The sequence below is a fragment of the Rhizobium sp. BK456 genome, from assembly GCF_014194045.1.
Taxonomy (GTDB): Bacteria; Pseudomonadota; Alphaproteobacteria; order Rhizobiales; family Rhizobiaceae; genus Rhizobium; species Rhizobium redzepovicii.
The window spans coordinates 171,297-227,431 of the sequence record NZ_JACIAO010000013.1; the positions used below are offsets into that span (position 1 = coordinate 171,297).

Annotated in this window: 42 protein-coding genes, 1 tRNA gene and 1 pseudogene (1 of these 44 only partly in view); 20 read left to right on the forward strand and 24 right to left on the reverse strand. The window is 60.9% G+C overall.

The window, feature by feature from the left end:
* From FHX03_RS29450 to FHX03_RS29460, 3 genes are all read right to left on the reverse strand, one after another.
* Window positions 1–64: the beginning of a GIY-YIG nuclease family protein gene (locus FHX03_RS29450; protein ID WP_183856661.1), read on the reverse strand. The gene continues 230 nt to the left of window position 1, outside the view; only the first 64 of its 294 coding nucleotides appear in the window; its start codon is at window positions 62–64; the stop codon falls past the left edge of the window.
* 100 nt (window positions 65–164) lie between these two features.
* A tRNA-Ala gene (locus FHX03_RS29455) sits at window positions 165–240 on the reverse strand.
* A 150-nt stretch (window positions 241–390) separates the two neighbouring features.
* On the reverse strand, window positions 391–774 hold the full coding sequence (locus tag FHX03_RS29460; RefSeq protein ID WP_003589408.1) for a TIGR02300 family protein: 384 nt from the start codon (window positions 772–774) through the stop codon (window positions 391–393).
* Window positions 775–1,101: 327 nt separating this feature from the next.
* Between FHX03_RS29460 and cmk the strand changes: the two genes are divergently transcribed.
* Both cmk and rpsA read left to right on the forward strand, forming a co-directional pair.
* Window positions 1,102–1,749 (forward strand): (d)CMP kinase, encoded by a 648-nt coding sequence (cmk, locus tag FHX03_RS29465; RefSeq protein ID WP_097628486.1) that lies wholly within the window; start codon window positions 1,102–1,104, stop codon window positions 1,747–1,749.
* A 177-nt stretch (window positions 1,750–1,926) separates the two neighbouring features.
* On the forward strand, window positions 1,927–3,630 hold the full coding sequence (rpsA, locus tag FHX03_RS29470; protein WP_003571265.1) for a 30S ribosomal protein S1: 1,704 nt from the start codon (window positions 1,927–1,929) through the stop codon (window positions 3,628–3,630).
* Between the two features lie 69 nt (window positions 3,631–3,699).
* Here the strand turns inward: rpsA and FHX03_RS29475 are convergent, their stop codons facing one another.
* From FHX03_RS29475 to FHX03_RS29485, 3 genes are all read right to left on the reverse strand, one after another.
* Window positions 3,700–5,259: a hypothetical protein gene (locus tag FHX03_RS29475; RefSeq protein WP_183856663.1), complete on the reverse strand. Its 1,560-nt coding sequence runs from the start codon at window positions 5,257–5,259 to the stop codon at window positions 3,700–3,702.
* Window positions 5,260–5,488: 229 nt separating this feature from the next.
* Window positions 5,489–6,115: a ribonuclease D gene (locus FHX03_RS29480; RefSeq protein ID WP_097628444.1), complete on the reverse strand. Its 627-nt coding sequence runs from the start codon at window positions 6,113–6,115 to the stop codon at window positions 5,489–5,491.
* A gap of 185 nt (window positions 6,116–6,300) precedes the next feature.
* A complete protein-coding gene (locus tag FHX03_RS29485) occupies window positions 6,301–7,110 on the reverse strand; it encodes a MerR family transcriptional regulator (RefSeq protein WP_097628445.1) in 810 nt (269 codons plus the stop codon).
* 166 nt (window positions 7,111–7,276) lie between these two features.
* On the opposite strand from FHX03_RS29485, the gene FHX03_RS29490 reads away from it, so the two are divergent.
* Both FHX03_RS29490 and FHX03_RS29495 read left to right on the forward strand, forming a co-directional pair.
* Complete coding sequence (locus tag FHX03_RS29490; RefSeq protein WP_183856664.1) at window positions 7,277–8,557, forward strand: 4-aminobutyrate--2-oxoglutarate transaminase; 1,281 nt, start codon at window positions 7,277–7,279, stop codon at window positions 8,555–8,557.
* Between the two features lie 63 nt (window positions 8,558–8,620).
* Entirely contained in the window at window positions 8,621–10,102 is a 1,482-nt protein-coding gene (locus tag FHX03_RS29495; RefSeq protein ID WP_183781802.1) for an NAD-dependent succinate-semialdehyde dehydrogenase, read from the forward strand.
* A 46-nt stretch (window positions 10,103–10,148) separates the two neighbouring features.
* On the opposite strand, the gene FHX03_RS29500 is transcribed toward FHX03_RS29495, so the two are convergent.
* On the reverse strand, window positions 10,149–10,358 hold the full coding sequence (locus FHX03_RS29500; protein WP_003589419.1) for a SlyX family protein: 210 nt from the start codon (window positions 10,356–10,358) through the stop codon (window positions 10,149–10,151).
* A gap of 180 nt (window positions 10,359–10,538) precedes the next feature.
* Here FHX03_RS29500 and uxaC point away from each other — a divergent pair, with 180 nt between their 5' ends.
* Window positions 10,539–11,954, forward strand: coding sequence for a glucuronate isomerase (uxaC, locus tag FHX03_RS29505; protein ID WP_097628448.1), 1,416 nt, complete (start codon window positions 10,539–10,541; stop codon window positions 11,952–11,954).
* The gene (locus FHX03_RS29510) at window positions 11,951–13,408 is read left to right on the forward strand and encodes a mannitol dehydrogenase family protein (protein WP_183856666.1); all 1,458 of its coding nucleotides are present in this window, start codon (window positions 11,951–11,953) and stop codon (window positions 13,406–13,408) included. Before uxaC ends, FHX03_RS29510 begins: the two co-directional genes overlap by 4 nt.
* Window positions 13,409–13,509: 101 nt before the next feature.
* Here the strand turns inward: FHX03_RS29510 and FHX03_RS29515 are convergent, their stop codons facing one another.
* From FHX03_RS29515 to FHX03_RS29545, 7 genes are all read right to left on the reverse strand, one after another.
* On the reverse strand, window positions 13,510–15,960 hold the full coding sequence (locus FHX03_RS29515) for an FAD-dependent oxidoreductase (protein WP_183856668.1): 2,451 nt from the start codon (window positions 15,958–15,960) through the stop codon (window positions 13,510–13,512).
* On the reverse strand, window positions 15,961–16,836 hold the full coding sequence (locus FHX03_RS29520; protein ID WP_183856670.1) for a phosphotransferase: 876 nt from the start codon (window positions 16,834–16,836) through the stop codon (window positions 15,961–15,963).
* A 65-nt stretch (window positions 16,837–16,901) separates the two neighbouring features.
* On the reverse strand, window positions 16,902–17,978 hold the full coding sequence (locus FHX03_RS29525; RefSeq protein ID WP_183856672.1) for an ABC transporter ATP-binding protein: 1,077 nt from the start codon (window positions 17,976–17,978) through the stop codon (window positions 16,902–16,904).
* A 32-nt stretch (window positions 17,979–18,010) separates the two neighbouring features.
* Complete coding sequence (locus tag FHX03_RS29530) at window positions 18,011–19,108, reverse strand: Gfo/Idh/MocA family protein (RefSeq protein ID WP_183781807.1); 1,098 nt, start codon at window positions 19,106–19,108, stop codon at window positions 18,011–18,013.
* On the reverse strand, window positions 19,108–19,995 hold the full coding sequence (locus tag FHX03_RS29535) for a carbohydrate ABC transporter permease (protein WP_097628453.1): 888 nt from the start codon (window positions 19,993–19,995) through the stop codon (window positions 19,108–19,110). Before FHX03_RS29535 ends, FHX03_RS29530 begins: the two co-directional genes overlap by 1 nt.
* The gene (locus FHX03_RS29540; protein ID WP_183781809.1) at window positions 19,988–20,947 is read right to left on the reverse strand and encodes a carbohydrate ABC transporter permease; all 960 of its coding nucleotides are present in this window, start codon (window positions 20,945–20,947) and stop codon (window positions 19,988–19,990) included. Before FHX03_RS29540 ends, FHX03_RS29535 begins: the two co-directional genes overlap by 8 nt.
* Window positions 20,948–20,953: 6 nt before the next feature.
* On the reverse strand, window positions 20,954–22,240 hold the full coding sequence (locus FHX03_RS29545) for an ABC transporter substrate-binding protein (protein ID WP_183856674.1): 1,287 nt from the start codon (window positions 22,238–22,240) through the stop codon (window positions 20,954–20,956).
* 206 nt (window positions 22,241–22,446) lie between these two features.
* Here FHX03_RS29545 and FHX03_RS29550 point away from each other — a divergent pair, with 206 nt between their 5' ends.
* From FHX03_RS29550 to FHX03_RS29570, 5 genes are all read left to right on the forward strand, one after another.
* On the forward strand, window positions 22,447–23,124 hold the full coding sequence (locus tag FHX03_RS29550; RefSeq protein WP_097628488.1) for a TetR/AcrR family transcriptional regulator: 678 nt from the start codon (window positions 22,447–22,449) through the stop codon (window positions 23,122–23,124).
* A gap of 130 nt (window positions 23,125–23,254) precedes the next feature.
* A complete protein-coding gene (locus FHX03_RS29555) occupies window positions 23,255–24,403 on the forward strand; it encodes a Gfo/Idh/MocA family protein (protein WP_097628456.1) in 1,149 nt (382 codons plus the stop codon).
* A gap of 3 nt (window positions 24,404–24,406) precedes the next feature.
* Window positions 24,407–25,570 (forward strand): dihydrodipicolinate synthase family protein, encoded by a 1,164-nt coding sequence (locus FHX03_RS29560; RefSeq protein ID WP_097628457.1) that lies wholly within the window; start codon window positions 24,407–24,409, stop codon window positions 25,568–25,570.
* A gap of 30 nt (window positions 25,571–25,600) precedes the next feature.
* Entirely contained in the window at window positions 25,601–26,431 is an 831-nt protein-coding gene (locus tag FHX03_RS29565; RefSeq protein WP_097628458.1) for a sugar phosphate isomerase/epimerase family protein, read from the forward strand.
* 43 nt (window positions 26,432–26,474) lie between these two features.
* A complete protein-coding gene (locus FHX03_RS29570; RefSeq protein WP_097628459.1) occupies window positions 26,475–27,752 on the forward strand; it encodes a Gfo/Idh/MocA family protein in 1,278 nt (425 codons plus the stop codon).
* Between the two features lie 84 nt (window positions 27,753–27,836).
* Here FHX03_RS29570 and FHX03_RS29575 read toward each other — a convergent pair whose 3' ends face one another.
* From FHX03_RS29575 to FHX03_RS29585, 3 genes are read right to left on the reverse strand one after another with little or no spacing between them, the layout of a single operon-like run.
* Window positions 27,837–28,847 carry a hydroxyacid dehydrogenase gene (locus FHX03_RS29575; protein WP_097628460.1) on the reverse strand — a complete coding sequence of 337 codons (1,011 nt, stop codon included), beginning with the start codon at window positions 28,845–28,847 and terminating at the stop codon, window positions 27,837–27,839.
* Window positions 28,844–30,700, reverse strand: coding sequence for a DUF2264 domain-containing protein (locus FHX03_RS29580; protein ID WP_183856676.1), 1,857 nt, complete (start codon window positions 30,698–30,700; stop codon window positions 28,844–28,846). The genes FHX03_RS29575 and FHX03_RS29580 overlap by 4 nt, the downstream gene beginning before the upstream one ends.
* A 5-nt stretch (window positions 30,701–30,705) precedes the next feature.
* Window positions 30,706–31,755, reverse strand: a complete 1,050-nt coding sequence (locus tag FHX03_RS29585) for a LacI family DNA-binding transcriptional regulator (protein ID WP_131710707.1) — start codon at window positions 31,753–31,755, stop codon at window positions 30,706–30,708.
* Window positions 31,756–31,900: 145 nt separating this feature from the next.
* Between FHX03_RS29585 and FHX03_RS29590 the strand changes: the two genes are divergently transcribed.
* Window positions 31,901–33,187, forward strand: a complete 1,287-nt coding sequence (locus tag FHX03_RS29590) for an ABC transporter substrate-binding protein (protein ID WP_183856678.1) — start codon at window positions 31,901–31,903, stop codon at window positions 33,185–33,187.
* Window positions 33,188–33,373: 186 nt separating this feature from the next.
* Here the strand turns inward: FHX03_RS29590 and FHX03_RS29595 are convergent, their stop codons facing one another.
* Genes FHX03_RS29595 through FHX03_RS29615 form a run of 5 tightly spaced genes read right to left on the reverse strand, consistent with a single transcriptional unit; the run spans window position 33,374 to window position 38,783 of the window.
* Window positions 33,374–34,342, reverse strand: coding sequence for a glycoside hydrolase family 26 protein (locus FHX03_RS29595; RefSeq protein ID WP_183856680.1), 969 nt, complete (start codon window positions 34,340–34,342; stop codon window positions 33,374–33,376).
* Window positions 34,343–34,345: 3 nt separating this feature from the next.
* Window positions 34,346–34,873 carry a DUF995 domain-containing protein gene (locus FHX03_RS29600; protein ID WP_183856682.1) on the reverse strand — a complete coding sequence of 176 codons (528 nt, stop codon included), beginning with the start codon at window positions 34,871–34,873 and terminating at the stop codon, window positions 34,346–34,348.
* A gap of 37 nt (window positions 34,874–34,910) precedes the next feature.
* Entirely contained in the window at window positions 34,911–36,779 is a 1,869-nt protein-coding gene (locus FHX03_RS29605) for a glycosyltransferase family 2 protein (protein WP_183856683.1), read from the reverse strand.
* Window positions 36,776–37,759, reverse strand: coding sequence for a UDP-glucose 4-epimerase GalE (gene galE / locus FHX03_RS29610; RefSeq protein ID WP_097628466.1), 984 nt, complete (start codon window positions 37,757–37,759; stop codon window positions 36,776–36,778). Before galE ends, FHX03_RS29605 begins: the two co-directional genes overlap by 4 nt.
* Window position 37,760: 1 nt before the next feature.
* Window positions 37,761–38,783 carry a UDP-glucuronic acid decarboxylase family protein gene (locus tag FHX03_RS29615; protein ID WP_097628467.1) on the reverse strand — a complete coding sequence of 341 codons (1,023 nt, stop codon included), beginning with the start codon at window positions 38,781–38,783 and terminating at the stop codon, window positions 37,761–37,763.
* Window positions 38,784–39,180: 397 nt separating this feature from the next.
* Between FHX03_RS29615 and FHX03_RS29620 the strand changes: the two genes are divergently transcribed.
* On the forward strand, window positions 39,181–39,501 hold the full coding sequence (locus FHX03_RS29620) for a hypothetical protein (RefSeq protein WP_183856685.1): 321 nt from the start codon (window positions 39,181–39,183) through the stop codon (window positions 39,499–39,501).
* Window positions 39,502–39,679: 178 nt separating this feature from the next.
* On the opposite strand, the gene FHX03_RS29625 is transcribed toward FHX03_RS29620, so the two are convergent.
* Window positions 39,680–40,462 carry a helix-turn-helix transcriptional regulator gene (locus tag FHX03_RS29625; protein WP_012559437.1) on the reverse strand — a complete coding sequence of 261 codons (783 nt, stop codon included), beginning with the start codon at window positions 40,460–40,462 and terminating at the stop codon, window positions 39,680–39,682.
* 824 nt (window positions 40,463–41,286) lie between these two features.
* On the opposite strand from FHX03_RS29625, the gene FHX03_RS29630 reads away from it, so the two are divergent.
* From FHX03_RS29630 to FHX03_RS29660, 7 genes are all read left to right on the forward strand, one after another.
* On the forward strand, window positions 41,287–42,261 hold the full coding sequence (locus FHX03_RS29630) for a fibrinogen-binding protein (protein WP_183856687.1): 975 nt from the start codon (window positions 41,287–41,289) through the stop codon (window positions 42,259–42,261).
* A 140-nt stretch (window positions 42,262–42,401) separates the two neighbouring features.
* Window positions 42,402–44,471: a hypothetical protein gene (locus FHX03_RS29635; RefSeq protein WP_183856689.1), complete on the forward strand. Its 2,070-nt coding sequence runs from the start codon at window positions 42,402–42,404 to the stop codon at window positions 44,469–44,471.
* Window positions 44,472–44,496: 25 nt separating this feature from the next.
* Window positions 44,497–46,845, forward strand: coding sequence for a type I secretion system permease/ATPase (locus tag FHX03_RS29640; protein WP_183856691.1), 2,349 nt, complete (start codon window positions 44,497–44,499; stop codon window positions 46,843–46,845).
* Between the two features lie 5 nt (window positions 46,846–46,850).
* Complete coding sequence (locus FHX03_RS29645) at window positions 46,851–48,200, forward strand: HlyD family type I secretion periplasmic adaptor subunit (protein WP_183856693.1); 1,350 nt, start codon at window positions 46,851–46,853, stop codon at window positions 48,198–48,200.
* 120 nt (window positions 48,201–48,320) lie between these two features.
* On the forward strand, window positions 48,321–48,812 hold the full coding sequence (locus FHX03_RS29650) for a hypothetical protein (RefSeq protein WP_097628473.1): 492 nt from the start codon (window positions 48,321–48,323) through the stop codon (window positions 48,810–48,812).
* A gap of 258 nt (window positions 48,813–49,070) precedes the next feature.
* Window positions 49,071–50,723 (forward strand): GNAT family N-acetyltransferase, encoded by a 1,653-nt coding sequence (locus FHX03_RS29655; protein ID WP_183856695.1) that lies wholly within the window; start codon window positions 49,071–49,073, stop codon window positions 50,721–50,723.
* 128 nt (window positions 50,724–50,851) lie between these two features.
* Window positions 50,852–54,232, forward strand: coding sequence for a DEAD/DEAH box helicase (locus tag FHX03_RS29660; protein WP_183856696.1), 3,381 nt, complete (start codon window positions 50,852–50,854; stop codon window positions 54,230–54,232).
* Window positions 54,233–54,661: 429 nt separating this feature from the next.
* Here the strand turns inward: FHX03_RS29660 and tnpC are convergent.
* Window positions 54,662–55,943, reverse strand: a pseudogene (tnpC, locus tag FHX03_RS29665) (IS66 family transposase).
* Window positions 55,944–56,135: the final 192 nt, after the last annotated feature.

The window sequence follows — 56,135 nt, forward strand, 5'->3', positions numbered from 1 at the left end:
CGGTAGAGCCAGTGTATTCCTGATCGGGAAAATCGACGCTGCGGAGAATATAAACGTACCACATCAGCGTTTCAGCCCGTCGTCGCCTTCGGGCTATGCCGGGCACTGCTTCGGCCTAACGGTCTCCCGCGGCTGTGCCACGCGAAGGCTGTAAGGGCGAAGCGTGGTGGAGCTAAGCGGGATCGAACCGCTGACCTCTTGCATGCCATGCAAGCGCTCTCCCAGCTGAGCTATAGCCCCATCAAGGTGGTCCGGCTGAGCGCCGGTCCTGGGATGCTTCGCAGGGCGTGCCCTGCGGAGTGGCGGCTTATTACTTCCGGTTTTCGGAGATAGCAAGCCTAAAAAATTCGGCCCGGAGAATTTTTTCCTCACCGGGCCGAAATGCAGCCGTCAAACTTCGTCTTCGTCGCCGGTCACGCCGATGATGTCGCTCATGTCGTCATCGTCATCGTCTTCGTCGGGTGTGAGGAAGGTATCGTCGTCGTCATCGCCTTCGATTTCGACATCGTCGTCGCCGATATCGGGGATGTCGTCGCCGGAGGCGGCGTCATCGGCATCCTCAAGCGAAACCAGTTCGACTTCGGTGTTTTCGGTATCGACTTCCGCAACCTCGTCCTCTTCGGCAACATCGGCGATCGCCGAGGTTTCCTCGAAGAAGGACAGGGGGTAGGACTTGCCGGTATAAGGAGAAACGATCGGATCCCGGTTCAGATCATAAAACTTCTTGCCGGTTTCCGGATCGGTACGCTTGGTTCCAAGTTCCGCTTTCGCCACTATAAGCCTCGTGAGAATGGCCGAATGCAAGATTCGGCAAATGCCGTTCAAGCCGGCGTTCCATCGGAATTTATAAGCCGGTCCCCTTAATCGCTGCGGCTTCCCATGTCAAAGCCAAACTTTATGATCGGAGCGCAAGCTATTTCCGCCAGCGGCGGATGACCGCCCGGCGCGTTTATGGTAACGAGCGGCGGCAGCCGCAGAGCTGAACGAAGATCGTCACTGGAAGGTGCGGTCTTGCGCAGGAAATCCTGCGCCTTTACAAAGGATTACGCCGTGCATGGCGCGGCGCCGCCGCCTTTCAGCCAGGTGCCCCAGGATCGACACATGAGCAGCAAGACTTTCACCATCGCCATCGATGGCCCGGCTGCGGCCGGCAAGGGGACGCTTTCGCGCCGCATCGCCGAGCAATACGGCTTCCATCATCTCGACACCGGCCTGACCTACCGCGCCACGGCCAAGGCGCTGCTCGACGCCGGCCTGCCGTTTGACGACGAGGCGGTGGCCGAAAAGATCGCGCGGGAGGTTGAACTCGCCGGATTGGATCGCGATATACTTTCCAAGCATGAGATCGGCGAAGCGGCCTCGAAAATAGCCGTGATGCCGGCGGTGCGTCGGGCCCTGGTCGAGGCACAGCGACGATTTGCGACCAAGGCGCCGGGAACCGTGCTCGACGGGCGCGATATCGGCACGGTCGTCTGCCCGGATGCACCGGTCAAACTCTATGTGACGGCAACGCCGGAGGTGCGCGCTAGACGCCGTTACGACGAGATTCTCGGCAAGGGGGCGACGGCGGATTTCGATGTGATTTTCGAGGACGTGAAGCGGCGCGACGAACGCGACATGGGACGGGCCGACAGCCCTTTGAAACCAGCTGATGATGCGCACTTGCTTGATACGTCGGAAATGAGTATAGAGGCCGCGTTTCAAGCCGCTCAATCGATCATCGATGCGGTCTTGAGCCGAAATGCCTAAATTCAAGCGATTTTGCATGCTCAGACGCATGGATCGCTTCTAATACAGCAGCCTGAAATTCCGTCCAAGCGCCGGATTGCCTTCGTGAAAGAGGGCGGACTGGGTTCAGGCCCGTTCAACGCAAACCAACCGGCGCATACGTGTCCGCTCCGCTATTCAGGACACGCAGGAGATTTTATGTCAGTAGCTACTCCCTCTCGCGAGGATTTCGCGGCCCTTCTCGAAGAGTCCTTTGCCAAGAACGATCTGGCCGAAGGCTATGTCACCAAGGGCATCGTCACGGGCATCGAAAAGGATGTCGCCGTTGTCGACGTCGGCCTGAAGGTCGAAGGCCGCATCGCGCTCAAGGAATTCGGCGCGCGCGCCAAGGATGGCCAGCTCAAGGTTGGCGATGAAGTCGAAGTTTACGTTGAGCGCATTGAAAACGCGCTCGGCGAAGCCGTTCTGTCGCGCGAGAAGGCTCGCCGCGAAGAGAGCTGGGTCAAGCTCGAAGCCAAGTTCGAAGCCGGCGAGCGCGTCGAAGGCGTGATCTTCAACCAGGTCAAGGGCGGCTTCACGGTCGACCTCGACGGTGCGATCGCCTTCCTGCCGCGTTCGCAGGTCGATATCCGCCCGATCCGCGACGTCACGCCGCTGATGCACAACCCGCAGCCCTTCGAAATCCTCAAGATGGACAAGCGCCGCGGCAACATCGTGGTATCGCGCCGTACGGTTCTGGAAGAATCCCGTGCCGAGCAGCGTTCTGAAATCGTTCAGAACCTCGAAGAAGGCCAGGTTGTCGACGGCGTCGTCAAGAACATCACCGATTACGGTGCGTTCGTCGACCTCGGCGGCATCGACGGCCTGCTGCACGTCACCGACATGGCATGGCGCCGTGTGAACCATCCATCGGAAATCCTGAACATCGGCCAGCAGGTCAAGGTTCAGATCATCCGCATCAACCAGGAAACCCACCGCATCTCGCTCGGCATGAAGCAGCTCGAGAGCGATCCTTGGGATGGCATCCAGGCCAAGTATCCGGAAGGCAAGAAGATTTCCGGTACCGTCACGAATATCACCGACTACGGTGCATTCGTCGAGCTGGAGCCGGGCATTGAAGGCCTGATCCACATTTCGGAAATGTCCTGGACCAAGAAGAACGTACACCCCGGCAAGATCCTGTCCACCAGCCAGGAAGTCGAAGTCGTCGTTCTCGAAGTCGATCCGTCCAAGCGCCGTATCTCGCTCGGCCTCAAGCAGACGCTGGAAAACCCGTGGGCAGCATTCGCCCGCAGCCATCCGGCCGGCACTGAAGTCGAAGGCGAAGTCAAGAACAAGACCGAATTCGGCCTGTTCATCGGCCTCGACGGCGATGTCGACGGCATGGTGCACCTCTCCGACCTCGACTGGAACCGTCCGGGCGAACAGGTCATCGAGGAGTTCAACAAGGGTGACGTCGTCAAGGCCGTCGTTCTCGACGTCGATGTCGAGAAGGAACGTATCTCGCTCGGCATCAAGCAGCTCGGCAAGGATGCGGTCGGCGACGCCGCTGCATCGGGCGACCTGCGCAAGAATGCGGTCGTTTCCTGCGAAGTCATCGCGGTCAACGACGGCGGCGTCGAAGTGAAGCTCGTCAACCACGAGGACATCACTTCCTTCATCCGCCGCGCCGACCTCGCCCGCGACCGCGACGAACAGCGCCCCGAGCGCTTCTCGGTCGGCCAGGTCTTCGACGCCCGCGTCACCAACTTCTCCAAGAAGGACCGCAAGATCATGCTGTCCATCAAGGCTCTGGAGATTGCGGAAGAGAAGGAAGCCGTTGCCCAGTTCGGTTCGTCCGACAGCGGCGCTTCGCTCGGCGACATCCTGGGCGCAGCGCTCAAGAACCGCGGCGGCGAATAAGCCTCGCATCAGCCTTTGAATTGAAGAACCCGCCGGAGCGATCCGGCGGGTTCTTCATTTTCAGGTTATTTATTCCCAGCCGACCATGCGCTGATAGAGCGCATAAACCGGGTCGGCGGCCGCGCCTGACTGATATGGCGTCGGCTCGGTATCGATCATTCTCGGCGTCCGGCGCTGAGGCGCCGCATTGGCTGCTTCGCCATCGGCCGCGGCATCCCCGCCGCCGGATTGCGCCTGCTGCTTATCCTCTTGCTGCTGATCTGGCGGTGCCCCATCGTGGTGGTGCTGATTCTGGTGGCTGGTTTCATCCGCCTTCCCGTTCGGCGGGACATCCTTGGCGAACTGATAGGGCAGCTGCGTATAGGCAAGTCCCTCCGGCATCCTTGCTGCAAGCGGGACATAGGCAGCCTCGGCCGTCTCGGGAATCGCCGTCATTGGCAGTGGCGCATCGGTCTCTTTCGGTTGGCGGGCAGCCGCAGCCACGATCTCCGTTTCCATCGGCGATGGGTGCAGCGCTGCGGAGGGGCGCGCGTCGGCTGCTGCGAGGTCAGCCGGCTGCCTGGTCAAGGTTTCGGCCGCATCGCTGATGACGGCATCGTCGAGGATCGTATCGATCTCCACGGCCGCTTCGACGGGACCATCCTCCAGCACCGCTTCGACATCCTGCTCGCGGATGATGGTGACAATCATCTCGGAGACCTCTTCGGTCATCGAAGCGGCAATTCCTGTCCAGTTCCTTGGAATGACAGGATCGCCCTTTTCCGACACAGTGCGAGGCTGGAGGGCGGGCGCCTCCGGCGTTTCCCGCGCCTCCTCGGCCGCTGTGGCTTCGGCCGGCAAGGCTGGCGCGGTGTCGATCTCCTGCCGTTCAGATTCTTCCGCGGCGACCTCGCTTGCCGCTGCCGACGCGGACTGAGCCCGGTTTTCAGGCCGCGGCGTTTCCGGATCGGCTACCTCAACGGCCTCGGCGATCACCGCTTCCTCGGCGGTGGCCAGCGCCGCCGCCTCGATGAGCGCGCCGGGCGGCGCCGACAGCTCGTCTGCCGGCTTGCGCATGGCGGCAGGCTCATGATCCTCATGCAGCTGGATCTCCGGCCGGGCTTCAGCGCGCATCGGCGAAGCGTCATTCTGGCCGTACGAGCGCACGACAGCGCGAGCGGCGAGATCGCGGTCCTTGTAGCGGACGATTTCCAGATAGGCGACGATCCGCGCCGCTTCCGGGCCTGCAGGGTTCTTCAGGGCTGCGGCAATCATCCGAAGTGGCAGGCTGTGGCCTTGCTCCGTCAATTGGCGCTCGACCTCGTCGATTCTGACGCCCGGCAGCCGCAGGATGGCATCGGCTAGCCGGGAGGCGAAGGCAAGATTGGTTTCGTCCTCGCCGCGATCTAGCGAGATGGCGCGGCCGGCGGCATCAATGGCATCGAAGAGGGCCTCGATCATGCGCTCGCGTGCGGCAAGCAGCAGGATACTGAGCTTGCCGGCAACGGCGGAATTCAGGTCGGCGGCTTCGACGGCGTTGACCGGCGCGGGAGCAATCACAGAACGGCCGAGGCCGCCGGCGACGATCGCCGCAGTCTGGCCTTGAGACGAAAAGCTTGCATTGGACGCTGCACGAACGGGAGTCAACATGGCATGCTCCTTTCGTAAAGTGACGATGAAAGCAGGCTCTATAAAGGACCGCGCTCATCCGGCCCCTTGCATCCCCGCAGATCCTCCTGTCCGCATGACGCAATACCGGCGTCATCGAAATGCATAAATATTAATGGGAATTTTAGGAAAGAGGCGTTAACGAATTGCTAACGGCCGCGGACCAGCCGCTTCCACGATCCTTGTTTCACGCAAGTCGCGGGCAATTTACTCAGCTATGGGCGAAGATATCGGCCTCTTCCCAGCCGAGCAGGTCGAGCTTGGCGCGGGTCGGCAGGAATGCGAAGCAGGCCGTCGCATGGTCGAAGCGGCCGTCGCGGATCAGGCGCGCGGTCAGCTTGTCGCGCAAAGCATGCAGGTAAAGCACGTCGGAAGCGGCATATTCGAGCTGGGCCGGAGACAGCGTTTCGGCCGCCCAATCTGAAGACTGCTGCGCCTTGGAGATATCGACGTCCAGCATCTCCTTGAGATTGTCCTTGAGGCCGTGGCGATCCGTATAGGTGCGGATCAGGCGCGAAGCGATCTTGGTGCAGAAGACCGGGTTCGTCGTGACGCCGAAAGTGTGGAAGAGCACGGCAATATCGAAGCGGCCGTAATGAAAGATCTTCTGATGGGTCGGATCTTCGAGCAGGGCGACGAGATTGGGAGCCGCTTTCTGGCCGGCGGCGATGCGGATGACGTCGGCGGTGCCATCACCAGGTGAAAGCTGGACGACACAGAGCCTGTCCCGGCGTGGCACCAGGCCGAGCGTTTCGGTGTCGATGGCAATCGCGCCGGTGTAGCGCGCGGCATCGGCCGCGGAAATGTCGCCTTCGTGATAACGTATGGTGGCGGCCATGAGACTATCTTTCGTTCGAATGCGTCCCCGACAGCGCCGCGCGTCTTTCAGACGCGCAAAGCACGCTGCGGTACTTATGAATTGCAGTATAATTTTATCCTTAAATCGGTTCCGATTTAAGGAATTATGCACTAGCCCTATAGCGCAAAGCCGCAAAATGCGAAACCGCTTCCTCTGCAGGCGCTTCAGAATGTCGGCGGCGTGTTGATCCAGAGAAGCACAGTTTCGCCGTCGTGGCGGTTACGCCAGGAATGGTAGCGGCGGCTTTCGAAATAAAGTGAATCGCCCGGACCGAGATCGAAGAACTGATCGCTGTCGAGCACCAGCTCGAGCCGGCCGGACAGGACATGCATAAATTCCTCGCCTTCATGGCGATAGGCGCCTTCACTCGCAGCGCCCGGCGCCAGCACGAAACGATGGCAATCCATCATTCTCGGGCCTTCGGCAAGCAACTGCACCGCAACTCCAGGCGTCGTTTCCGGCCAGCTGCGCCATTCCCCGGCACGCACCAGCACCGGCACCTCGGCGCTTTCTTCGCCGGAGAGACGTGAGACAGTGGTGCCGTAATACTCGGCGAGGTCATGCAGCGTCTTGAAACCGACGCCCTGCGAGGTGCGCTCCAGCGTCGAAAGTGTCGAGGAGGTGACGCCGATATCGCCGGCCACCTGATCCAGCGTCTTGCCGGCGGCGTGGCGCAGGCTGCGCAGCTTGCGGCCGAGGCCGGTATCCTGACTTGCCTCGGCGCCATCGGCGGAAGGTTCCTCACCTTCCAGCGCCTCGCGGATGGCGGCGGGATTGAGACCGCGTTCGGCCCGATACCAGGAGATGCGCTTCAGCCGCGCCACATCCTCGGCGCTGTATTGGCGATGACCGGTCTGCGAACGGCCGGGAACGACCAGGCCCTGGCTTTCCCAGAGACGCAGCGTCGAGGCCGAAACGCCCGCCAGCCGTGCGGCTTCCGCCACCTTGTAGCGTACCGGCCCGTTATCGTTCATCCGCCAATATCCCCGATTCCAATCGCTGCCGAGCATTTATCAAAATGCGTGATGTTTGAAGCAAAAAATCCCACTTGTTTTCTTGCAGGAAAAATGTAGGAGTTTTATAGGCAAATTGCAGAACTTATACAAGATAATTTCAAACCCTTCAGACAGGAGCGCATCGATGACCGCGACGAGCCTTACGGACCGGAAGAACGCCGCCATTTCACGGGGCGTCGGCATGACGACCCAGATCTATGCCGATCGCGCCGAGAATGCCGAGATCTGGGACAAGGAAGGCCGTCGCTACATCGATTTCGCGGCCGGCATCGCCGTTCTCAACACCGGCCACCGCCATCCCCGGGTCATCGCAGCGGTCAAGGATCAGCTCGATCGCTTCACCCATACCTGCCATCAGGTCGTGCCCTACGAAAGCTATGTGCATCTCGCCGAACGGCTGAACGCGCTGGTGCCTGGTGATTTCGAGAAGAAGACGATCTTCGTAACGACGGGCGCAGAAGCGGTCGAAAATGCCGTCAAGATCGCCCGTGCGGCAACCGGCCGTTCGGCCGTCATCGCCTTTGGTGGCGGCTTTCACGGCCGCACCTTCATGGGCATGGCGCTGACCGGCAAGGTGGTGCCCTACAAGGTCGGCTTCGGCGCCATGCCGGGCGACGTCTTCCACGTCCCCTTCCCGGTCGAACTGCACGGCGTCACCGCCGACCAGTCGCTCGCGGCACTGAAGAAGCTCTTCGCCGCCGATGTCGATCCGCAGCGTGTCGCCGCCATCATCCTCGAGCCGGTGCAGGGCGAAGGCGGCTTCTATTCCGCACCCCCAGCTTTCATGAAGGCGCTGCGCGAGCTTTGCGACCAGCACGGCATGCTGCTGATCGCCGACGAGGTGCAGACCGGTTTTGCCCGCACCGGCCGGATGTTCGCGATGGATCATCACGAGGTGGCGGCCGACCTGACGACAATGGCAAAGAGCCTTGCCGGCGGCTTTCCGCTCGCCGCCGTCACCGGCCGCGCCGAAATCATGGATGCGCCGGGACCGGGCGGGCTCGGCGGCACCTATGGCGGTAATCCGCTCGGCATCGCGGCCGCCCACGCAGTGCTCGACGTCATTGCCGACGAGGATCTCTGCGGCCGTGCCGACCAGCTCGGCGGCCGGCTGAAGCAGCGGTTGGAATCGCTGCGCGAGACAGTGCCCGAGATCGTCGATATCCGCGGGCCGGGCTTCATGAACGCCGTCGAATTCAACGACCGAAAGACGGGATTGCCGAGCGCCGATTTCGCCAACCGGGTGCGGCTGGCAGCACTCGGCAAGGGCTTGATCCTGCTCACTTGCGGCGTCCACGGCAACGTCATCCGCTTTCTCGCGCCGATCACCATCCAGGACGAAGTGTTCGGCGAGGCGCTCGACATTCTCGAGGCCTCGATGCTGGAAGCGACTTCGGCCAAGTGACGCGATGGGTCCCGAATTACAAGGGTTGCCGGCAACAGGCAGCCGCTCCCAAGGAGATATGACATGGCTTTCACCACCGCCCTGACAAGGCACGTTCCCTTCTCTTCGCCGTTCCTGCGCGCTGCCGGCTATGTCAACGGCGTCTGGACATCGGGCGATGCCACAAAGACCTTTGACGTGCTCAATCCGGCAACCGGCGAACTGCTTGCTTCGCTGCCCGACATGGGGGCAGCCGAGACGCGGGCGGCGATCGATGCGGCCTATGCCGCCCAGCCGGCCTGGGCTGCCCGCCCGGCCAAGGAGCGCAGCACCCTCCTGCGCAAATGGTTCGACCTGATGGTCTCCAATGCTGACGAACTCGCCGCGATCCTGACCGCCGAAATGGGCAAACCGTTCGCGGAAGCGCGCGGCGAGATTCTCTATGCCGCATCCTATATCGAATGGTATGCCGAGGAAGCCAAGCGCATCTATGGCGAGACGATCCCGGCGCCGTCTCAAGATAAGCGCATGATCGTCATCAAGCAGCCGGTCGGCGTCGTCGGCACGATCACGCCGTGGAATTTCCCGGCGGCGATGATCGCCCGCAAGGTGGCTCCGGCGCTTGCCGTCGGCTGCACTGTCGTGTCGAAGCCCGCCGAACAGACGCCGCTGACGGCGATTGCCCTTGCCGCGCTCGCCGAACAGGCCGGCATTCCGGCCGGCGTCTTCAACCTCATCGTCGGCGTCGACGGCCCGGCGATCGGCCGCGAGCTTTGCGGCAATGACAAGGTGCGCAAGATCAGCTTCACCGGCTCGACGGAAGTCGGCCGCATCCTGATGCGGCAGTGCGCCGATCAGATCAAGAAAGTGAGCCTGGAGCTCGGCGGCAACGCGCCGTTCATCGTCTTCGACGATGCCGATCTCGACGCCGCCGTCGAGGGCGCGATCGCCTCCAAATACCGCAATGCCGGCCAGACCTGTGTCTGCGCCAACCGCCTCTACATCCAGTCGGGCGTCTATGACGCCTTCGCGGCCAAGCTTGCCGCCAAGGTCGCCGCAATGTCGGTCGGCGACGGCTTCACGCCGGGTGTCGAGATCGGGCCGCTGATCGACGAGCAGGGCCTTGCCAAGGTGGAAGACCATGTCGGCGACGCGCTTGCCAAGGGCGCCAAGCTGCTGACCGGCGGCAAGCGCATCGACGGCGCCGGCACCTTCTTTGCGCCGACGGTGCTGGCCGGCGTTGCGCGCGGCATGAAGGTGGCGCGCGAGGAAACCTTCGGGCCAGTGGCGCCGCTCTTCCGCTTCGAGACGGCCGAAGATGTCATCGCTCAAGCCAATGATACGGAATTCGGCCTTGCCGCCTATTTCTATGCCGGCGACCTGAAGAAGGTCTGGCGGGTGGCGGAAGCGCTGGAATATGGGATGATCGGCATCAATACCGGTATCATGTCATCCGAGACCGCGCCTTTCGGCGGCATCAAGCAATCCGGCCTCGGCCGCGAGGGTTCACGCCACGGCGCCGACGACTATCTGGAAATGAAATATCTCTGCATCGGCGGCGTCTGATCGGCCAGCCGGGAAAATCGCGCACGCGGCCTCTCGCCGCGTGCCGTCAATAATGCGGCGGGCGGGTAATACCAGGCGCTTCCAGCGACTGCTCCTCGAGCGACAGGAAACGTTCGGTCAGCCGGTCGAGCTTGGAGCGCATCTGCTCGACGATCTTCCATTGCTCGGTCAGCTGATCGGAAAGCTCCTCGATCGTCTTGGCCTGATGGGCCAGCATTTCCTCCAGCCGGGTGATGCGGTTCGTCTCGTCGGACATCGATCCTCCTTTGCCGAAACCGGCAATACAGTGCTCCTCCCAAAGCGGAAATAGGCCGCTTCGTCAATGCTTTCCATGGCTGGTGCGACCGTGCGCAAAAACCGAACCATCTGGTTACTAAAAGACCTTGCCGCGCCTGATGTTGTGGGGTAGGCCCTTATCCATCAGGGAGGAATACTGATGGATGTAGGAAACGGCTTTCTTCATCCGGACCGGCTCTTTCCGGCCGACCCGGCAATACGGACCATTGCGCGCGACCTCTACGAGACGGTGCGCAATCTTCCGATCGTCAGCCCGCACGGGCATACCGAACCGTCCTGGTTCGCCGACGACAAGCCCTTCGAAGATGCGGCCTCGCTGCTGGTCATTCCCGATCACTATCTCTTCCGGATGCTGCACAGCGTCGGCGTTCCCTTGGACGAGCTCGGCGTTCCCAGGCTCGACGGCAAGCCGGTGGCTGCGGGGCGGACGATTTGGCGAACCTTTGCCAAGCATTATCATCTCTTCCGCGGAACGCCGTCGAGCCTCTGGGTCGACCACGCCATGTCGGCCGTGCTCGGCTGCACCGAGCCGCTGACATCAGACAATGCCGATGCGCTCTACGACCATATCAATACTCAGCTCGCCCTTCCCGAATTCCGCCCGCGGGCGCTGCATCAGCGATTCGGCATCGAAACGATCGCGACGACGGAGGGCGCGCTTGACCCGCTGACACATCATCAGAAGATGACCGCCGACGGCTGGATCGGCAAGGTGCGCACCACTTACCGGCCGGACAGCGTCACCGATCCGGATGCGGTCGGCTTCCGCGATAATCTCGTCAAGTTCGGCGAGATCACCGGCGCTGACGTGACGCGCTGGGAGGGCCTGATCGAGGCGCACCGGCGCCGGCGCGCCTATTTCCGCCAGTTCGGCGCCACCGCGACCGATCACGGCGTACCCACAGCCTTCACCGCCGATCTGCTGCTTGCGGAAAAGCAGGCGCTGCTCGACAAGGCGCTGAGGGGGCCGCTGTCGGCTGCGGAGGCGGAACTCTTCCGCGGCCAGATGATGACCGAGATGGCCGGGCTTTCGGCCGAGGACGGCATGGTCATGCAGATCCATGCGGGGTCGCGGCGCAACACCGACAGCGGGCTGTTTGCGACGCGCGGCCCGAATATGGGCGCCGATATTCCGACCCGCACCGACTGGGTCGGCGGCCTCAATGCGCTGCTTTCCAGATACGGCCATGCGCCGGGGCTGCGGGTGCTGCTCTTCACCCTCGACGAGACGACCTATGCGCGCGAAATGGCGCCGATGGTCGGCCATTGGCCCTGCCTGATGATCGGCCCGCCCTGGTGGTTCCACGACAGCCCGCTCGGCATCCGCCGCTATCTCGACCAGGTGGTGGAAACGGCAGGCTTCGCCAATATGGCCGGTTTCAACGACGATACGCGGGCGCTGCTTTCGATCCCGGCGCGGCATGATGTCTGGCGCCGCGAAGTCTGCCGTTTCCTCGCCGGGCTCGCCGCCGAGCACCGGATTTCCAAGAGCGACGCCGCGATCGTGGCGGGCGAACTTTCCTATGGCAATGCGAAGAAGGCCTACAAGCTGTGAGCGAACGACTGCAGACCCTTTCCGGCCTCGCCCCGACGGCGAAGCTTCCCGCCTATGACCGCAGCCGGCTGAAAAGCGGTATCCTGCATCTGGGTCCCGGCGCCTTTTTTCGCGCGCATTTCGCGCCGTTTACCGATGGCGCGCTGGCCGCCGCAGCCGGCGACTGGGGTATCGAGGTGGCAAGCCTGCGCACGCCCGATGTCGCCGACAATCTGAGCGCCCAGAACGGGCTCTATACGACGTTGATCCGCGATACATCAGGCACGACGGCCGAGGTGATCGGCTCGATCCTGAAGGCGCATGTGGCGCCGCGCGATCCGGCCGACCTGCTGGCGCGGCTCGAAGATCCCGCGATCCGCATCGTCAGCATGACGGTGACCGAAAAGGCCTATGGTTTCGATCCCGCAACCGGCGGTCTCGACCTCAAACATCCCGATATCGTCGCCGACCTCGCCAACCGGCATGCACCGCGCGGCGTCATCGGCTACCTGGTGGAGGGCCTTGCGCGCCGCCGGCAGAAGGGGATCGCCCCGTTTACGCCGCTCAGCTGCGACAACCTGCCGAGCAACGGCGCCGTGCTGAAGCGCCTGGTGCTCGAATTCACCTCCCGCATCGATGCCGATCTGCATCGCTGGATCGAAGCGAACGTGCCCTTCCCGTCGACGATGGTCGACCGTATCACGCCGGCCAGCACCGACGCGACCTATGCCGATGCCGAGCGGCTGACGGGCCGCACGGATATGGCGGCGATCGAGACGGAACCTTTTACGCAATGGGTCATCGAAGACCATTTCGCCGATGGCCGTCCGGCCTGGGAAAAGGTGCGCGGCGCGCTGATGGTCGAAGACGTTTCAGCTTATGAGAAGATGAAGCTCCGGATGCTGAACGGCGCCCATTCGCTGCTTGCCTATCTCGGTTATATCGGCGGCTATGAATTCATCCGGGACGTGATGGACGATGCCGCCCTGGCAGCCCTGGCCTATCGCCATATGCATGCAGCGGCGAGAACGCTCGATCCGGTGCCGGGCATCGATCTCGACGACTATGCCAATGAATTGATAGCACGCTTTGCAAACAAGGCGATCGCGCACCGCACCTATCAGATCGCCATGGACGGCACGCAGAAGCTGCCACAGCGGCTGCTGGAACCGGCATGCGAAGCGCTGGCGCATGGTGATCGGGCGGAGACCTATGCGATCGCCGTGGCGGCCTGGATGCGCTATGCGATCGGCGAACACGGCAATGGCGAGCGCTTCGAGCTGCGCGACCCCCGGGCCGCGGAAATCGCCGCACTCATTGCCGATGTCCCGCGCACCGGCCCGGCGATTTCGGCGGTTCTCTTCACCCTGCCCGGATTGTTCCCGGCGGCTTTGACCGGACACCGCGCCTGGGCGCAGGATGTCTCGGACAAGCTGGAGATCCTGATCCAGGACGACCGGCTGCCGTTGTTTTGAGGTTTTCTCTTCCTCGGACGCCTTGCTCTGACTGGGGAGAGATAGCGAGGCGCGTGCTACACGCCTCTTCTCCCGCGGAGGCGCAAACCCACACTGCGTGGTCACGCCTTCACCCGCGCCATATCAGGATCGTAAAGCGGCGTCAGCGACACCTTGCAGGGGATCCGTTCCCTGGCGATATCGAGTTCATAGGTGCCGGAGAGGATGAAATCTTCCGTAACGCCGTCGGTATTGCGGACGTAACCATAGCCGATCGGCTTGCCAAGCGTGTAGCCGAAGCCGCCACTCGACAGCCAGCCGACGCGTTTGCCGTCGCGATAGATGGTTTCGCGGCCGAGCAGTACGGTATCGGGATCGTCGGGAACGAAGCAGGCGAGGCGCTTCTTCACCCCGCCCGACAACTGCCGCTCGATCGCCTCGCGGCCGCGGAAGGGAATGTTCTTCCTGATCTTTACCGCCCAGCCGAGGCCGGCTTCAACAGGCGTGTGATCCGGGCCGATATCCGAGCCCCAGGCGCGATAGCCCTTTTCCAGGCGGCAGCTCTCGATGGCGCGGTAGCCGGCATTGACCAGGCCAAGCTCGCCGCCTGATGCCATCAATACGTCATAGACCGTGGTCGCATATTCAATGGGAATATGCAGTTCGTAGCCGAGCTCGCCGACATAGGTGATGCGCAAGGCCCGCACCGGGCAGCCTGATATGCCGATGGTCCTGACCTGGCCGAAGGGGAAGGCGGCATTCGAGACGTCGCTGCCGGTCACCTGTTCCAGCACGGCGCGTGCATTCGGCCCCATCAGCGACAGCACGCAATAGGCCGAGGTGACATCGACCAGTTCGGCATGCATCTCCGCCGGAATATTGCGGGCGATCCAATTGAAGTCATGGGTGGCGAAACCGGTGCCGGTGACGATATAATATTCGTCCTCGGCGATGCGGGCGACGGTCAGGTCGCATTCGATGCCGCCCTTGTCGTTCAGCATCTGCGTATAGATGAGCGATCCTACAGGCCTTGCGACGTCGTTGGAGGCGATCCAGGAGAGGGCTGCCTCGGCATCGCTGCCCTTCAGCACGAATTTGGCGAAGGAGGTCTGGTCGAAGATGACGGCCGCCTCGCGCACGGCCTTGTGCTCGCGGCCGACGGCCTCGAACCAGTTCTGTCTGCCGTAGCTGTAGATATCCCTCGGCTCCTCGTTGGCGAACAGATCGGCAAACCAGTTCGGCCGTTCCCAGCCGAGTTTTTCGCCGAAACAGGCGCCCTGCGCCTTCAGCCGGTCATAGAGCGGCGATTTGCGGCAGGGGCGGCCGCTCGAATGTTCCTCAAATGGCCAGGCCATGGTGTAATGCTTGCCATAGGCTTCGAGCGTGCGGGTGCGCACCCAGTCGGTATCGAAATGCGGACGGCCGAAACGGCGGATATCAACCGGCCAGAGATCATAGGGCGGCTCGCCCTTCGTCACCCATTCGGCAAGCGCCATGCCGGCGCCGCCGGCAGAGGCGATGCCGAAGGCGTTGAAGCCGGCGCCGACGAAGAAATTCTTCAGCTCCGGTGCCTCGCCGAGAATGAAGTTGCCGTCAGGCGTAAAACTTTCCGGGCCGTTCAGCAGCTGCTTGACGCCGACATTCTCCAGCGCTGGAACGCGGCCGAGCGCCTGTTCCATGATCTGCTCGAAATGGTCGAAATTGCTGTCGAGCAGCGTGTAGTGGAAACCCTCGGGGATGCCTTTCTCGGCCCAGGCAATGGGGTTCGGTTCGTAGCCGCCCATGACGATGCCGCCGACCTCCTCCTTGTAATAGGTCAGGCGATCGGGATCGCGCAGGGTCGGCAGGTTGGAGGGCACGCCGAAGGATTCGGTGATGATATATTGATGCTCGACCGAGACCAGCGGCACGTTGACGCCGAAGCGGGCAGCGAAGGCGCGCGTCCACTGGCCGGCGCAGACGACGACCCGCTCGCATTCGATGCGCCCCTCAGCGGTAATGACTGCGCGTATCCTCCCCTTGTCGATTTCAAGGTCGAGAACTTCGGTATCCTCAAAGATCGAAACGCCGCACATGCGGGCGCCCTTCGCCAGCGCCTGGGTGATGTCGGAGGGATTGGCCTGGCCGTCTGTGGGAAGGAAGGCGGCGCCGACGAGATCGTCTATTGTCATTAGGGGCCAGAGATCGAAGGCCTCCTGCGGCGTCAGCAACTGCATTTCGAGGCCGAAGGACTGGGCCGCCGTTGCCTGACGCTTGACCTCCGTCCAGCGCTCCTCGTTGCAGGCAAGACGCAGGCCGCCATTCATCTTCCAGCCGGTGCCGAGGCCGGTTTCCTCCTCCAGCCGCTTATAGAGATCGACGGAATAACCGAGCAGCTGGGTGATGTTGGCGCTGCTGCGCAGCTGGCCGACGAGGCCGGCGGCATGGAAGGTGGTGCCCGAGGTGAGCTTCTTACGCTCCAGAAGGACGGTATCGGTCCAGCCGAGCTTGCCGAGATGATAGGCTGTCGAGCAGCCGATGATACCGCCGCCGATGACCACGGCTTTTGCCGTCTTCGGTAATTGTTTCGTCATTTATCGATCCTGTTCAAAGCCTTGATAGGCGCGTTCGAAGCGCCCGAGATTTTCGGCGGTATAGGCGGCGTAGTCGAATGCGATGGTGGAATGGATTTCCGAAATCATACTCCACAGCGTCTCGCGCAGCAGCGAGGCGCATTTCATCGCGCCATAGCGCCGGCTGAGATCCGATGTCAGCGGCCGGTCGAAATAGGCCTCCAGCATCATTCGCTCGGCGGCTTCCGAAAACTCGTTGTTGGAAGCCAATCCGCCGAGATCGAACAGCGGTGTGTTGAAGCCGGCATAGTCCCAGTCGATCAGCCAGAGCCGCTTGCCGTCGTCGAGAAAATTGGCGGCCAGCAGGTCGTTGTGGCCGAAGGCGATGTCGAACGGCCCTGCCGCTTGTTCCAGCGTCTCGGCCCTGCCAGTCAGGGCCGGCAGCAATGGAAGATAGGGGGTGCCCGACTCCTTCAGGCTGGCGGCGTAATCGCGGATGACGTGGAAGACCCAGAAGATCATCGCCTGGCCGCGGAATTGCCGGGCGATGTCGTGATGGCAGGCGCGGATGAGCGGAACGATCCGGGCGAGCATATCAGGTGTCCTGACGTCCTCCGGCGACAGCGCCCGCGCCTCGATATAGTCAAGCACCAGCACGCCAGGCGAATGGTGGATGACGGCAGGCGATATGCCGGCGGCATGCGCCGCGCGGCTTGCGGCAAGCTCGTTCTGGCGGCTGATGTGATGGATGGGAATATCGGTGCCGAGCCTCACCACGCAGCGCGCGACGGCATCGCTGACCAGATAGTTCCGGTTGGTGATGCCACCTGAGATCGGCGAGATTTCGATCGGGCCCTGCCAAATGCCGAGCGCATGAATCCTATCTTCAGGCGTCATGCATCACCCCCCATCACCTTCTCGAAATGATGGGGCAGAGCAGGATCGGCTGTCAAGCAGGGCGGTTAGATGGTCTTTCCAGCGGCGTCGAAGACGTGACACCGGGCCGGATCGAAGAAGGTCTTCACATTGGCGCCACGCTCGACCTTCTGCTGGCCGTCGAGAGCGATCGTCAGGAGCTGGCCGTCCGGCGTCGTGGTGTAGAGCATAGTGGCACCGCCGAGATTTTCGACCAGATCGACGTTGACGGTCGACAGCGTGATGGCGCCCTCCGTGAGGGAGAGATGCTCGGGGCGGATGCCGAAGGTGACGTCCTCACCGGCCTCGCCTTTCAATCGGCGTGGCAGGCGGACGGAATTGCCGCAGACATGAATGCTGGTTTCCGTCTCGCCGACCTTTTCGATGCGGGCCTTCAGAAAATTCATCTTCGGGCTGCCGATGAAGCCAGCGACGAAGCGGTTGGCCGGGTTATTGTAGAGATCGAGCGGCGCGCCGACCTGCTCGATGCGGCCGGAGTTGAGCACCACGATCTTGTCGGCCATCGTCATGGCTTCGACCTGGTCATGGGTGACGTAAATCATGGTGTTGCCGAGCTGCCGGTGCAGGCGGGAGATCTCGACGCGCATCTGCACGCGCAGCTCGGCATCGAGGTTCGACAGCGGTTCGTCGAACAGGAAGATGCGCGGCTCGCGCACGATGGCCCGGCCGATGGCGACGCGCTGGCGCTGGCCGCCGGAGAGCGCCTTCGGCTTGCGCTCAAGGAGCCTCTCGATCTGCAGGATCTCGGCGGCCCGTTTGACCTTCGGCTGGATCTCGGCCTTCTTGTAACCCGCCGTCTCCAGGCCGAAGGCAAGGTTCTTGTAAACCGACATATGCGGATAGAGGGCGTAGGACTGGAAGACCATGGCGATGCCGCGCTTGGCGGGCGCCACCTCGTTCATGCGCTCGTTGTCGAGCAGCAGCCCGCCGCCCGAGATTTCCTCGAGACCGGCGATCATGCGCAGAAGGGTCGATTTTCCGCAGCCGGATGGACCGACGAAAACGACGAATTCGCCGGGATCGATCGTCAGGTCGATGCCATGGATCACATCCATCGCGCCGTAGCGCTTCTCGACCTTCTGAAGAACGACACTGGTTGCCATCTTCTCAAAACCCCTCTCGTTTCATTTATCGGTTACTTCGTTCTTGCGCGCCAATCGGCGTATTTCGGACTGTCGGGGCCGACCGGCAGCGGCACTTCGGCGCCGCTGTCGGAAGACTGGTAGATGGCGGTGACGAGTTCCAGCGCCCGGCGCGCATCCACCGTCGTCACCGGCAGCGGCCCCTGGCCGCTGAGGAAGGCGTGGAACTGGCCCATCTGGGTGGTGAAACGCGGCGCGACCGGCTGCCAGTCGGCAATCACCCGGTCAATCTGCCCCCGAACGTCGTCATTGGCGGCGATGATCTTCCAGGGGTCCTTGCCCGGCGTATAGGGCTCATGGCTGCTTTCGAAGGTCACATTCTCGAAGTGCAGCCTCAGCCGGCTCAACTGTTCCTGCGAACCCAGCGTGCAGGACAGCGAGACGAAGGCGCCGCTTTCCATCAGCAGGCTGGCGGAGGCGCAATCCTCGACCTCGATGTCGTTGACGCGGGTGGCGACACGGCCGAAGACCCTTGCTGCCGGGCCCATCAGATGCATCATCATGTCGTGCAGATGCAGCGCATGGGTTACGAGCACGCCGCCGAGTTCCGTCGCCCATTTGCCGCGCCAGGGCACGGCATAATATTCGGGTTTGCGCAGCCAGAAGGTTTCGACCGAGGCCGTATAGGCTTTGCCGGCAATGCCGGCGTCGATGATCCGCTTGGCCTTCTGGATGCCGTCGCCGTAGCGATACTGGAAGATCGGCATCAGCACGCCTTTGGCAGTCTTTTCCGCCGCCATGATGGTATCGACGGCGGCGAGCGATCCGGTCAGCGGCTTTTCGCAAACGACATGTTTGCCGGCGGCAAGGGCAGCCACCACCTGCTCCAGATGCACCCCGGGCGGGGTGCAGATATCGATGATGTCGATTGTGTCGTCGGCAAGCAGCTCGGCAAAGGAGGTGGTGCGCCGTTCGATGCCGAACTCGTCGCCGACTGCCGCCAGGCGCTCTCCGTTCAGGTCGCAGATCGCCACGACCTTGAATTTGTCGGCATGCGGCAGATAACCTTCGACAATGTGGGAGCGGCCAATGCCGCAGCCGACGATTGCGACCGTTCTGATGCTCATGTCGCTCTTTCCCGTTGCCGCCATCAACGCTTCATGCCCGTCGTGGCGATGCCCTCGATCAGCAGGCGCTGAAAGAACAGGAAGAAGAAGAACACCGGCACGAGCGTCAGCGTCGACATGGCGAACAAGCCGCCCCAATCCGATGCGCTGGTGGAATCGACGAAGGTGCGCAGGCCGAGCTGGATCGTATAGGTGTTCATGTCGTTCAGGTAGATCAGCGGGCCGAAGAAATCGTCCCAGGTCCAGATGAAGGAGAAGATGGCAGCCGTCGCCAAGACCGGCAGCGACAGCGGCAGCATGATCTTCCAGTAAATGCGCCAGGCGCTGCAGCCGTCCATCATGGCAGCTTCGTCGAGTTCGCGCGGGATGCCGCGGAAGAACTGCACCATCAGGAAGATGAAGAAGGCATCGCTTGCCAGGAACTTCGGCACGACGAGCGGCAGGATGGTGTTGACCCAGCCGAGGTTGAGGAAGAGCACATATTGCGGGATCAGCGTCACGTGATAGGGGATCATCAGCGTGCCGAGCATGATCGCGAACCAGAAATTGCGGCCGGCAAAACGCAGCCGGGCAAAGGCGAAAGCCGTCAGCGAACAGGCGATGACATTGCCGGTCACCACCAGCACCGAGATGACGAGCGAATTCCAGAAGAACCGGCCGAAGCTGACATCGAGGCCGACCCAGCCGCGCGCGTAGGAGGAGAAATCGATCGACGACGGAATAAGCGAGGTCGACGAGAAGATCTCGGTTTCCGGCCTGACCGATGCCGAAACCATCCACAACAGCGGATAGACCATCAGAAGCGATGCGGCGATCAGCAGGGCGTGGATGACAAGCGACGCCGGCAGGCTCCGTTTGGTGATATCAGATGGCGGCCTGGCCGCAGTGACGGAAGCGGTCATCTCAGTCATCGTAATGCACCCAATAACGCGAGGTCAGGAAAGAGAAAGCGGTGAAGACGGCGATGATCAGCACCAGGATCCAGGCGAGCGCCGAGGCATAGCCCATGCGGAAATTGCCGAAGGCTTCCTGATAGAGGTAGAGCGTGTAGAACAGCGTCGAGTTGATCGGACCGCCCGTGCCGCCGGAGATGATGAAGGCGGGTGTGAAAGCCTTGAAGGCATCAATGGTCTGGACGACGGCGTTGAAGAAGATCACCGGCGTCAAAAGCGGCAGGGTGATCTTGTAGAATTGGCGGAATTTCGAGGCGCCATCGAGGCTTGCGGCCTCATACATATCCTGGGGAATCTGGCGCAAGCCGGCGAGGAAAATAATCATCGGCGAGCCGAACTGCCAGACCGACAGAGCCACCAGCGTATAGATCGAATAGTTCGGATGCGAGATCCAGCTCGGACCTTCGATGCCGAACTGCGAGAGTGCGGCATTGACGAGACCATCGCTGGCGAAAAGCTGGCGCCAGAGCACGGCGATCGCCACGCTGCCGCCCAGCAAGGAAGGGAGGTAGAAGATGGCGCGATAGAAGGTCAGTCCGCGCAGGCCGCGGTTCAGCGCCATGGCGACCAGCAAAGCGAAGGTCAGTTTGAACGGCACCGAGAAGACAACATACGTCAGGGTGACGTGCATCGCGGCCGAGAATTTCGGATCCGCCGTGGCGATGCGCACGTAATTCGCCATTCCCACCCACCGCGGCGACTGCAGCATGTCGAAGTCGGTGAAGGAGAGGTAAAGCGAAATCAGGGCCGGCCCGAGCGTCAGCCCGAAAAAGCCGATAAGCCATGGCAGGAGGAAGAGATAGCCGGAAGCATTGGCATTCCAGAGACGCCGGAAGCGTCCTTCGGCCACGGCCCCCTGATATCTTTCGACATTTATGGCCCCTGCGGGCGTGCGCATCGCATTGCTCATACGGGATCAGCCTCGTGCGAGAATCTGCGTGATTTCGGTGACCAACTGTTTGCCGCCATCGGCGGGAGACAGCTGTCCGAAACCGACCTGTTCGGCGATGTTTCGCAGCATCAGCTCGCCTTCACCGGCGCCGGCCGGCGGCGGCGGCGGCAATTTGCCGGCGAGATCGCCGAGACCGCTGACATAGGCCAATGCAACCTTGCCATTCTCATCGAGCTTCTGCGCGACAACCTCGCGCATGGCGGCCGATTCCGGAATGCCGCGTTCGACATCCAAGAGCAGCACTGCCTCGGGATTCTTGACGAAGAAGTTGATGTAGTCCACGGCCAGGTCGATCGCTTTCGACTGGGCCGAAACAGAGAAGAACATCGAAGGCTTGCGATAGTGGCCGCCCTTCGAATCCGACTTGATGCGCATATAGTTGGTAAGCGCCAGCGTGTCCTTGTTCATGGCCTGATAGGCGACGAACTGATTGGAATGGGCAAAACCGGCCGCAGATTTGCCGAGCGACACTGTATTGGTTTCGATATCGTTCTTGTCGAGAGCCTGGATATCGGCGGGAACGCAGGCGCCGGCCTCACGGAACTTGGCCCACATATCGTACCATTCCGATGCGTCGTCGACGCCGAAGCCGATCTTGCCGTCGGCGGTATAGAGCGCCTTGCCGCGCTGACGCAGCCAGTTTTCGAACAGAGGTTCGCCGCCGCTGCCGTCGGCGAGACCGAACATGCCTTTGCGCTTGCCGGCCTTGGTGATCTCGGCGCCCATGCGTGCAAACTCATCCCAGGTGGTCGCCTGCGTCGGCAGATCGACCCCGGCCTCCTTGAAGGCGGTGGTGTTCAGAACCGTCGCGGCCGAATTCGCGCCGAGGCTGACGCCATAGAGATGGCCGTCGACACTGCCGCCATCGATCTGCGCCTTGTCGAAATCGTCGAGGTTGAGCTTAGCCGGCATGTAGGATTCAAGCGGCGCAAGAGCGCCGCGACGCGCGTACTGAACGATATAGCGGTAGTCCATCTGGATGACGTCAGGCGCATTGCGGCCGGCAACCTGGGTCGCAAGGCGCGGCCAGTAATCGCCCCAGCCGAGGAATTCGCCGGTGATCGAGGTACCGGCATTCTTCGACTGATAGAGCTGCGAAACCTTGTTAGTGCGGTCGGCGCGCGGCTGCGAGCCCCACCACAGGAGGCGCAAGCGCTTTTCCTGTGCAAAAGCGCTGGTTCCGAGCGCCGAGAGCGAAAGAAGCGTTGCGCCTCCCGCCAAGAAATTACGTCTGCTTATACGTAGGCTCATTTTTTCCTCCTCCAAAGGGGAAGCGCCTCCACACGCTTCCGATGTAGTTACTCTTGCATAAATAACTAATTGGTTACAAGCTACGAGCAAAGCGGCAAGCCTGTCAAGCGGGGTGTCGGTTCTTGCTCGCCGCCCTTCTAAAATTCGGTTTTTACAATTTCGCACCGAAGGCTTATGAGCGCAACATGCGAGACGGAGGGGAAACGATGAACGACAACGGCCAAAACGGGGAGAAGAAAAAATCCCGGCGCCCATCTCAGGAACGCACGGCGCAACGCGATCCGGAGCGGACGCGCGCCGCGATCCTGGAAGCGGCCACCCGGGAATTTGCCGAAAACGGCATGGGCGGAGCCCGCGTCGACGCCATCGCCGAGCGCGCCGGCACCAACAAGCGCATGCTCTACCATTATTTCGGCGACAAGGAGCAGCTCTATCTCCGCGTGCTCGAAGAGGCCTATGTCGGCATCCGCACCGCCGAGCGCGCGCTCCATATCGGTGACCGCAGCCCGGAGGAAGGCATCGGGGAACTGGCGCTCTTCACCTGGCGTTATTTTCTCCAGCACCCGGAATTCCTCAGCCTGCTCGGCACGGAAAACCTGCATCGGGCCCGTTGGCTGCGCCAATCCGTCCGGCTCAAGGAACTGCATTCGCATCTGATCGGCGAGCTTTCGGACGTCCTCGAGCGGGGAAAGAAGCAAGGCGTCTTCGTCGAGAGCGCCGATCCGCTGCACGTCTATCTGACGATCGCCTCGCTCGGCTATTTCTACCTGTCCAACCAGTACACGCTTTCGACGATCTTCGGCCGCGACCTGATCGAGCCAAACCATCTCAATGCCTGGGAAAGACATATCGTCCACGTGACGCTCGCCTCGATCAAGCACTGAATTCTGAAATCAGGATTTGACTATTGACAGCCTCGCCGCTCTTCTGCCATCAAGTAACTGTTTAGTTACCGGCTTGGGAGGGCCCGGCTTGATGCCCGCTCGCGCCGCAAAAGATTCCAGGGAGGAAAACATGGCACGCTTGGGGATCATCTTACACGGCGTTACCGGCCGCATGGGGTACAATCAGCACCTGGTGCGTTCGATCCTCGCCTTCCGCGACCAGGGCGGCATCACGCTGAAATCGGGCGAGAAGCTAGAAATCGACCCGATCATCGTCGGCCGCAACGGCGCCAAGATGGAAGAGCTGGCGAAGAAGCATAACATCAAGCGCTGGTCGACCGATCTCGATGCCGCTCTCGCCAACCCCGACGACACGATCTTCTTCGACGCCGGCACCACGCTGATGCGCGCCGAACTTCTGTCCCGGGCGCTCGATGCCGGCAAGCATGTCTATTGCGAAAAGCCGATTTCCGACGACCTGCAGGTGGCGATCGATCTTGCCCGCAAGGCGCGCGGCTCCGGGCTCAAACACGGCGTGGTGCAGGACAAGCTCTTCCTTCCCGGCTTGCGCAAGCTGGCGCTGCTCAGGGATTCCGGCTTCTTCGGCAAGATCCTCTCGGTGCGCGGCGAATTCGGCTATTGGGTTTTCGAAGGCGATTGGGGCGTGCCGGCCCAGCGTCCCTCCTGGAACTACCGCAAGGGCGACGGCGGCGGCATCATCCTCGACATGCTCTGCCACTGGCGCTACGTGCTCGACAATCTGTTCGGCGAGGTGAAGGCCGTCTCCTGCCTCGGGGCCACGCATATTCCGCAGCGCATCGACGAGCAGGGCAAACCTTATGACTGCGACACCGACGACGCGGCCTATGCGACCTTCGAGCTCGACGGCGGCGCGATCGCCCAGATCAACTCCTCCTGGGCCGTGCGTGTGCGCCGCGACGACCTCGTCACCTTCCAGGTCGACGGCACCCATGGTTCGGCCGTCGCCGGCCTGACGAAATGCTGGAGCCAGCACCGGGTCAACACGCCGAAGCCGGTGTGGAATCCTGACCAGCCGCAGACGATCGACTTCTACAAGACCTGGGACGAGGTTCCAGATACGCAGGCTTTCGACAACGGTTTCAAGGTGCAATGGGAAATGTTCATCCGCCATGTCGTCGAAGACGCGCCGTGGCCCTATGGGCTGGAAGCCGGCGCCAAGGGCGTGCAGCTGGCCGAACTCGGCCTGAAATCCTGGGCCGAACGCCGCTGGCTCGATGTTCCCGCATTGGAGTTCTGAACCGTGACGACGATCAATCTCCCGCTGGACGGCAAGATCGTCCCCTACACGCTGACCGGAACGCCGATCGAACTGAAAAAACGCGACGCCAAGGCTTTTCCGCGCATCGCCTTTGCCGCCGCCCATGTCGTCGCCGATCCGCTCGCCGACAACGATCCCTGGCTGACGCCGGCGATCGACTGGGAGCGGACGCTCGCCTTCCGCCACCGGCTCTGGGATCTCGGCCTCGGCGTTGCCGAAGCGATGGATACGGCGCAGCGCGGCATGGGCCTCGGCTGGCCGGAAGCGCGCGACCTCATCCGGCGGGCGCTTGGCGAAGCGGCCGGCCGCAAGGATGCGCTGATCGCCTGCGGCGCCGGCACCGACCATGTGACGCCGGGACCCGACGTGACCGTCGATACCATTCTCAGAGCCTATGAGGAGCAGATCGAAACGGTGGAGGCGGCTGGCGGCCGCATCATCCTGATGGCGAGCCGGGCGCTTGCCGTCACGGCCAAGGGACCGGACGATTATGTCAGGGTCTATGACCGCATCCTTCGCCAGGTCAAGGAACCCGTTATCATCCATTGGCTGGGAGAAATGTTCGATCCGGCGCTCGAGGGATACTGGGGCAATGGCGACCACCTGAAGGCGATGAAAACCTGCCTTGACGTGATCGAAGCCAACGCCGCCAAGGTCGACGGCATCAAGATCTCGCTGCTTTCCAAAGAAAAGGAAGTGGCGATGCGCCGGCAGTTGCCTGAGGCCGTGCGCATGTATACCGGCGACGACTTCAACTATGCCGAATTGATCGCCGGCGACGAAGAGGGCCATTCCGATGCGCTGCTCGGCATTTTCGATGCGATCGCGCCGGCAGCGTCTGCTGCGCTCGACGCGCTCGGCCGCAGGAGCAACCACGAATTCTTCGACCTGCTCGAGCCGACCGTGCCGCTGTCACGCCACATCTTCAAGGCGCCGACGCGTTTCTACAAGACCGGCGTCGTCTTCCTCGCCTATCTCAACGGCCTGCAGGATCATTTCGTCATGGTCGGCGGCCAGCAGAGCACCCGCTCCCTGACGCATCTGGCAGAGCTCTTCCGCTTGGCCGACAAGGCGCGGGTGCTGGCCGATCCAGAACTGGCAACGGCGCGCATGCGCCAAGTGCTTGCCGTCAACGGCGTTCACTGATCTCGGTCACGGCGATGGGAGGAAAATGACATGCAGGTCGAAGGACTTTCGATCAATCTGGCGACGGTCCGCGAGCAATGCGGTTTTGCCGAAGCCGTCGACATCTGCCTGAAGCACGGCATCACCTCGATCGCGCCCTGGCGCGACCAGGTCGCCAAGGCCGGACTCGACGAAGCGGTGCGAATCGTCAAATCGAATGGCATCAAGCTGACCGGGCTTTGCCGCGGCGGCTTCTTTCCGGCGGCAAACGACGCCGACTGGCAGAAGAATCTCGACGACAACAAGCGGGCGATCGACGAGGCAGCAGCATTCTCAGCCGACTGCCTGGTGCTCGTCGTCGGTGGGTTGCCGGGCGCTTCAAGGGACATTGTCGCGGCCCGCCAGATGGTGTTCGACGGCATTGCCGCGGTGCTGCCGCATGCCCAGGCATCAGGCGTGAAGCTTGCCATCGAGCCGCTGCATCCGATGTATGCGGCCGACCGGTCTTGCGTGAACACGCTCGGCCAGGCGCTCGACATGTGCGAGCCGCTCGGCGAGGATGTCGGCGTCGCGATCGACGTCTACCATGTCTGGTGGGATCCCGATCTTGCCAACCAGATCGCCCGCGCCGGACGTATGAAACGGATCTTTGCCCACCACATCTGCGACTGGCAGGTGCCGACCAAGGACATGCTGCTCGACCGCGGCATGATGGGCGATGGCGTCATCGATCTCAAGGGCATAAGACGGATGATCGAGGCGGCCGGTTTCTTCGGGGCGCAGGAAGTGGAGATCTTTTCGGCAGAGACCTGGTGGAAACGCCCGGCCGACGAGGTGATCGCCACCTGCGTCGAGCGGTTCAAAAGTTGCTGCCAGATCTGATTTTTCAATATTCGTTTCATCACGCATGCAGGAGGATCATTCGATGGAGAAACGCCGTTTTGCCCTGATCGGCACAGGAAACCGCGGCACCACCATGTGGGGCAAGGATCTGCTGGCCGGCTGGCGCGAACATGTCGACCTCACAGCCATCGTCGAGACAAATTCATTGCGCGGCGAGCGCGCCCGCAACATGATCGGCAGCAATGCGCCGCTCTATGAAAACATCAATTCCATGCTCGCCGAGCAGAAACCGGATCTGGTCATCGTCTGCACGCCCGACCATACGCATGACGATATCGTCGTGCGGGCGCTGGAGGCCGGTATCGACGTCATTACCGAAAAGCCGATGACTACCTCGGTCGAGAAAATTCGCCGAATTCTCGATGCCGAAAAGCGCACCGGCCGCCGCGTCGACGTCTCCTTCAACTATCGCTACGCGCCAACGGCCGCAAAGATCAAGGAGCTGTTGAACAGCGGCGAGATCGGTCGAGTGACCTCCGTCGATTTTCACTGGTATCTCAACACCAAGCATGGCGCCGACTACTTCCGACGCTGGCATGCCTATACGGAAAATTCCGGCAGCCTGTTCGTCCACAAGGCGACGCATCATTTCGATCTGTTGAACTGGTATCTCGACAGCGATCCCGACGCCGTCACCTCCTTCGCCGACCTGCAGAACTACGGCGGCAAGGGCCCGTTCCGCGGACCGCGCTGCAAGCTCTGTCCGCACGCGCATGAATGCGACTACTATCTCGATATCGAAAAGGATTCCTTTCTCGATCAGCTCTATGAAGATCCGTCGAAGATTGACGGCTATTTTCGCGACGGCTGCGTCTTCCGCGAGGACATCGATATTCCCGATACGATGGTGGTCAGCCTGCGTTACCGCAACAATGTCCATGTCTCCTATTCGCTGAACACCTTCCAGCCGATCGAAGGCCATCACCTTGCCTTCAACGGTACCAAGGGACGCATCGAAATTCGCCAGTATGAGACCCAGCCGTGGGAAGAGCCGAAGCAGGACACGATCCTGCTCATCCGCAATTTCCCGAACGGCAAGGAGGCGGTCGAGCGCATCATCGTTCCGCATTTCACCGGCGGCCATTACGGCGGCGACGACCGGATGCGCAACATGATCTTCAAGCCCGACATGGAAGACCGTCTCGGCCAGCGCGCCGGCACGCGGGCCGGCGCCATGTCCGTGCTCTGCGGCATTGCCGCGCTGACGAGCTCACGCACCGGCAAGGTGGTCAATATCTCCGATCTGATGCCTGAGCTTGCCGATGACGGGTCGCCGAATTCGTTGAAAACAGCGCGCTGATAGCTAAGGCGCGTCGCGATCTTTCTGATTCGCTCCTAGCGCTTTAGGTCTTTGTTTTTACTCGCCTGAGCCGCTCGATGCGCCTCAGGCGATGTTTTCGAGATTTGCCTGGTGGATCTGGTAGAGCAGCGGCCGGCCGGTCACGAAGCGCTCGACCTCGTCCACCGCCATCTCGCCGAGGCGCGCCCGTTCCAGCCCGATGGCGCCGGCAATATGCGGCGTCAGGAAGACGTTCGGCAGATCGTAAAATATAGAATCCGGCTCCGGGATTTCCGGATCGGTGACATCGATGACCGCATCGATGCGGCCGGTCTTCAGCTCCGAAAGCAGCGCCGCCTCATCGATGAGAATGCCGCGCGCCGTATTGATGAGCGTCGCGCCGTCCTTCATCAGCGACAGTCCTCGCGCGTCGATCATATGCCGGGTCGACGGCAGCGACGGCGCATGCAGGGAAACGATATCGGCGCGGCGCATCAATTCGTCGAGCTCGACCTTCTCGCCGCCGAGGCCGGCTGCCTCGGCGGCGTCGAGCATGGGGTCGAACAGCAGCAGCCTGTAACCGAAGGGTTTCAACAGCTCGATTACCCGCCGGCCGATGCGCGATGCGCCGACAATTCCGAGAGTGCGGCCGTAGTTGCCGATCGCTTCGCGCTGCATCGGATAGGTTCGATCGCGGTTGCGGTCGGCGACGTAGAGATCGCGGAAACGGAAGGCGCGTTTGCCGGCGAAGAGGATCGCCGCCAGTGTGAATTCGGCGACCGGCATAGCATTGGCCTCGGCCGCGTGGCTGACCGCTATGCCGGCTTCGAAGACGGCGTCGTCGATGATGCCCTTCACCGTGCCCGCCGCATGGACGATCAGGCGAAGCCGCGGCGCGGCGGCGGGAATATCGGGTCCGACATAGGGCGCGCCCCAGCCGGTGATCAGGATTTCGGCTTCGCTCAGCAGGCGTCTTGCCCGCGCATCGTCGAAATGCTGCAGCGGCTCGGGATCCAGCAGGCGACCGATACCGCCGAGCCGGCGCAGGATCTCGTCGGGCAGGACGTATTCGGTACGAGAAGGCTGCATGGCAAGGACAATGGCCGGTCGGCTCATGGCATCTGTCCCGGGGCTTCGATGGCGCTGACGGTCACGCCCTTTTCCCGCACTAGGGCCTCCAGCGCTGCGATGTCGGGCGCTTTCGGGGGCTTCGTCCAGGCCGAGGAGACGGCAGCGGGATCGTTGAACGCCAGTACCGCCGTCACCAAGATGGTTTCGCCGGCCGGGATCTGGCCGCGCAGCTGCGGCACCACGGTTTTCGCAACGATCAGATTGGTGTTAGGCTGCGCCTTCTGGGCCAGGCCGGTGCGCCTGACCGAAGAACCGAGATCGAGAATGCCGGTGAAATCGGCGTCGCCGATCGCATAGGCAGCCCCATCCGAAGCCGACAGCCTATCGAGTTCGAAATCCCGGCGGCCGATGGCAAAGCCGCCTTCAGCGATGCGTAGCGGCCGGCCTGAGCTGATCCGGTGGAGGCGGATATGCCAAGGGGCTGCCGGGACGAGCCAGGTTTCGACGCCGACATCTTCAAACGGCGACCATTTCGCATACAGCACGTCGCCTACGAGCTTGGCTTCCTCATTGGTTTCGCGCACGCGATAGTGCAGGCCGTCATCGCTGAAGGCCAGCATCGAATCGAAGGCGGCCAGCGCAAAGCCGCGTTCGTCGGATTCGACGCTGAAGCCGTAGCGGGAGGAATAAGCGAATTTCGCGTATTTTTCCGTGCCGAAACGCATCTGCAGATTTTCCTGCCCGGAGGAAAGGGCCACGACATCGCCGCCCGTCCGCATCATCACCATGCCGGGATGACGCTGGGGGACGACGTCAGGTGCCTGCTCCGGCGCCTTTTCCTCAGCGGTCCAGAACGGATGATCCTGCCGGATCGCCAGCGGCAGAAAGGCTTTCAACGCCCAATAGGGCGAGCCGGCGGAATTGTAACTCTCCGACATCAGCAGGTTCGGATAGCCGAAACCGATCGACAGCACGCCGTCGCGATCGGCAATCGGCTTATCCTTCCACCAGCGCAGATGCTGCAGGCAGAGGTGTTTGACCTCGCCCCAAGGCAGCGCCTCGACATCGGCGAAAGCGAGCGCCGACCAGAAGCCGGCGCAGGCGAAACGATAGGTCAGGCTGCGGCCGAAGGGGATCGTGGCGCCGTCGGCGGCGAACCAGTGGCGGAAATCCCGGGCGAAGAGGATCGCGCGCTCGCGATAGCGCTTGGCATAATCGTCGTCGACCAGCTTCGAATAGATCAGGCCATAGAAATGCATGGCGAAGGGAATATAGTGGTCGATGCGGCGGACGTTTCCGTCACGATACCAGCCGTCGCCGATATAGAAGCCTTCGAGTTCCTCCAGATAGTGCCGGGTCAGGCTGCGGTCGAAATCGGCGCCGAGGCGATCGAGGGCGATATCGACGAAAATCCGGAAGAATTTCCAGTTGTTATCAGCATAGTCGAACTGCCTGGCATGTTTGAGATAGGCGATGACATTGCCGCGAGCGCGCGCATCGAGTGGCTCCCAGATTTTTTCCGGCACCAGCGCCAGGGCAAAGCCGACAGCAGCAAGCTCGACCATGCGCTGATCGCGGCCATTGACCGTTCCCCAATATTCCGGATGGGCGGGATCGGTGCCGTTTGCGAGGCCCTCGGCGAACCGATGCCAGTGGGCGAAGTCGCCCTTGCCGGCGCCAAGCGGCGCCAAACCCCAGAGCGGGCGGGCAAAGCCTTCAAGATCGGCCGCCGCCCGGTCGAAATGGGCGGCCGCACCGCTCAGCCTGACGCGGGCATTGCCTTTTGAGAAGCAGGCAAGCAGCGGATCGAAGAGATCAAGCAGGGCCCGGCTCATATCGGCGCGGGTTTCGAGCGGATTGCCTGCGAGCGGGTTGGCGCTGGCGGGATCATAGGTCATCGGCGTCACTCACGGGTTTCAGCGTTCACAACGGTCCCTCCCGAAACGGGAATGACAGCCTGGCAGATGTGGCGCGCCGGCGCCGTCCTGTTGCGGAAACGAGACAGCATCAGCGAGATGGCCTCGCGCCCGAGGGCGGCACGGTCGACGCGCATGGTGGAAAGCTGCGGATTTGTCATCAGCGCGCAGGGCAGATCATCGAAGCCGACGATGGCGAAATCCTCCGGCACACGCAGACCGGCTTCGGTGACGGCCTCCAGCACGCCGACGGCGATGAAATCATTCATGCAGAAGGCGGCGGTAAAACCGGCATTTTCAGCAAGGATCGCAGCCGTGCGATCATGGGCCTCGCCGCTGGCGCTGCCCTGCAGTGCGAGGTCCACGAAACGGCCTTCGGCACCGGGAACGGCGGCGATCGCCGCCTCGAAGCCGCGGATGCGCTCCCGGATCGTATGGCGGTGCGAGCCGCTCAAATGCAGGATGCGGCAGTGGCCGGCCTTCATCAATCGGCTCGTCGCCTGATAGGCGCCGAAGAAATTAGCCGGCGAAACGCCATCGAATTGCATTCGAGGATCGGTGCCATTGACGAGAACGGCGGGCGTCAAGGTGTCCCGCAGCCAGCCGCGCAGGCTCTCGTTCGGATCGATGCCGACGAGAAAGAGGCCTTCGGCGCCTGCTGCCTGCATATAGTCGCGCACGGCATCCGGCGTCGTGCGATCCTCGCGGACCATGCGGATTTCGAAGGGCATGCCTGCGTCGGCGGCGCCGGCGCGCAACCCGTCGACAATCGCTTCATAAAAGACGCTGAGGCCGCCGGTGACGCCATCGCTGGCGATCAGCGCCAGCCCGCCAGCAACGGCTTCAGTCGCTGATTTGACCGGATAGCCATGCTCAGCGGCCACCTTCAAGATCTGGCGGCGCACGGTTTCGCTGATGCCGGGTTCGTTGGCGAGTACCCGCGACACCGTCGAGACGGAGACCCCGGCCAATGTGGCGATATCGGCCTGGCGCGGCCGTCTGACTTTCTGTTCGTTCCCGATCTTTTCGTCATTCATGGGGCAAAGTTTATGCAAGTTATGCAAATTTGCAAGATAATCATTATTTCTTGCAATAATTATTTTTTTGCGTAGTCTTTGTGACGAATTGCTCGCAAACGCCATTGGAGGATGGCGGCGGGCATATTGGGGCAAGGAGGATATCATGCAGGTCAACCGCCGTTCATTTCTGATGGGATCAGCCGGAGCAGCCGCCGGCCTCGCCTTTGGCGCGGGAAGCGCCATTCCGGCTTTTGCCGAGGACACCTCGCTGCGTGCAATGTGGTGGGGTTCGAACGATCGCGCCAAGCGCACGCTCGATGTCGCCAAGCTCTATCAATCGAAGACACCCGGCGTCACGATCGTCGGCGAATCGCTATCCGGCGACGGCTACTGGACGAAGCTCGCAACACAGATGGCCGGCCGCTCGATCGCCGACATCTTCCAGCTCGAGCCGGGAACGATCTCCGATTATTCCAAGCGTGGCGCCTGCCTGCCGCTCGATGAATTCGTCCCCTCGACGCTGAAGGTCCAGTCCTTCGGCGCCGATATGCTGAAACTGACCACCATCGACGGTAAACTCTATGGTGTCGGCCTCGGCCTCAACTCGTTCTCGATGTTTTTCGACACGGTCGAATTCGAAAAGGCCGGCATCCCGCTGCCGACACCCGACCTTACCTGGGATGAGTATGCCAAGCTCGCCGTCGAACTCACAAAATCTTCCGGCAAGAGCGGAGGCCCCTATGCAGCCCGCTACGCCTATGTGTTCGATGCCTGGCTGCGCCAGCGCGGCAAAAGCCTTTTTGCAAAAGAAACCGTCGGGCTCGGCTTCACGGCCGACGATGCCACGCAATGGTTCGACTATTGGGAGAAGCTGCGCAAGGCGGGCGGAACCGTTGCCGCCGACGTCCAGACGCTCGATCAGAACACCATCGACACCAACAGCCTCGGTGTCGGGAAATCGGTGATCGGCATGGCCTATTCCAACCAGATGGTCGGCTACCAGCTCATCATCAAGAATAAGCTCGGCATCACCATGCTGCCGCGGGAAAAGAAGGGCGGGCCGTCGGGCCACTACTACCGTCCTGCGCTGATCTGGAGTCTCGGCGCCACGACGAAGAACGGCGAAGCGGCGGCGAAATTCATCGACTTCTTCGTCAACGATATCGAGGCCGGCAAGATCCTCGGCGTCGAGCGCGGCGTGCCGATGTCGCCGACAGTGCGTGAAGCCATTCTGCCGCAGCTCAATCCGACGGAGCAGGAAACGGTCAAATACGTCAATCTTCTGAAAGATCAGGTCGGCGAGTATCCGCCGCCGGTGCCGATGGGCGCGACCCAGTTCGACCAGCGCGTGCTGCGCCCGATCTGCGACGAACTCGCTTTCGAACGGATTTCTCCGGCCGATGCGGCGACCCGGCTCGTCGAAGAGGGTAAGGCGACGCTCAAAGGATGATCGATCGCCTAAAGCGTGTCGCGCAAGTGTGCAGCGGTTTTCCTAGGCAAAGCGCGAAGCGCTTTTGCCGCAAACGACATGCATAAAACAAAGAGCTAAGCCGCGTCGCGATCGTATCGCGCGCCATGCTTTAACCTGCGAGGAGAGGCCCGCGAACCCCGGCGGACCTCTCCTTGTTTTGTGGGATCAGTTGCTGACGCTATCGACCACGCGCCAGTCCGGCCGGCCGAGATCGTACGGCCAGGCGTGCACATCCCGATCGTTGAAATAGACGACTTCCTGCAAGTTTGGAAAGGCGCTCTGTTTCAGCGTCGCGGTTTCGATCCAGGGCCGGACATAGGCGTCGCCGCCTTGATAGCCGAGCTCCGCCACCCAGATCGGCTTGCCATAGCCGGCGACGAGATCGTAACCCTGCTTCAGCGCTTCGGAGAACGTCCGATGCTTGTCGTATGCAAGCTCGTCGTAGCGTTCCAGGCCGAAGACCGAGAGCCCGACAAGATCGACATAATCGTCACCGGGATAGTAGTCCTGCAAGCCCGGCTCGCCCTTCGGCGACCACATGATCTCAGTGCCTGGCGCCTCCTGGCGGACGATATCCATCATTCGCTTATAGGCGGCGATATAGTCCCGCGGGTTCCACCCGGACCACGAAAACCGCCCCGACTTGTCCTCCATCTCCTGGCCCCAGCGAACGATCACCGGGCTTTTCAGCTGGGATATCATCTGCGCGATCGCCCGCATGTTGACATCGTAATCGCCGCGCAGGACCTTCCGGCGAAGCTCGGCGGAGGTCAGCCGCCAGTCGACGTCCCAGGACCACGGCTCCACGGTGATCAGCAGATTGCGGCCTCTGGCCTGCGCGTAGGCATCGGCGACGCGCAGCGTCTCCAGATCGACGTCTTCCCAGGGCAGGAACAGCGCTTCGGTTGAGACATTCGATTGTGCGCCAAAATCGCCATGCGGATCGTAGGCCCCGAACTTGATGCCGTCGGCATGAAGTTCGGGGCGTTTATCGATGATCGTCTTGACGCTTGCAGCCGGGTTCGGGGCTATGCCCGCATATTGCACCTCGCTTCGGCCGGGCATATCCGCGGCACACAGCAGGAGCAGCGCGATCGCTGCGGTGGAGAGGTTCTTTTTCATCAGCTTCTTCATGGCTCACCCTCCTTTTCGGGCTACTTCCTGGCTCAGCAGGACCTGCTTCAGGTCACGCGCCTTGTCGCTGGCCGAATCGATGGGAACGAGCTTGCGAAACTCGTCATCCCCGCGCACCGACGCATGACGGAAGACGTACCAATTGCCGTCCGGCTGGCGCCGCTGATAGATTGTGTTGCCGATCTTGCGGTGGCCGAAACAAGTGCTGGCGCGGGCCGCACCCTCGGCGTTCGTCCAGGTGGCGCGCATGCAGAGCTGGCCGAGGTCGTCGACCACCCACTTACCTTCGGCAAAGGATTGCTTGCCCTTATCGTTCACCCAGGCGACGAAACGCCGGCCGTCATCCAGGAAACGGCCGCCGCCGGTGTTCCAGACCCAGGTCTTGTCGCCATAGATGCGGTAGAGCTCATAGGCGCTGAGCGGCGTCGGCGTCGGCGCCATCTTGCCAGCTGCCTCGGCGCACTGGGCCACCGCTGGCAGACACAAGCTGAGAGCAAGGGCCGCTCCATAAAGTTTCGATCCGATACGCATTACTTCCTCCTGTTCGACACTTACCGGTTCCGCCGGCTCAGACACCCTGTTGGTCCCGTCCCATGTTGCCGAACCCATTCCATTTGAGACGGAATTTCGTGATCTTGGTCTTGCCGCCGCCGAGGCCGGCGCCGGCCACGGCAAATTGCGTTTCGGTGAAGCTGACGAATGGCTGGCCATGGGAAAGGGCTTCGAGGCTGCGGAGGCCATGGCCGCCCAGTTGCATTCCGCCGGTAACCCAGATGGCAAGCCCCATGGCTGTCGCGAGCCGCAGCCCATGCGATTGCGGCAGCAGCGGCAGATCGTTCTCGATTGCGTGGCGAACGACGATCAGCACCGTCAGCAACAGATAGATCGACAGGTTCATCGCGGCGAAGATGTAAAAGCCCTGTGCGGCAGCGGCCTCGCTGGCAAAAGCCATGGCGACGGCGCACAGCCCGGCGAGCGCGATATATGGCGCGACGACGCGCAGCGGCAGAGAATGCTGCTGCTGCTGTCCCTTCGGCGTGATGCGGAAATCGACGAAGGAGCCGGAGATGCGATCGCGCATGGCGGCCAGGCTGCCGGCGAGCGACCACGGCCAGCGCAGGAAGATGAAGGCGAGCCCCTCCCAGCCGAACAGCTTCGCATCATACGGCCTGAAAGTGCCCGTCGCCCGCCAGAACACGGAAAATAGCGTCAGCACGACCGATATCGGCGTGAAATGCACCAGAAAATCAGGATAGGTGACGTTGACGAAGACATGGCCCGTCAGCAAGGCGGCAACCGGCAGCAGGAACATGACGGCCATGAAGACGGAAAAGAGCGGATACCACAGCTGCGAGAACACGAACTGAAATTTCAGCCGCCACGGCAGATGCGCGATGTAACCGCCGGAATGCTGCAGCAAAATGGTGACGAGGCTGCGCGACCACTGGAATTCCTGGACGACGAGATCGGCAAAATTCGCCGGTCCGTCGCCATGGGCGATCGCATCGACGGCATGCACGCCACGCCAGCCGCCGGCATTCATCATCAGTGTCGTCGAGTGGTCTTCGGCGAGTTCCGGGCCGAGGCCGCCGATTTCACGAAGCGCTGAGGTGCGAACGGCATAATGCGAGCCGATGCAAAGCGGCGCCCAGCCATTGTTGTAACCCGTCTGCAGCGAACCGTGCAGGCTGGCTTCAGCATAGAGCCTGCCGCGCGCGGCCCAGCTCGTCGCGGCGTTGGCATCGCAGATGCTGGGCGCGGAGACATAGCCGATGCCGGGGTCGGCGAAGGGACGGAGGACCTCACGGAGATAGGTCGGAGTCGGCACATGATCGGCATCGAACTGGGCGACGAAATCGTAACGCGCATAGCCGAAATGGTCGTAGAAATAGGCGAGATTGCCTTCCTTGCAGCGCGTCCGGCGCGGCCAGGTGGCGCGATGATATTCCGCCACGCCCTTTCGGGTGGAGATCAGCACGCCGTGTTCCGCGCACCAGCGCCGGGTTTCCTGTGAAGGATCTTCGTCGGCCAGCCACACATCGAAATCTACGCCGATCTGGTCGAGCATGGCCCGCAGTGTTGCGCGGACCACGGCAAAGGGCTCGGACGGCGCCTTGGTGACCACCATCGCCACCCGCCCTTCCGGCAGCCGCGCGTGGGGGCTGACCGTTCTCGCATCGAGGAAGATCAGGATGAAATAGGCCGGCACAAGCGTGATCCAGCCCAGCACGAGGGTAATGAGCACGAAGGCCGACCAGGAAATGATGTGAGCCGACTGGCACCACCAGATCCAGAAATAGCCGAGTGCCGCCAGCCAGCAGAGGATGCCGAAACCGTAAACGACGCGGTTCCAGCCGGCGAAGACGGCATCGAATGCATCCGCGGAGGCGGCTTTCGCCGTCCTGGTGCGATGGCCGATTTCCGAACCGATGCTCATGCCTTCACCTCCAGCCCGAACGTGGGACCGGCGGTGCGGATGATCGTATCGATATCCGAGAGAGAGGGCGCGAAGCCGAGTTCCGCCTTGGCTTTTGCCGTGTCGGCAAAGAGGATCGGCGGATCGCCGGCCCGGCGGGGACGATACCGGACGGGAACTTCACGGCCGGTCGCGCGATAGATGGCTTCGAGGATCTGGCGCACCGAGGTGCCGCGGCCGGAGCCGAGATTGACGCTGAGCGAATCGCCATCGGCCATCAGGTGATTGACGGCGGCAAGATGCGCCTGGGCGAGATCGCTGACATGAATATAGTCACGCACGCAGGTTCCGTCTTCGGTGGGATAATCGGTGCCGAAGACATCGAGGCGCTCCAGCCTGCCGGCGGCAGCGAGAAGGGCGCGGGGGATAAGATGGGTTTCCGGATGGTGGCGCTCAGCAAGCTCGCCGTCCGGATCGGCACCGGCCGCATTGAAATAGCGCAGCGCGGCGAAGCGGATGCCATAGGCGGCGGCAAAATCTTCGAGCGCCATCTCGAAGATCAGCTTGGTGCGGCCGTATGGATTGACCGGGTGCTGTGGAGTTTCCTCCAGTATCGGCAACGAGGCCGGGACACCGTAGGTGGCGCAGCTGCTCGAAAAGACGATCCGGTCGATATCCTGGTCGAGGCAGGCCTCAAGCAGCGTCAGGCTGCCGACGACGTTGTTGCGGTAATATTTCCTGGGCATTTCGACGGATTCGCCGACATAGGCGTTGGCGCCGCAATGGATGACGCAATCGGGCGAAAACTCTGCAAGGGTCCGGCGCAGCGTGGCGGCATCGGCGAGGTCCGCCCGGATGAGCGGTCCCCAGCGGACACTGTCGGCATGCCCCGTCGAGAGATTGTCGTAGGTGACGGGGACCATACCGGCACGCGACAGCGTTTTGCAGATATGACTGCCTATGAAACCGGCGCCGCCGGTAACCAAAATGTAGCGGGGCATCTCATACGACCTCCGCCTTCTCGGCGCCGGCAAGCAAGCCGTCGAAATAATCGACGGTGCGCGCCAGGCCGGTTTCAAGCCCGATGCAGGGTTGCCAGCCCAGATCGGCCATGGCCCGGGAAATATCCGGCCGCCGCTGGCGCGGGTCATCGGTGACCGCCGGCAGATGAACGATCTGTGAGCGCGAATTGGTGAGGTCGCGAACGATCTCCGCCAGGCGCCGAACGGTGATCTCGGCCGGATTGCCGAGGTTGATCGGGCCGTGGCAGGCGTTGCCGGCGGCCGAGAAACGCAGGAAGCCCTCGACGAGATCGTCGACATAGCAGAAAGAGCGGGTCTGCTCACCGTCGCCATAGATCGTCAGATCTGCATTGCGCAAAGCCTGTACGATGAAATTGGAGACGACGCGGCCGTCATCCAGGCGCATGCGCGGCCCATAGGTGTTGAAGATGCGGCCGACCTTGATGTCGACGCCGTAGGTCCTGTGATAATCGAAAAACAGGGTCTCGGCGCTGCGTTTACCTTCGTCGTAACAGGCCCGCGGTCCGATCGGGTTGACGTTGCCGCAATAGGATTCCTGCTGCGGGCTCTGGTTCGGGTCGCCATAGACTTCCGACGTCGACGACTGAACGACGACCGCACCGGTCTTGCGGGCGCAATCCAGGGTGTTGACGGCGCCAAGCACGTTGGTGAGCAATGTGCCGACAGGATCCCGCTGATAGTCGGGCGGAGAGGCGGGCGAGGCGAAGTTAAAGATGAGGGACGCTTCGATATCGAAGGGTTGGCGAACATCGTGCTCGACGAGCTGAAAACGGGCGTTCGATGCGAGGTGATCGACGTTCACGCGGCGCCCGGTGGAAAAATTATCGAGGCAGATGACTCGGTGGCCGCGCTGTAGAAGCCTTTCGCAGAGATGCGAGCCGAGGAAACCGGCGCCGCCATTCACAAGAGCGGTGCCCAAATCCTTGCGCACCGGCATGTCTGTCACTTCGGAATAGCCTTCGCTGGGAACGAAACTACGCATTACAACTCCTTCCCATGTTTTAGTCTTTTGTTTTAGTTAAGCACTTCATGCCGTCCTTATCCTGTTGGATATTCATTGTACCGACTCTGTACCGACTATCTCAACATGAATAACTTTTGAGTTATTCTTAGAACAACTGAATTACTATTAAAATGATAAGACGATTGCGGATAAGGTCAACTTCAAAAATTCCAAGTATTCGAAATAATTACGCAACTATTCTTTGATGTAACAAATGATTAATCATTTTCTGTCTATTTTACCCTCAGAGCGAGTGTCCAGACCGCGCTCAAGCTTCACTCAATGCAGCTCACCTAGAAGTAACGGGAAGATCGGCCGGGCTGAACCGCACGACCGGCCTTGCATCCGGAAGCGCCATATGCGAGGGGTTTTGGCCATGTTGAAAAAACAAGTTGCAGCGCAGCCGAAAGGCTGGCGTCTATTTCATCTTGCGATGTTTGCCGGGGGAACGACGCTTCTTGCGATCGGGACAGCGGCCTGTACCGTCGTTAACGACGACATAGCCGCCGTAGCGAAAAAGAACGTCGTCGTGGTCGAGGCCCCGCGCGCTGCAAAAACCTATGCCTATCCGGCAAATCGGCCCGAACGCCCGGCTACGCCAACGGTTCGCGTCGCCTATCACGGCTCAGCGCCTTATATCTGCTCTCCCAGCGGCTTCGGACAGAAGTCGCGCTGCTTCGCACGTCCGTCGATCTGACGCAACAATCAGTGCGACGGCCTTGTTCGCGCGTCTGAATGGACGCGTGGCGCGCGAGAGTATTTGCGCCTTTCTTCGGTTCACCAAGATGCTCAGCCTTTTTGTTTTCACGCCATTCCCGGCAATAGCGCGCTTTGCCTGGCAAAATCGCTAGCCAATTTGCCGGACTTGCTCTGGATCAGTTGCGCCACCGGCCGGACATGTCGTCCTCGCCGGCGGGATGCTCGTTGAAGAAACGGGATGCAGCTTCCGTCCGGTTTCGGACGTTCATCTTCTTGTAGATGTTGCGGACGTGAACCTTCACGGTGTTTTCGGAAAGATGCAGCTTGTCGGCGATGATCTTGTTTTGCGTGCCCTTGCATATGAGGTCCAGGATCTGAACCTCGCGCGTGGTCAACGAGGAGATGCTGTCGCGTCTCAGCTTCAGCGCATTGGTGCGCGCCGCATCGACCGATTTTGTCTGATAGAGCGAAGGCTCCAGCGGGGTGTTCTTGTTGGTGAGGCGATTGAGAAGGGCTGACGGAAAATGTTCGCCACCCTTCATCAGCAGATCAACCGCGGCCATAAAGACATCGAGCCGCAGGTTGAGCGGCAGGACGCCATCGATGATCCTTGCCTCCACCAGGCGGCTGACATAGGGTTCGAGCATGTCGATCGCTTCGACGACGAGTCCGACGGAAGTTTCCGGGTGATTTTCGCGAGCAGCCTGCAGCGCTTCATGAAGCTCGGGCGCAGGTATGTGATAGAATAAAACAAGCTTTATATCGTTGGCATCTTTGTCCAGCATCGGCTTTGTGCTCGTTATGCTTGACACCTCACAGTTCGGAAATTTCTTCGCCAGCGCTTCTACCATGCATTCAGAAAACAGGTCCGCCTTGGCGACCACTAGTATAGTATTTCTCGATGACTCCAACTTCCGTCCCTGGTCAGAATTCTCCGTCTCTGAGCCTGTCATGAACATATACGCCTCCCCTAGCGTTACACTTTACTCAAACGTGGAGCGATGGCGGGTATTCAATAGTATGAAATGCCGGCCCCGGATGTCACCGCCTTATTTTTTAGACATTTCTTAATTATGTTAATACGGATTGAGAAGGAAGGAAATGGCCCAAAGTGATTAGTTTTAGCGGGCGAAAAACAACAATATACTAAGCTTTGGTTGTATTTTTACTATGATGCGTACTTCGAGGTTAAATTTGCTCCCAATATAGATCAGAGCTCGATGTAATAGTTCAGTACAGATTGTTATATTTTCGTCCTCAAGCGGATATGGGCCGAACAACCGTCGAATGGCGCCACTCAACCCCGCGGCGAGCGCTGCAAGTCTTACTCTCGTCGCTCGGCAATACCCCACCTGAGACGTCCCATTGCTCCACCGACAGGGGCTAGACGAAGGTGGTCAATCTGCCTTAGCCCGAATTGATATCTATCGGCTCCGCATTTTTTCCAGCAATCTGTGATCGTCGCCAAAGTGGCGGCATGGACGATCCAGGTATCGGCGTGTGTTTTTGGTACGTGGCATCCATTTAGGGCAAATCAACGACAATAAAGCCTGAACACTCCTCATCCTCGTCAGGATGCGGAGCTGGATATGTGCGGCCTTGTACTGAGTACGTACGGTCCCAATACCAACGGTTTGACGAACAAATCGCGATGAAGCTGCAGATGACTGGTATCGAATACATCTGCCGATGTTAACCGCATCGGAGCGAGCGCGAGCAAGATCCCATTTGAGATGAGAGGGATTTCGAAAAGCTGCTCCGGTTTTTTTCTGGAGAGATTTTGATGTCTGACGCCTATAAACACGACCCGAAACCATCGGGCGACGTAACCGAAATCACGAAGGTCGGGGCGCTGGCCGACGGCTTTGCCAACAGCGCTATTAATTCAACTGAAGTCGACGACGGCTCGACAGGTTATGTCGGTGGCGTCGCCAATGGCGACAATCGTGACAATACCGACAACAGCGTCGACGTCGACGTCAAAGCCGAACTCTCCGCCAACAATGGCGACAACCGCGATAACGAATACGACTGGAGCTACAAGTCCGACGACGACACCAGCACCAAGACCACGACGATCACCGAGACCAAAACCGACTACGACTGGAGCTATGACAGCAAGTCGTACAGCGACAACGACACCGACACCAAGACGATTACGGACACCGATACGAAGACCGTGACCGACACCGATATCAAGACCATTACCGATACCGACACCAAGACAGTTTCCGACAGCAACAACACCGCTGACAGCTTCAACAAGACGGACACCGACTTCGCCGTCATCGAGGACGTCAAAGATTTCGACAACCTCGGCGTTGCCGGCCACGACCTCACCTTCAACCTCGGCGACGACTTCTCCTTCACGCTCGACGTCGACAGCATTCTGAATGACTCACTGTCCGGCGCGGGCAACGACAGCGGCTTCAGCGCCGTTCAGGCAAACCATCTGGCCGACCAGGACAGCGCCTGGAACATCAAGATGGAGAACGAAGGCGCCCAGAACCACTTGAACGCCAATGCAGGCACCGCCGATAGCGCGGAAGGCATGGAAATGGACGGCCGGGGCTGGGATCTCAAGGCCGGCGACGACGCCACCGGCTCGAGCGCGGCCGATGCTTCGGCGATCCTTGCCAATTCAGGCTTCCACCTCGAGCTCGTTCAGGGCGCGAACCTGCTCAGCAACACGGTCGACTCCAGCGTCATCGGCGGCAATTCTCATGTCTCCGACGTCGGCGAGGATACCGGCACCTGATACTAACCTCCAGCGACCAAGACGAACTGCACCGGCCGGCGCCGGTGCAGTTCGACTGTTTGAAAACGGTTTGACGACCATGGCTCCCGGCGGGGCCGCTTTAAAAGGCCGATCGTCATTTCGAATGGGAGGGCCGAACCATGCATATCGAGAAGATTTCGGAAATCATTGCGCACTTCATCGGTCTCTTCGAGATGACCACCGAAGAGATGAGGGCGCGCACCAAATTTGCCGAAGGCACAGGAGCCGGCGACGATGGACCGGTTCTGCCGGATCAGGACGCGTTTACCGCGGCCTTCACTTCCAATCTGCAGCTCAAGGACTACGATCCCGAGATCATCTACAAAGGCGGCAGTTACGAGATCGAATTTGGTCCTTCGCGTCATTTGGGCCGCGTCTTCGAAGAGAGCATCGAGAAGCTGGCGGCGATTGCCGCAAGGGACATCCCGTTACCGCATTTCGGCTCGCCCACGGATATCGTGCTGTCGAATGAGCCGGAATTGAATGTCTTTGCCGGGCCTGGTTCGGCGATCAGTCATGTCCTCCAGGTCAACGTGCTTTACGACGACGACTATCTCGACATGACGGACGGCAATCATGCTGCCCGGGACACGAGTTTCGTCACCGAGCGGCTGGCGGAGTTCGGCACCAAGGCCGAAGTCTTCACGCCTTTTTCGGATCTCCACCGAACCGACAGCTATGACGGCGCCCTGAAGATCGCCCAGGATCTGGAAAGCTACATCCATGATGCCCGCGATACCAAGGATGCCGCAAATGTCCAAGACGAGGATAGCGAGAGCAGCGGTGCAACGCCGCCAAGCACCGACGCCACGCATGATTTCATCCGCCTCGATCCCGAGGTCAACGGTCCGGTTTACGTCAACGGCAAGATCGAGGCCGAGATCCCTGTCCTCGATGACTTCCTGCCCGACCGCGGTCTCGCCAAGCTCCCGGAAGAACCCGACGATAGCAATTCATCCGTTGAGCAGACCGACCCAAGCGGCAACAGCCTTGAGGTGACCGCCGGGGCGAACTTCGTCATCAACGTCGCCTCGGTGATCAATACCGCCGTCATCACCTCGGTCACCGCGGTGATGGGCGACTACCACCAGGTTGATGCGGTTTCCCAATCCTTTGTCTATAGCGATAATGACGATATCGCCTCGGCGCTGCGCGCATCCGCGCACTCGGCCGAGGAGGCGGGGACAGTCGCCAAGAATATCGCGGTCTTCCAACAAAGCACCTTCGAGGCATCGAGCCATGCCGAAACCGATGCTGCCGATCCGACGTTCCCGACCAGCTGGCGCGTCAGTGTCATCGACGGCGATGTCTCCTTCGTACAATGGGTCGAGCAGTATCACTTCGTCAGCGACAACGACACGATGACGGTCACCACCTCGGGATCCGAAACCACGGTTCTGACAGGCGGCAACACCTCCATCAACCTCTCCTCCTTTTTCGGGATGGGCATGCAATATGATCTGGTGATCATCGGCGGCAATGTGCTCGACATCAACAGCATCACGCAGATCTCGCTGCTCTACGACAATGACTGGGTGCGGGCGGAAGACGGCGCCGATCCCGGCGCCGACATCGAGACCGGCGACAATCTGATCTGGAATTTCGCCTCTATTCACAATGTCGGCGCAGGCAGCCCCTTCGAGGCAATGCCGGATTATATGATCGAGACCCAGAAAGCCATCGAAGATCGCGATCCCAACATGCCGGAAGGGCTGTCCTTCGATGTGAATTTCCAAGGCTATGCCGGCCTCAACGTGCTCTACATTACCGGTAATCTCTACGACATGACTGTTATAAAGCAGGTCAGCATCCTCGGCGATTCCGATGATGTGACCCAGGCGGCATCGACGCTTCTGAAGAACAATCCCGATGCAACGGTCACGATCGACACCGGCAGCAATGCGGTCGTCAATATCGCCGAGATCATCGATTATGACAGTTTCGGCCAGACGACCTATCTGGTAGGCCAGCTCTACTCGGACGCTATCCTCATTCAGGGCGGGCTTGTAGAGCATGACACGACCCAGCCGCACCAGGCAGACGACAGGCTCGCCAACGAAGTCATCGCCTTTCTCAACGACGATGATCCTGCGGCCGGCGATTCTGCCGATGGCGTAATCAATGCAGGGCATGACCTTTCTTGGTCGTCGGCGCATCCCGCCGACGTCATGCAAGCCGTGGTCGCGTGACCCTGAGGATTGTGAGAGAATCACGATGAACCAGATTTCGAAACAAGTCTTTGCAGCGGGCAGCGCCCTCGATTTGAGGTCAGGCAATATTCCCTCCGCTGCGCCCTCGGAAGCGGCGAGGAACGATCTGTGCATCTCTGCGATCGACGAAGCCGTCGAGAACCTTCGTCGGCTCACCGGTGCCGCCGCTTCGTCTGCGTCTTCCGATCGCAGCAAGGCGCCGGCCGATGTTCCAGCAAGCGACGCTGCCCATATGGCGCGCGCAGCCACGGTGCAGGCACCCCTCCCGCAAAAGACGGTGACGTTGGAATCCTCATTAAAAGCCTGGAATGCAGAACCGGCGGCTCCCGCTGCAGTGATGAGGGGCCCGGCACCAACAAAACCAGTGGAAGAAAAACCGGTTGAAGCAACACTGGCGGAGGCATCCGACCCATCGCCGATCGAGGCGCGGGCGACGCCTGAACTGCCGAAAGAGAAAACCGAGCTCAAATCGAGCCCGACGATGCCTTTCGCTAAGACCATCGAAGGCGACAGCGGTCCGGTCAGCGAGACCGACAGGCGTCTCCGCACCGGCGGAGGCGGAAATGGCAAGCATTCCGATCCCGGGGGCGGCGGGGGCGGGGGCGGGGGAAGTGGCGGCGGTTTTCACAAGCGCAGCGAGCCTGTGAATTTCGCCGCCAGCCTCGCGCGCGGCATGGGGGCCGTACGGCGCAACATGGTGGTCGTCATGATGTTCACGATCGCCATCAACGTGCTTCTGCTGGCGATCCCGCTCTATCTCTTTCAGATATCCGACCGGGTGCTGACCAGCCGCTCGATCGACACGCTCGTCATGCTCTCGATCGCCGTGCTCGGCGCCGTGCTGCTTCAGGCCTTCATGGATACGGTTAGGCGCTTCATCCTGATGCGAACCGCGGTGGAACTCGAAGTGCAGCTCGGCGCGCCGATCCTCAGCGCTGCGGCGCGGGCCTCGCTGCATGGCAGCGGCAAAGACTATCAGACGCTCCAGGACCTGCAGCTGCTGCGCGGTTTCCTCACATCCGGCACGCTGATTGCGTTTCTCGACGCGCCGCTGATGCCGTTCTTCGTCGTCGTCGTTTATTTCGTGCATCCGCATCTCGGCATCATCATCATGACCTGCTGCGCGGTGCTATTCTTCATCGCCTATCTGAACCAGAAATTCACCGCCCGGCAATTTGCCGAATCCAACAGCTATCTCAGCCGGGCGAATTTCCACCTGGATTCCATGTCGCGCAATTCGCAGATCATCAACGCAATGGCGATGATCCCCGAGGCCGTGAAGATGTGGGGCCGGGAAACGGCGGGCTCGCTGAAATCGCAGGTCGAGGCGCAGGACCGCAACATCATCTTCTCCGGCATATCGAAGGCCTGCCGCATGATCACCCAGATCACTCTGCTCGGCTGGGGCGCGCATCTGTCGCTCTCCGGTGAGCTGACCGGCGGCATGGTGATTGCCTCTTCGATCATCTCGGGACGCGCACTGGCGCCGATCGAAGGCGCCATCGAAGGCTGGCACCAGTTCAACCGGTCGGCGGCCGCCTATTCCAGGATCAAGAGCCTGCTTTTGAACTCGCCGTTGAACTTCCCGCGCCTGCGCCTTCCCAATCCGGAAGGCCGGCTCGATGTCGAACGCATTCTGTTCGTGCCGCCGCCGCAGAAGAAGGTCATTCTCAACGGCATCTCCTTCTCCCTCAGGAAGGGCGAATCGCTGGCGGTCATCGGCAATTCCGGGTCCGGCAAGACGACGCTCGGCAAGATGCTCGTCGGCTCGATCGTGCCCACGTCGGGAAATGTGCGCCTTGACCTGATGGATCTGCGAAACTGGGATCAGCGCCAGTTCGGCGAAAGCATCGGCTATCTGCCGCAGGACGTGCAGCTCTTTCCCGGCACGATCAAGGCGAATATCTGCCGCATGCGCGACGACATCGAAGATCACCAGATCTACGAGGCCGCGGTGCTGGCCGACGTCCACGAGCTCATCGCGGGTTTCCCGCAGGGTTACGAGACCATCGTGGCGGCCGACGGCGCTCCGCTTTCGGGCGGCCAGAAGCAGCGCATCGCGCTTGCCCGCGCCTTCTTCGGCAATCCCAAATTCGTCGTCCTCGACGAGCCGAATTCGAACCTCGATACACAGGGTGAGGCAGCCCTTGCCAAGGCGCTGATCCATGCCAAGAAGCAGGGCATCACCACCGTGACGATCACCCAGCGCCCGGCCCTGCTCCAGTGCGTCGACAAGATCCTGGTGCTGAAGGACGGCACTGTCGCCATGTTCGGGGAGCGGATCGAGGTGCTGCAGGCGCTATCGAAGAACAACAGCAATAACGGTCAACAAGCACCGCGCATCGAAGGGTGAAGGCTATGGCACCGAAACAACAGGAGACCGCCGGTCCGGTGCAGCTCGAATGGTATAGCGACGTGCCGCGCTCGATCCGGATGCACAGCATCGTCGGCCTGACGGTTCTCTTCACCTCGTTCGGAGGGTTCGGCTTTTGGGCCGCAACGGCGCCGCTCGCCTCGGCTGTCATCGCCCAGGGAAGTTTCGTTGCGACGGGCAACAACAAGATCGTCCAGCATCTGGAAGGCGGCATCATCAAGGAGATGCGCGTCAGCGAGGGTGATACCGTGAGGGAAGGCGATATTTTGCTGACCCTCGATCCAACCGCCTCTCGCTCGAATGAGCGGATGCTGCAGCTTCGGCGCCTGCGCCTGGAAGCCGTCGTCACAAGGCTGCGCGCCGAAGCGCAGGGTCTGCGTGAATTCCAGCTTCCCGCTATTGTGACGAAAGAGGCGGGCGATCCGGACATCAACGCGATCATCCAGAGCCAGAACATCGTCTTTCACAGCAAGCAGATCAAGCTCGAAGAGCAGCTCAATCTGATCGAAAAAAACATCCAATCGCTGGAATATCGCTTCGCCGGTTATACCGGCCAAAAGGAATCCTTCGAAAGGCAGCTATCGCTGCTGACCGAGGAACGCGACTCCAAGGCCCGGCTGGTCAAGGTCGGCTATATGCGCAAGACGGATCTCTTGGCGATCGAGCGGGCGATCGCCGATGCCATGGGCGACATTGCGCGCCTGAACGGCGAGATCAACGAGAGCGAGGCAGAAATCGCCAAATTCCGCCAGGAAGCCGTCATCGCCGTCAACTCCAACAAGCAGGCGGCGCTCGATGCGCTTGAGACCGCCGAATCCGATCTCGACAGCGTGCGCGAACAGATGCGCGAGGCTGCAGGCGTGCTCGAGCGCACCACCATCCGTTCACCGGTGTCGGGAACCGTCGTACGCTCCTATTTTCATACCGCCGGCGGCGTCATCACCACGGGCAAGCCGATCATGGAGATCCTGCCGGCGCATGTGCCGCTGATCCTGGAAGCGCAGGTGCTGCGAACCTCCATCGATCAGCTGCGCGAGGGAGAAATGGCATCGGTCAGGCTGACGGCGCTCAACCGGCGGACGACGCCGGTTCTAGAGGGCAAGGTCTTTTATGTCTCGGCCGATTCGATCGAGGAGAATGCGGGCCTCTCGGTCAAGGACGTCTATATCGTTCGCGTCGCAATACCCGACTCCGAGATTGCGCGGGTGCATAATTTCCATCCGGTTCCAGGCATGCCGGCCGAAGTGCTGATCCAGACGTCGGAACGCACCTTCTTCGAATATATCAGCAAACCAATTACCGACAGCATGTCCCGGGCTTTCAAGGAACGCTGAGCGATCCAGCAAACGACGGGGGTCCGCGAGGATCAGGGATTTGTCCGTGTTCTGATATGATGTCGGTAATGTATCATCCCTTCGGGATGGATCGTCCCCTCCGGGGAAGAAAGGGCGAGCATGGCGGCGATGTCGGATGTCCTGCTACGGGTCGGGCGCCTGAACTATGTCTGGACGAATACCGAAAGCCTGCTGATCTACATCATTGCCCATCTCCTCCGGGTCGAAAAAGATGCGGCAATCGTCGTGTTCCTGACCCTCAACACGACACGTGCACGGATGGATCTCATCGAACGGCTTGCAAAGCTCGCTTCGACCCCGCCTTCCGACCGGAAAGCGATCCTTTCAGCCATGGCGCGGCTGAAGAAGGAATCCAAGACCCGCAACAAATACAATCATTGCATTTATTCCTTCGACGACAAGGGAGACATCTCAAGCACACAATTGATGCGGCTGGTCGAGGACGACAAGGAGATCCGCTACGGCAAGATCGAGCAGATGGATGCGCGCGAGATCGACCATTTGGAGAAGTCGATAGCCGAGATCGTCGCCATCAGCCGGACGCTCTGGGCCTTTATCCATGCGAGCCCGCGGATCTCCGGCGAGCTCTGATCTAGTCCTTATGTATGGTGAGTGGCCGAACTTTGGACACCTTGGCGACCTATATTGAGGCATCGTGTTCCATACAAATTGCTTAAGTCTATGTAATTGAATTATTTAATAAAAATATATCCGGATTCTGGGTTATTTGCCGGCTCAGAACTAATCATAATTAAGCCCTGAAAATCATCCGGACGGTTTATTTGAAGATCGGTTTTTCCCCTTAGAATGAAAGCTCCCGAGTAACGTATGGAGTATTGGGGGGCGGCCATGCGCATAGATATCATCGACACCATTGCCGGGTTCGAGGCGGTGCGCGACAACTGGGACCAGGTCTTCATGGACGATCCCGATGCGCAGCATTTCCTCTCCTGGATCTGGCTGAAGAATTATCTGTCGCGCCGGCGCCGCTGGTTCATACTCGCCCTTCGCGAACGCGATCCGGATGCACCCTACGTTGCTTTTTTTCCCTTGCGCCTCATCACGCATCTCAACGAAAAAACCGGCCTCTTCTACGACGAGATCATAATGGCCGGGAATTTTGCGGCCGATTATACCGGCTTCATCGTCAGGCCGGATTACGAACATCATGCCATTGCCGGCTTTGCCTCGTTTATCAAACATCAGAACTGGACCGACCTGAAGCTCGATTATTTTAGCGGCCCTGCCGGACGGCGCGAGAAGATGATCGAGGCGCTGCGGGGGCCGGAGGTGATGTTTCGCGACAGCTCGCCCAGAAACAATGAAAACATCGACAATACGATCTGCCCGATCGTTCCCCTGCCGGCAAGCTTCGACGATTATCTCGAACAGCGCATGAGCACTCAGACGCGCCAGAAGCTCCGGCGATTCCTGCGCACGGTCGAAGGCGGCGATATCTTCCGCATCACGACGGCGACCCCCGAGACCATCCATCGCGACCTGGACATCCTCTTCGATCTCTGGCGGACCAAGTGGAGCACCCGCAAAGGCGCGGAGCGGACCGAGCGGCTGATCATCACCACCCGCGAAATGCTGATGGACTGCTTCGACAACGGCAATCTCGAGGTGCCGGTCTTCTGGCATGGCGACCAGCCGCTTGGCGCGCTGGCGAATATCGTCGACTGGCGGAAGAAGGCGATCCTCTTCTATGTCACCGGCCGCGACGAAAACTGGAAGACGCCATCTCCCGGTCTCATCCTGCATGGCCACTGCATCCGGCGGGCGATCGAGCAGGGCTTCAAGACCTATGACTTCCTGCGCGGGAACGAGCCCTATAAATATATGTTCGGGGTCGAGGAACGACGAATCAGCTGCACGCTCTTCCGCACCCGCAATGGCCAGAATCTGCATGGAGCGCTCAACCCGCGCAGTATTCGTTTCGTCTATGAACAGGCGCTCGACATGTACCGCGACGGCGCCCGCGGGAAAGCGGAGATTGCCTTCAACCAGGTCCTGCAATCGGCTCCAGGCCATACCGGCGCGGGATTTGGCCTCGCCAATCTGCTGTTCGACCGGGGCAGGCTGACGGAGGCTCTGGCCGCCTATAAGGCGCTCGCCGAGCAAGCGCCCGATCCGACGCCGATCCAGATGCGGCTTGGCGATACGCAGCTTGCTTTGCATCAATACGACCAGGCCGCCGAGACGTTCCGCCTGGTCGGCGATGTCGGGCCGCATCTGATCCAGGCGCATTACAAGCGTGGCATTGCTCTTGCAGCCGGCAAACGGCTGGCCGAAGCGGAGGCCGTTTTCGCCGCGATCCGGGACGTGCATTCGGACGATCCGGCCGCACTCGACTATGTTGCCAAGGCAAATGTCGCCCTCGAACGGATCCAGGCGAGGGCCGAACCTACGCCTCATAAGACCGATGTCGTGTCCGAGACCATCGCCCGCTGGAACCGAGGCTGGCAGCTCAGCGAGCGACGCCGGCCACGTCTGCACTGACGAGATACCTGCCGGGACAATGCCTTCTGGCGGTTCCTGGACGCGCAGCCGCCATGGTCTTTGATTTCGGGCTGTGATCGTTGTTAAAAGAGACGCAAGCCTAATTTGCAACGCCTCAGTGGAACCTCATGCAGACCAATGCAGATGGCGCCGAAAGGGAACGGCTTCTGGCCATTCTCGATTTCTGGCACAAGATCGAGTTCTTTATTCCCTACGATCTCTCCAGCCGTATCGTCGCAGGTGAAGGGCGAAGTGTCTTCTGGCTGCATGCAAGGACGCTCGACGATGACAGTGCCGCGCTCAGCCGTCCAGCAATCCCCGAGGAGAAGCAGATCACGGGTTTTACCCTGTTTCTCGGCGTTTTCGGCAAATCCGAAATTACCGCTGTCCGCAGGCACTTCGATATGACTGCGGCCGATATCGCCGAATATGAGGATGCCGAACGCGGCGATCTCGACGGCGATACCTGCTTTGCCAGCCTGCAGCTGACACCCCTGGGGCAGCCGATTTTCGAAACATTTTCCGTGTCCACGCTTCCATGGGCTTTGGGGCGCGCGCGAAAATCCGGCCTCTCCTCGCTCAGCCACGAGGCATTTGCCGACGGCAAGCGGCAACTGACGGAATTGCTTCAGAATTTTCGGACGCAGCGACAGCTGAGATCCTCATCCTTCGACGACGATGCCGATCAGCCGCTCGATGCCGGCGAAATCCTGACGCTGCATGAATTGCTCTGCGATTGGGCGAGCTTCGCCACGCATCAGGAGAAGCCCATTGCCGCGGTTGAAATACGCTACAAAGACAGGGCGGAAAGGCCCGAAATCCTCTCGCTGCCGCCGCAGCAGGAGAGCCATGCGCCCGATGCCGGCGATGAGGAGGATGAGAGTGCAAGCGCCGAGGAAGAGATCGGTATCCTGAACAGCTTCTTCATCGAGGATATCGAGCGGGCGATAATGTGCGTCAAACACGGTGATATTCCCGAGCCGCTCAGGCGATATCTCACCCCCCTTGCCCCGGAGAAGCGGATCGATCTCTATTCGGAGGATGGGCGCAAGGCGATCATTCGGGCCTTGCATCCCGGAAAACTCAACCGTGGACGCTGGCTCAGCGAATCTCATCACGCGATGAGCCTCATGCAGCAGTTCGCGATCAACTCCGCCATTGGCGACCTTTCGGAGACGGGACTTTTCTCGGTCAACGGCCCACCGGGGACGGGAAAGACGACCCTGCTTCGCGACATGTTCGCGGATAATATCGTTCGGCGCGCCCGCGTTCTCTCTTCCTTGAAGGTGGCGCGCGATGCCTTTGACGGATCGCCGCGCCGCGTCACCTTCACAGACCGGAGCACCGCCTCGATATCGGCGCTGATTCCGGGCCTCGCCGGTTTCGAAATGGTGGTCGCCTCTTCCAACAATGCCGCCGTGGAGAATATTTCGCGCGACCTTCCCAAGCGAAGCTCGATCGCCAGGACGTCTTCCCTCCAATATCTGCAGACGGTCGCGCACAAGATCGCCTGCCAAAAGGACAATGGCGCCGCCGTCAAGCTTTCCGACGGCGACCGCCCATGGGGTTTGATCGCCTGCGCGCTCGGCAACTCCAGGAACCGGCGAGCCTTCAAAGAACGGTTCGCCTTCATGGAGATCCCCGAAAGGCCGAACCCCGGCTGGTCCGGCGCGGCCAAGCCGCAGACGATCTGGCAATGGCGAGAGAGCTATGAGGGGCCGAGCTTCGCCGAAGCATCGTCGGCCTTTCGTGCCGCCGACGAGCGGGTTCGCGACAAGATCGGTCAATATGCGCGCTATGCCGATCTCCACGACGATATCGCGCGGGTCTCGCAGGATGCATTCTGCCGCGACGCGCTTGAACGGGTCGCGGCCGCCGCCGCCGACCTTCGGCGCGCGCAGAAGCGCTGCGACCTGACCGCGGCGGAAATGCTCCAGATCAAGGAAGAGTTGTCGCATCTGAAGGAGGAGGAACAGCTGCTCGACCGCAGCGCGCCTGCCTGGTGGGAGCGAGTGATGCCGAGCAGTCCCGCCCGCCAGCACCGGCAGAATGTCGGCGCCAATGCACGCCGGCAGCTGGAATTGCGCAAGGCGCTGGCGGACTGTGAACAGTATCTTGCGAAAATCCATGAACCTCAGCGGGAACAGTCTTTGCGAGAACATGAGCGGGCCGAACAGGCACTGCGGTCACGACAGAAAATCTGGGAGAGGAAAAGAGAGGAATTCGACCGTCTGGGGGAAGTTTTCGGTCATCCCACTGTGCCCGGGCGTCTCACAGACCTCGAAACCGAGCGGTTTCAGATCGATGGTCTCTGGCATCAGCACGAGCTGGCAGGCCTGCGCTCGGCATTGCTGGAAGCGGCGTTGACGCTGCACGAAGCCTGGCTGGCGGAGGTTGGCAGAAAAGGCGGGGGTTTTGGCGGAAACATCGTTGCCATCAGCAAACTGCTGTCCAACAACAGTCCCGTCGATGACGAGCACATAGCATTGATCTGGCAGAGCCTTTTCATGATCGTTCCCATCGTCTCGACGACATTCGCCTCCTTCGCCCGACAATTTCGCGGGCTGGGCGCCGGTTCGATCGGCTGGGTCTTCATCGACGAAGCCGGTCAGGCGGTGCCGCAAGCGGCGGTCGGGGCCTTGTTGCGGGGGCGCCGCGTCATGGCGATCGGCGATCCGCAGCAGATCGAACCGGTCTTTATCCTTCCCAGCGCGCTGATCACTGCCGCTTCTGCTCTCTCTGCCCACACGGCGGCAGGACAATATTCGCCGAACCGGGCGTCGGTGCAGATGCTCGCCGATGCCGCCAACCGCTATGGAACGACCGTCCCCGGCGAGGAAGCGGACGGGCTTTGGATCGGCTCCCCACTGAGGGTGCATCGGCGCTGCATCGATCCGATGTTCGGCCTGGCCAACCGGATCGCCTATCAGGACAAGATGGTATTCGGGTTGGAGAATCGCCGGCCGGCCGGCGACGCGCCGCCATTTTATGGTGACAGCGCCTGGATCGACGTCAGGGGCAGGGTAGCGGGCAAACAGACGGTTGCCGAACAGACGGACTTCATCGTCGATGTCCTCACTGCAACCTATCGCCGCGATGGCGCATTGCCGGACCTCTACATCATCTCGCCCTTCAAGGAGATCAAAAACAATCTGAGGCAGGCTCTGACCCATGCAGGATGGGTCGATCCGCTCGGAAATATGCGGTCCCCTCCTTTGAGGTTGTCGCGATGGCTGCGGGAGCGGATAGGCACGGTCCATACCTTCCAGGGCAAGGAGGAAGACATCGTTTTTATGGTGCTCGGCGCCGATGCCGATCACAGCGGAGCCGCAGCTTGGGCCGCATCGAAGCCGAACCTCCTGAACGTGGCGCTGACACGCGCCAAACGCCGCTTCTATATCGTCGGCGACCACACTCTCTGGCAAACCTTGCCGTACTTCAGGGAGACCGCGAATGCTTTGGAGACTGTGCAAGCAGCGGAATTCCTGGCCCGGAATGAGCTGAACTGACGGATCCCGCTGTTGCGCGCTGAGTAAGCGCTGTTTGCCTGACGAGCGTATTGCTGTTTCGAACAGTATGGCTGTGACAGAGATGCCAGCAATGCGCCGACACCGGAAGTCGAACTAGCGCCTACGAAAATGGGTCTCGGCGAACCTGGTCAAAACAATCGACGTGAAAATCCAAAGTACGAAATACAGGGGCAGCAGGAGCAGGTAGTATCGGCTCTCAAAAATCGCCCAAAAGAAAGTCGCCTTGGCGAGCAGCAGGAAGCCTAGCCCCGTGAGGCCGTATGTCAGTATGCCGACGATACCGGGCTTTACATAGTCTTCCCACAATTAGCGGCTCCATGAATGGCGACAATCCAAGCGCAAAAATCAACTTACACCAAGGCCCGTCGCTTTCCAACGCGGAGGCCCGCTTCGGGCCGACAGGGGACTTCAGCCGTGTGTACGCTCCGGGTAATTCCACGGCATTAGCTCGTCGATCCGGCTCTGCTTGTGGCCGTTGACAAGGCGGGTGAGCGTGGCACTCAGGTAGGCAAGCGGTTCAACGGCATTGAGCTTGCAGGTCTCGATGAGGGAGGCGATGGTCGCCCAATTCTCTGCTCCCGCGTCATGCCCGGCAAAAAGAGCGTTCTTCCGATTGAGCGCAATCGGCCTGATGCTTCGTTCTACGGAATTGTTGTCAATCTCAATGCGACCATCGGTCGGGAAGCTGCAGAGGCCTTCCCAATATTTGGCGATATAGGTGAGAGCCTCGCCAAGCGGCGATTTGCCAGCGACGCGGGCACGATGCTGAGTGAGCCAAGTTCGCATGGTCGGAATCAACGGAGCTGATCGTTCCTGCCGCCCGGATGTCGAAACCGACGCGGTCGGGTGCGGTCAGCCGATTATATCCGGCATATCCATCGACCTGGAGGGCGCCCGTGAACCCTTGCAATATCCGCTCGGCATGCTGCCCGCCACGGCCGGGAGCAGAGGTAAAAGCGACACCGGGTGGGGCACCTCCGCCCCATGGTCGGTCATCGCGGGCCAGCGCCCAGAAGTATCCGGTTTTAGTTTTGCGGGAGCCGGGATCGAGTACCGGCGCACGGGTCTCGTCCATGACCAGCTTGGTCGAGCGCTTCAGATCGGCAATCAAGGCGTTGAACACCGGACGCAGTTCGAAAGCTGCCCGACCGACCCAGTCAGCAAGTGCGGAGCGGTCAATATCGATACCCTGTCGGCTCATAATCTGGGCCTGCCGATAGGGGGCAAATGATCGGCGTATTTGGACACCAGCACATGAGCGATGGTCGCCTCTGTCGGCAACGCGGCCTGGATCAATCGTGCAGGCGCTGGAGCCTGAGCAACGCCATCGGTGCAAGCGCGGCAGGCATATTTGGGACGACGAGTTATCGATGATCTCTTCGATACGAGGAAGATGGGCGGGTAGAGAGCCACGATTGATCGTCGGTTCTGAAGCGGGCGGATCGACGATCACCGCTGCAAACTCCAACGGGTCTTCGGGGGCGGGCAGAACCAATTTGCCCTGCCGTGCCATCGTCCGCCAGGTGGACAGGTGGTTCGGCTTCAGTCCATACCGCTCTGCGACCTCATTCACCATCGCGCCGGGCCGAAGGCTCTCCGAAACGATCTGCGCCTTGACGTCGTCCGGCCAATGCCGATTGACCTCACGTCCAGACTTCCTGGTCGTGAGAACCTCCAATGTACTCTCCATGGAGAAACTCCCGTTGCTCTTCCAGGAAAGGCGATCACAGATTGGCACGGCCGGGACAATGTGGGAGCGGGACACCGATTACCTTCGCGACATCCGCATCAACGCCAAAACCCGCCGAGAGGCGGGTTTTGGGGTGTTGTGCTAAGGGAATTTGGTTGCGGGGGCAGGATTTGAACCTGCGGCCTTCAGGTT

Excerpts from the sequence above, each read along its gene's own strand:
- cmk (WP_097628486.1), top strand. The coding sequence starts at position 1,102 with ATGAGCAGCAAGACTTTCACCATCGCCATCGATGGCCCGGCTGCGGCC.
- rpsA (WP_003571265.1), top strand. The coding sequence starts at position 1,927 with ATGTCAGTAGCTACTCCCTCTCGCGAGGATTTCGCGGCCCTTCTCGAA.
- FHX03_RS29475 (WP_183856663.1), bottom strand. The coding sequence starts at position 5,259 with ATGTTGACTCCCGTTCGTGCAGCGTCCAATGCAAGCTTTTCGTCTCAA.
- FHX03_RS29480 (WP_097628444.1), bottom strand. The coding sequence starts at position 6,115 with ATGGCCGCCACCATACGTTATCACGAAGGCGACATTTCCGCGGCCGAT.
- FHX03_RS29485 (WP_097628445.1), bottom strand. The coding sequence starts at position 7,110 with ATGAACGATAACGGGCCGGTACGCTACAAGGTGGCGGAAGCCGCACGG.
- FHX03_RS29490 (WP_183856664.1), top strand. The coding sequence starts at position 7,277 with ATGACCGCGACGAGCCTTACGGACCGGAAGAACGCCGCCATTTCACGG.
- FHX03_RS29495 (WP_183781802.1), top strand. The coding sequence starts at position 8,621 with ATGGCTTTCACCACCGCCCTGACAAGGCACGTTCCCTTCTCTTCGCCG.
- FHX03_RS29500 (WP_003589419.1), bottom strand. The coding sequence starts at position 10,358 with ATGTCCGACGAGACGAACCGCATCACCCGGCTGGAGGAAATGCTGGCC.
- uxaC (WP_097628448.1), top strand. The coding sequence starts at position 10,539 with ATGGATGTAGGAAACGGCTTTCTTCATCCGGACCGGCTCTTTCCGGCC.
- FHX03_RS29515 (WP_183856668.1), bottom strand. The coding sequence starts at position 15,960 with ATGACGAAACAATTACCGAAGACGGCAAAAGCCGTGGTCATCGGCGGC.
- FHX03_RS29520 (WP_183856670.1), bottom strand. The coding sequence starts at position 16,836 with ATGACGCCTGAAGATAGGATTCATGCGCTCGGCATTTGGCAGGGCCCG.
- FHX03_RS29525 (WP_183856672.1), bottom strand. The coding sequence starts at position 17,978 with ATGGCAACCAGTGTCGTTCTTCAGAAGGTCGAGAAGCGCTACGGCGCG.
- FHX03_RS29530 (WP_183781807.1), bottom strand. The coding sequence starts at position 19,108 with ATGGCGGCAACGGGAAAGAGCGACATGAGCATCAGAACGGTCGCAATC.
- FHX03_RS29535 (WP_097628453.1), bottom strand. The coding sequence starts at position 19,995 with ATGACTGAGATGACCGCTTCCGTCACTGCGGCCAGGCCGCCATCTGAT.
- FHX03_RS29540 (WP_183781809.1), bottom strand. The coding sequence starts at position 20,947 with ATGAGCAATGCGATGCGCACGCCCGCAGGGGCCATAAATGTCGAAAGA.
- FHX03_RS29545 (WP_183856674.1), bottom strand. The coding sequence starts at position 22,240 with ATGAGCCTACGTATAAGCAGACGTAATTTCTTGGCGGGAGGCGCAACG.
- FHX03_RS29550 (WP_097628488.1), top strand. The coding sequence starts at position 22,447 with ATGAACGACAACGGCCAAAACGGGGAGAAGAAAAAATCCCGGCGCCCA.
- FHX03_RS29555 (WP_097628456.1), top strand. The coding sequence starts at position 23,255 with ATGGCACGCTTGGGGATCATCTTACACGGCGTTACCGGCCGCATGGGG.
- FHX03_RS29565 (WP_097628458.1), top strand. The coding sequence starts at position 25,601 with ATGCAGGTCGAAGGACTTTCGATCAATCTGGCGACGGTCCGCGAGCAA.
- FHX03_RS29570 (WP_097628459.1), top strand. The coding sequence starts at position 26,475 with ATGGAGAAACGCCGTTTTGCCCTGATCGGCACAGGAAACCGCGGCACC.
- FHX03_RS29575 (WP_097628460.1), bottom strand. The coding sequence starts at position 28,847 with ATGAGCCGACCGGCCATTGTCCTTGCCATGCAGCCTTCTCGTACCGAA.
- FHX03_RS29580 (WP_183856676.1), bottom strand. The coding sequence starts at position 30,700 with ATGACCTATGATCCCGCCAGCGCCAACCCGCTCGCAGGCAATCCGCTC.
- FHX03_RS29585 (WP_131710707.1), bottom strand. The coding sequence starts at position 31,755 with ATGAATGACGAAAAGATCGGGAACGAACAGAAAGTCAGACGGCCGCGC.
- FHX03_RS29590 (WP_183856678.1), top strand. The coding sequence starts at position 31,901 with ATGCAGGTCAACCGCCGTTCATTTCTGATGGGATCAGCCGGAGCAGCC.
- FHX03_RS29595 (WP_183856680.1), bottom strand. The coding sequence starts at position 34,342 with ATGAAGAAGCTGATGAAAAAGAACCTCTCCACCGCAGCGATCGCGCTG.
- FHX03_RS29600 (WP_183856682.1), bottom strand. The coding sequence starts at position 34,873 with ATGCGTATCGGATCGAAACTTTATGGAGCGGCCCTTGCTCTCAGCTTG.
- FHX03_RS29605 (WP_183856683.1), bottom strand. The coding sequence starts at position 36,779 with ATGAGCATCGGTTCGGAAATCGGCCATCGCACCAGGACGGCGAAAGCC.
- galE (WP_097628466.1), bottom strand. The coding sequence starts at position 37,759 with ATGCCCCGCTACATTTTGGTTACCGGCGGCGCCGGTTTCATAGGCAGT.
- FHX03_RS29615 (WP_097628467.1), bottom strand. The coding sequence starts at position 38,783 with ATGCGTAGTTTCGTTCCCAGCGAAGGCTATTCCGAAGTGACAGACATG.
- FHX03_RS29620 (WP_183856685.1), top strand. The coding sequence starts at position 39,181 with ATGTTGAAAAAACAAGTTGCAGCGCAGCCGAAAGGCTGGCGTCTATTT.
- FHX03_RS29625 (WP_012559437.1), bottom strand. The coding sequence starts at position 40,462 with ATGTTCATGACAGGCTCAGAGACGGAGAATTCTGACCAGGGACGGAAG.
- FHX03_RS29630 (WP_183856687.1), top strand. The coding sequence starts at position 41,287 with ATGTCTGACGCCTATAAACACGACCCGAAACCATCGGGCGACGTAACC.
- FHX03_RS29635 (WP_183856689.1), top strand. The coding sequence starts at position 42,402 with ATGCATATCGAGAAGATTTCGGAAATCATTGCGCACTTCATCGGTCTC.
- FHX03_RS29640 (WP_183856691.1), top strand. The coding sequence starts at position 44,497 with ATGAACCAGATTTCGAAACAAGTCTTTGCAGCGGGCAGCGCCCTCGAT.
- FHX03_RS29645 (WP_183856693.1), top strand. The coding sequence starts at position 46,851 with ATGGCACCGAAACAACAGGAGACCGCCGGTCCGGTGCAGCTCGAATGG.
- FHX03_RS29650 (WP_097628473.1), top strand. The coding sequence starts at position 48,321 with ATGGCGGCGATGTCGGATGTCCTGCTACGGGTCGGGCGCCTGAACTAT.
- FHX03_RS29655 (WP_183856695.1), top strand. The coding sequence starts at position 49,071 with ATGCGCATAGATATCATCGACACCATTGCCGGGTTCGAGGCGGTGCGC.
- FHX03_RS29660 (WP_183856696.1), top strand. The coding sequence starts at position 50,852 with ATGCAGACCAATGCAGATGGCGCCGAAAGGGAACGGCTTCTGGCCATT.